General features: G+C 59.7%; 54 protein-coding genes and 2 pseudogenes (1 of these 56 running past the window's edge). 31 read left to right on the top strand and 25 right to left on the bottom strand.

Annotated elements, in window-relative coordinates; genetic code table 11:
- The 4 genes from ACW9JC_RS05150 to ACW9JC_RS05135 form a co-directional block, all read left to right on the top strand.
- Positions 1–572, top strand: partial view of a glutamine synthetase family protein gene (locus tag ACW9JC_RS05150; protein WP_046042407.1) — the 3' portion only. It extends 805 nt beyond the left edge of the window; only the last 572 of its 1,377 coding nucleotides appear in the window; the start codon falls outside the window, past its left edge; the stop codon is at positions 570–572.
- A 210-nt stretch (positions 573–782) separates the two neighbouring features.
- Positions 783–2,273: an aldehyde dehydrogenase gene (locus tag ACW9JC_RS05145; protein WP_457453961.1), complete on the top strand. Its 1,491-nt coding sequence runs from the start codon at positions 783–785 to the stop codon at positions 2,271–2,273.
- A 52-nt stretch (positions 2,274–2,325) separates the two neighbouring features.
- Positions 2,326–3,624, top strand: coding sequence for an NAD(P)/FAD-dependent oxidoreductase (locus ACW9JC_RS05140; RefSeq protein ID WP_448107426.1), 1,299 nt, complete (start codon positions 2,326–2,328; stop codon positions 3,622–3,624).
- A gap of 282 nt (positions 3,625–3,906) precedes the next feature.
- Positions 3,907–4,455: a cupin domain-containing protein gene (locus ACW9JC_RS05135; RefSeq protein WP_338586321.1), complete on the top strand. Its 549-nt coding sequence runs from the start codon at positions 3,907–3,909 to the stop codon at positions 4,453–4,455.
- Between the two features lie 250 nt (positions 4,456–4,705).
- On the opposite strand, the gene ACW9JC_RS05130 is transcribed toward ACW9JC_RS05135, so the two are convergent.
- Both ACW9JC_RS05130 and ACW9JC_RS05125 read right to left on the bottom strand, forming a co-directional pair.
- Positions 4,706–5,131 (bottom strand): hypothetical protein, encoded by a 426-nt coding sequence (locus ACW9JC_RS05130; protein ID WP_445177300.1) that lies wholly within the window; start codon positions 5,129–5,131, stop codon positions 4,706–4,708.
- A gap of 93 nt (positions 5,132–5,224) precedes the next feature.
- Positions 5,225–6,133, bottom strand: coding sequence for an alpha/beta fold hydrolase (locus ACW9JC_RS05125; RefSeq protein WP_457453959.1), 909 nt, complete (start codon positions 6,131–6,133; stop codon positions 5,225–5,227).
- 129 nt (positions 6,134–6,262) lie between these two features.
- Here ACW9JC_RS05125 and ACW9JC_RS05120 point away from each other — a divergent pair, with 129 nt between their 5' ends.
- Positions 6,263–6,733: an anti-virulence regulator CigR family protein gene (locus ACW9JC_RS05120; protein ID WP_338586325.1), complete on the top strand. Its 471-nt coding sequence runs from the start codon at positions 6,263–6,265 to the stop codon at positions 6,731–6,733.
- A 51-nt stretch (positions 6,734–6,784) separates the two neighbouring features.
- Here ACW9JC_RS05120 and ACW9JC_RS05115 read toward each other — a convergent pair whose 3' ends face one another.
- Positions 6,785–7,078, bottom strand: a complete 294-nt coding sequence (locus ACW9JC_RS05115; protein ID WP_457453958.1) for a fructose-bisphosphate aldolase — start codon at positions 7,076–7,078, stop codon at positions 6,785–6,787.
- 649 nt (positions 7,079–7,727) lie between these two features.
- On the opposite strand from ACW9JC_RS05115, the gene ACW9JC_RS05110 reads away from it, so the two are divergent.
- The gene (locus tag ACW9JC_RS05110) at positions 7,728–8,528 is read left to right on the top strand and encodes a hypothetical protein (RefSeq protein WP_338586327.1); all 801 of its coding nucleotides are present in this window, start codon (positions 7,728–7,730) and stop codon (positions 8,526–8,528) included.
- A 34-nt stretch (positions 8,529–8,562) separates the two neighbouring features.
- Here ACW9JC_RS05110 and ACW9JC_RS05105 read toward each other — a convergent pair whose 3' ends face one another.
- Entirely contained in the window at positions 8,563–9,300 is a 738-nt protein-coding gene (locus ACW9JC_RS05105; RefSeq protein ID WP_338586329.1) for a hypothetical protein, read from the bottom strand.
- Positions 9,301–9,485: 185 nt separating this feature from the next.
- Positions 9,486–9,722, bottom strand: a complete 237-nt coding sequence (locus ACW9JC_RS05100; RefSeq protein WP_338586330.1) for a hypothetical protein — start codon at positions 9,720–9,722, stop codon at positions 9,486–9,488.
- A gap of 195 nt (positions 9,723–9,917) precedes the next feature.
- Here ACW9JC_RS05100 and ACW9JC_RS05095 point away from each other — a divergent pair, with 195 nt between their 5' ends.
- The 4 genes from ACW9JC_RS05095 to ACW9JC_RS05080 all read left to right on the top strand — a co-directional run bounded on the left by ACW9JC_RS05095 (position 9,918) and on the right by ACW9JC_RS05080 (position 12,579).
- Positions 9,918–10,337: an HD domain-containing protein gene (locus tag ACW9JC_RS05095; protein WP_457453956.1), complete on the top strand. Its 420-nt coding sequence runs from the start codon at positions 9,918–9,920 to the stop codon at positions 10,335–10,337.
- 111 nt (positions 10,338–10,448) lie between these two features.
- A complete protein-coding gene (locus ACW9JC_RS05090; protein ID WP_457453954.1) occupies positions 10,449–11,117 on the top strand; it encodes an ATPase in 669 nt (222 codons plus the stop codon).
- Between the two features lie 130 nt (positions 11,118–11,247).
- Positions 11,248–11,616, top strand: coding sequence for a DUF3302 domain-containing protein (locus ACW9JC_RS05085; protein WP_457453953.1), 369 nt, complete (start codon positions 11,248–11,250; stop codon positions 11,614–11,616).
- A gap of 3 nt (positions 11,617–11,619) precedes the next feature.
- The gene (locus tag ACW9JC_RS05080; RefSeq protein ID WP_457453952.1) at positions 11,620–12,579 is read left to right on the top strand and encodes an HlyD family secretion protein; all 960 of its coding nucleotides are present in this window, start codon (positions 11,620–11,622) and stop codon (positions 12,577–12,579) included.
- A 10-nt stretch (positions 12,580–12,589) separates the two neighbouring features.
- Here ACW9JC_RS05080 and speF read toward each other — a convergent pair whose 3' ends face one another.
- Positions 12,590–14,773, bottom strand: coding sequence for an ornithine decarboxylase SpeF (speF, locus tag ACW9JC_RS05075; protein ID WP_457453951.1), 2,184 nt, complete (start codon positions 14,771–14,773; stop codon positions 12,590–12,592).
- A 148-nt stretch (positions 14,774–14,921) separates the two neighbouring features.
- Between speF and ACW9JC_RS05070 the strand changes: the two genes are divergently transcribed.
- On the top strand, positions 14,922–15,065 hold the full coding sequence (locus ACW9JC_RS05070) for a hypothetical protein (protein ID WP_338586340.1): 144 nt from the start codon (positions 14,922–14,924) through the stop codon (positions 15,063–15,065).
- A gap of 104 nt (positions 15,066–15,169) precedes the next feature.
- Positions 15,170–15,955: a DeoR/GlpR family DNA-binding transcription regulator gene (locus tag ACW9JC_RS05065; RefSeq protein ID WP_457453950.1), complete on the top strand. Its 786-nt coding sequence runs from the start codon at positions 15,170–15,172 to the stop codon at positions 15,953–15,955.
- A gap of 142 nt (positions 15,956–16,097) precedes the next feature.
- Here the strand turns inward: ACW9JC_RS05065 and ACW9JC_RS05060 are convergent, their stop codons facing one another.
- The 7 genes from ACW9JC_RS05060 to ACW9JC_RS05030 all read right to left on the bottom strand — a co-directional run bounded on the left by ACW9JC_RS05060 (position 16,098) and on the right by ACW9JC_RS05030 (position 23,289).
- The gene (locus tag ACW9JC_RS05060) at positions 16,098–17,384 is read right to left on the bottom strand and encodes an NAD(P)/FAD-dependent oxidoreductase (RefSeq protein ID WP_457453948.1); all 1,287 of its coding nucleotides are present in this window, start codon (positions 17,382–17,384) and stop codon (positions 16,098–16,100) included.
- A 140-nt stretch (positions 17,385–17,524) separates the two neighbouring features.
- Positions 17,525–18,889 (bottom strand): glutamine synthetase family protein, encoded by a 1,365-nt coding sequence (locus ACW9JC_RS05055; protein WP_457453947.1) that lies wholly within the window; start codon positions 18,887–18,889, stop codon positions 17,525–17,527.
- A 321-nt stretch (positions 18,890–19,210) separates the two neighbouring features.
- Complete coding sequence (gene chrA, locus ACW9JC_RS05050; protein WP_457453945.1) at positions 19,211–20,557, bottom strand: chromate efflux transporter; 1,347 nt, start codon at positions 20,555–20,557, stop codon at positions 19,211–19,213.
- Positions 20,558–20,635: 78 nt separating this feature from the next.
- On the bottom strand, positions 20,636–20,887 hold the full coding sequence (locus ACW9JC_RS05045; protein ID WP_457453943.1) for a MoaD/ThiS family protein: 252 nt from the start codon (positions 20,885–20,887) through the stop codon (positions 20,636–20,638).
- Positions 20,884–21,390 carry a cyclic pyranopterin monophosphate synthase MoaC gene (moaC, locus tag ACW9JC_RS05040; protein ID WP_457453942.1) on the bottom strand — a complete coding sequence of 169 codons (507 nt, stop codon included), beginning with the start codon at positions 21,388–21,390 and terminating at the stop codon, positions 20,884–20,886. The genes ACW9JC_RS05045 and moaC overlap by 4 nt, the downstream gene beginning before the upstream one ends.
- Before the next feature lie 43 nt (positions 21,391–21,433).
- Complete coding sequence (gene fdhD / locus ACW9JC_RS05035) at positions 21,434–22,261, bottom strand: formate dehydrogenase accessory sulfurtransferase FdhD (protein ID WP_457453940.1); 828 nt, start codon at positions 22,259–22,261, stop codon at positions 21,434–21,436.
- Between the two features lie 137 nt (positions 22,262–22,398).
- Positions 22,399–23,289, bottom strand: a complete 891-nt coding sequence (locus ACW9JC_RS05030; protein WP_457453938.1) for a LysR family transcriptional regulator — start codon at positions 23,287–23,289, stop codon at positions 22,399–22,401.
- A gap of 286 nt (positions 23,290–23,575) precedes the next feature.
- Between ACW9JC_RS05030 and moaB the strand changes: the two genes are divergently transcribed.
- Both moaB and ACW9JC_RS05020 read left to right on the top strand, forming a co-directional pair.
- Positions 23,576–24,115, top strand: a complete 540-nt coding sequence (moaB, locus tag ACW9JC_RS05025) for a molybdenum cofactor biosynthesis protein B (RefSeq protein ID WP_457453936.1) — start codon at positions 23,576–23,578, stop codon at positions 24,113–24,115.
- On the top strand, positions 24,112–25,317 hold the full coding sequence (locus tag ACW9JC_RS05020; protein WP_457453934.1) for a molybdopterin molybdotransferase MoeA: 1,206 nt from the start codon (positions 24,112–24,114) through the stop codon (positions 25,315–25,317). Before moaB ends, ACW9JC_RS05020 begins: the two co-directional genes overlap by 4 nt.
- Positions 25,318–25,430: 113 nt before the next feature.
- Here ACW9JC_RS05020 and ACW9JC_RS05015 read toward each other — a convergent pair whose 3' ends face one another.
- Positions 25,431–26,330 carry a bestrophin family protein gene (locus tag ACW9JC_RS05015; RefSeq protein ID WP_457453933.1) on the bottom strand — a complete coding sequence of 300 codons (900 nt, stop codon included), beginning with the start codon at positions 26,328–26,330 and terminating at the stop codon, positions 25,431–25,433.
- Positions 26,331–26,335: 5 nt separating this feature from the next.
- Entirely contained in the window at positions 26,336–27,334 is a 999-nt protein-coding gene (gene moaA / locus ACW9JC_RS05010; RefSeq protein WP_457453931.1) for a GTP 3',8-cyclase MoaA, read from the bottom strand.
- Between the two features lie 331 nt (positions 27,335–27,665).
- On the opposite strand from moaA, the gene ACW9JC_RS05005 reads away from it, so the two are divergent.
- The 4 genes from ACW9JC_RS05005 (at position 27,666) to ACW9JC_RS04990 (ending at position 32,720) form a co-directional block, all read left to right on the top strand.
- A complete protein-coding gene (locus tag ACW9JC_RS05005; RefSeq protein ID WP_457453930.1) occupies positions 27,666–29,990 on the top strand; it encodes an FdhF/YdeP family oxidoreductase in 2,325 nt (774 codons plus the stop codon).
- Between the two features lie 132 nt (positions 29,991–30,122).
- On the top strand, positions 30,123–31,544 hold the full coding sequence (locus ACW9JC_RS05000; RefSeq protein ID WP_457453928.1) for a cytochrome ubiquinol oxidase subunit I: 1,422 nt from the start codon (positions 30,123–30,125) through the stop codon (positions 31,542–31,544).
- Between the two features lie 17 nt (positions 31,545–31,561).
- On the top strand, positions 31,562–32,578 hold the full coding sequence (gene cydB / locus ACW9JC_RS04995; protein ID WP_457453926.1) for a cytochrome d ubiquinol oxidase subunit II: 1,017 nt from the start codon (positions 31,562–31,564) through the stop codon (positions 32,576–32,578).
- On the top strand, positions 32,565–32,720 hold the full coding sequence (locus tag ACW9JC_RS04990; RefSeq protein WP_448107457.1) for a DUF2474 domain-containing protein: 156 nt from the start codon (positions 32,565–32,567) through the stop codon (positions 32,718–32,720). The genes cydB and ACW9JC_RS04990 overlap by 14 nt, the downstream gene beginning before the upstream one ends.
- A 130-nt stretch (positions 32,721–32,850) precedes the next feature.
- Here the strand turns inward: ACW9JC_RS04990 and ACW9JC_RS04985 are convergent, their stop codons facing one another.
- Complete coding sequence (locus tag ACW9JC_RS04985) at positions 32,851–33,708, bottom strand: CAP domain-containing protein (RefSeq protein WP_457453924.1); 858 nt, start codon at positions 33,706–33,708, stop codon at positions 32,851–32,853.
- A gap of 142 nt (positions 33,709–33,850) precedes the next feature.
- Here ACW9JC_RS04985 and ACW9JC_RS04980 point away from each other — a divergent pair, with 142 nt between their 5' ends.
- From ACW9JC_RS04980 to ACW9JC_RS04950, 7 genes are all read left to right on the top strand, one after another.
- Positions 33,851–34,471 carry a cell wall hydrolase gene (locus ACW9JC_RS04980; RefSeq protein ID WP_457453968.1) on the top strand — a complete coding sequence of 207 codons (621 nt, stop codon included), beginning with the start codon at positions 33,851–33,853 and terminating at the stop codon, positions 34,469–34,471.
- A 187-nt stretch (positions 34,472–34,658) separates the two neighbouring features.
- On the top strand, positions 34,659–35,621 hold the full coding sequence (locus ACW9JC_RS04975) for an NAD-dependent epimerase/dehydratase family protein (RefSeq protein WP_457453923.1): 963 nt from the start codon (positions 34,659–34,661) through the stop codon (positions 35,619–35,621).
- A gap of 47 nt (positions 35,622–35,668) precedes the next feature.
- Positions 35,669–36,409, top strand: a complete 741-nt coding sequence (locus ACW9JC_RS04970; RefSeq protein ID WP_457453921.1) for a glycosyltransferase family 2 protein — start codon at positions 35,669–35,671, stop codon at positions 36,407–36,409.
- Positions 36,406–36,684 (top strand): lipid-A-disaccharide synthase N-terminal domain-containing protein, encoded by a 279-nt coding sequence (locus ACW9JC_RS04965; protein WP_338586357.1) that lies wholly within the window; start codon positions 36,406–36,408, stop codon positions 36,682–36,684. Before ACW9JC_RS04970 ends, ACW9JC_RS04965 begins: the two co-directional genes overlap by 4 nt.
- A 3-nt stretch (positions 36,685–36,687) precedes the next feature.
- Positions 36,688–38,199 carry an ArnT family glycosyltransferase gene (locus ACW9JC_RS04960; RefSeq protein WP_457453919.1) on the top strand — a complete coding sequence of 504 codons (1,512 nt, stop codon included), beginning with the start codon at positions 36,688–36,690 and terminating at the stop codon, positions 38,197–38,199.
- A gap of 120 nt (positions 38,200–38,319) precedes the next feature.
- Positions 38,320–39,252, top strand: a complete 933-nt coding sequence (locus ACW9JC_RS04955; RefSeq protein WP_338586360.1) for a GlxA family transcriptional regulator — start codon at positions 38,320–38,322, stop codon at positions 39,250–39,252.
- 95 nt (positions 39,253–39,347) lie between these two features.
- Positions 39,348–40,322 (top strand): nitrilase-related carbon-nitrogen hydrolase, encoded by a 975-nt coding sequence (locus tag ACW9JC_RS04950; protein ID WP_457453918.1) that lies wholly within the window; start codon positions 39,348–39,350, stop codon positions 40,320–40,322.
- Positions 40,323–40,375: 53 nt separating this feature from the next.
- On the opposite strand, the gene ACW9JC_RS04945 is transcribed toward ACW9JC_RS04950, so the two are convergent.
- Positions 40,376–40,891 (bottom strand): HvfX family Cu-binding RiPP maturation protein, encoded by a 516-nt coding sequence (locus tag ACW9JC_RS04945; RefSeq protein ID WP_338586373.1) that lies wholly within the window; start codon positions 40,889–40,891, stop codon positions 40,376–40,378.
- Positions 40,892–41,285: 394 nt separating this feature from the next.
- On the opposite strand from ACW9JC_RS04945, the pseudogene ACW9JC_RS04940 reads away from it, so the two are divergent.
- From ACW9JC_RS04940 to ACW9JC_RS04930, 3 genes and pseudogenes are all read left to right on the top strand, one after another.
- A pseudogene (locus ACW9JC_RS04940) lies at positions 41,286–41,939 on the top strand (methyl-accepting chemotaxis protein); the annotation flags it as partial.
- Positions 41,940–41,942: 3 nt separating this feature from the next.
- A complete protein-coding gene (locus tag ACW9JC_RS04935; RefSeq protein WP_457453967.1) occupies positions 41,943–42,359 on the top strand; it encodes a CZB domain-containing protein in 417 nt (138 codons plus the stop codon).
- 82 nt (positions 42,360–42,441) lie between these two features.
- Entirely contained in the window at positions 42,442–43,944 is a 1,503-nt protein-coding gene (locus ACW9JC_RS04930; protein ID WP_457453917.1) for an aldehyde dehydrogenase family protein, read from the top strand.
- Positions 43,945–43,951: 7 nt separating this feature from the next.
- Here the strand turns inward: ACW9JC_RS04930 and ACW9JC_RS04925 are convergent, their stop codons facing one another.
- Complete coding sequence (locus ACW9JC_RS04925; RefSeq protein ID WP_457453916.1) at positions 43,952–44,611, bottom strand: carbonic anhydrase; 660 nt, start codon at positions 44,609–44,611, stop codon at positions 43,952–43,954.
- A gap of 144 nt (positions 44,612–44,755) precedes the next feature.
- Positions 44,756–45,223, bottom strand: coding sequence for a cyanase (gene cynS, locus ACW9JC_RS04920; RefSeq protein WP_457453915.1), 468 nt, complete (start codon positions 45,221–45,223; stop codon positions 44,756–44,758).
- Between the two features lie 152 nt (positions 45,224–45,375).
- On the opposite strand from cynS, the pseudogene ACW9JC_RS04915 reads away from it, so the two are divergent.
- Positions 45,376–45,468, top strand: a pseudogene (locus ACW9JC_RS04915) (transcriptional regulator CynR); the annotation flags it as partial.
- A 202-nt stretch (positions 45,469–45,670) separates the two neighbouring features.
- On the opposite strand, the gene ACW9JC_RS04910 reads toward ACW9JC_RS04915, so the two are convergent.
- From ACW9JC_RS04910 to ACW9JC_RS04900, 3 genes are all read right to left on the bottom strand, one after another.
- A complete protein-coding gene (locus ACW9JC_RS04910) occupies positions 45,671–46,000 on the bottom strand; it encodes a hypothetical protein (protein ID WP_416127218.1) in 330 nt (109 codons plus the stop codon).
- A 521-nt stretch (positions 46,001–46,521) separates the two neighbouring features.
- The gene (locus tag ACW9JC_RS04905; RefSeq protein WP_457453914.1) at positions 46,522–47,025 is read right to left on the bottom strand and encodes a GNAT family N-acetyltransferase; all 504 of its coding nucleotides are present in this window, start codon (positions 47,023–47,025) and stop codon (positions 46,522–46,524) included.
- Between the two features lie 41 nt (positions 47,026–47,066).
- A complete protein-coding gene (locus ACW9JC_RS04900) occupies positions 47,067–49,016 on the bottom strand; it encodes a DNA topoisomerase III (protein WP_457453913.1) in 1,950 nt (649 codons plus the stop codon).
- A gap of 266 nt (positions 49,017–49,282) precedes the next feature.
- Between ACW9JC_RS04900 and ACW9JC_RS04895 the strand changes: the two genes are divergently transcribed.
- On the top strand, positions 49,283–49,651 hold the full coding sequence (locus ACW9JC_RS04895) for a DUF427 domain-containing protein (protein ID WP_457453911.1): 369 nt from the start codon (positions 49,283–49,285) through the stop codon (positions 49,649–49,651).
- Between the two features lie 34 nt (positions 49,652–49,685).
- Here ACW9JC_RS04895 and lldD read toward each other — a convergent pair whose 3' ends face one another.
- The 3 genes from lldD to ACW9JC_RS04880 form a co-directional block, all read right to left on the bottom strand.
- Positions 49,686–50,837, bottom strand: a complete 1,152-nt coding sequence (lldD, locus tag ACW9JC_RS04890; RefSeq protein ID WP_457453910.1) for an FMN-dependent L-lactate dehydrogenase LldD — start codon at positions 50,835–50,837, stop codon at positions 49,686–49,688.
- A 92-nt stretch (positions 50,838–50,929) separates the two neighbouring features.
- Positions 50,930–52,552 (bottom strand): MFS transporter, encoded by a 1,623-nt coding sequence (locus ACW9JC_RS04885; RefSeq protein WP_457453909.1) that lies wholly within the window; start codon positions 52,550–52,552, stop codon positions 50,930–50,932.
- Between the two features lie 84 nt (positions 52,553–52,636).
- Positions 52,637–54,355, bottom strand: a complete 1,719-nt coding sequence (locus tag ACW9JC_RS04880) for a GMC family oxidoreductase (protein WP_457453908.1) — start codon at positions 54,353–54,355, stop codon at positions 52,637–52,639.
- A 121-nt stretch (positions 54,356–54,476) separates the two neighbouring features.
- On the opposite strand from ACW9JC_RS04880, the gene ACW9JC_RS04875 reads away from it, so the two are divergent.
- Positions 54,477–55,367 (top strand): LysR family transcriptional regulator, encoded by an 891-nt coding sequence (locus ACW9JC_RS04875; protein ID WP_457453907.1) that lies wholly within the window; start codon positions 54,477–54,479, stop codon positions 55,365–55,367.
- The last annotated feature ends 63 nt before the right edge of the window (positions 55,368–55,430 follow it).

Raw genomic sequence — 55,430 nt, 5'->3', positions numbered from 1 at the left:
TGCACATTTCGATTCTCGACAAAGAAGGCAACAACATCTTTGCCAGCGAGGATCCCGAGCAGAACGCCGCGCTGCGTCACGCGATCGGCGGTGTGCTCGAGACCCTGCCGGCGCAGATGGCTTTCCTCTGCCCGAACGTCAACTCGTACCGTCGTTTCGGCGCACAGTTCTACGTGCCGAACTCGCCGAGCTGGGGCATCGACAACCGTACCGTAGCGGTACGCGTGCCGACCGGTTCGCCAGACTCGGTGCGCATCGAACACCGCGTAGCGGGTGCCGATGCCAACCCGTACCTGCTGATGGCGTCGGTACTGGCCGGTGTTCACCACGGCCTGACCAACCAGATCGAGCCGGGCGCCCCGGTGGAAGGCAACAGCTACGAGCAGAACGAGCAAAGCCTGCCGAACAACCTGCGCGATGCACTGCGCGAGCTGGACGACAGCGAAGTCATGGCCAAGTACATCGACCCGCTGTACATCGACGTATTCGTGGCGTGCAAGGAAAGCGAGCTGGCCGAGTTCGAAAACTCCATTTCGGACCTTGAGTACAACTGGTACTTGCATACCGTTTGATGGCGTTGGCGGCGTACACAATTTGTGTGTGCGCCGCCAAACCTGTGGGAGCTGGCTTGCCAGCGATTGCGGTGGATCAGACGCCATCAATGTTGACTGTGATGACGCCATCGCTGGCAAGCCAGCTCCCACAGGGATCGCATTTCAATTTTTTTGATTGGGCGGGCATCGGTCCGACGATCACTCTATTTCCTGCGTCGAGTCACAACCATGACAATCACCCGCAGCGATTGGGAGCAACGCTTCCAGTCCCTAACCATCGAAAGCCGTGCCTTCATCGACGGTCAATACTGCGCAGCCGCCAGCGGCGCGACGTTTGAATGCATCAGCCCGGTAGATGGCCGTTTCCTCGCGAACGTCGCCAGCACCGATGAAGCCGATGCCAATGCCGCCGTCGCCGTCGCACGCCGCGCTTTCGAATCCGGCGTTTGGGTCAATCTGGCCCCGGCTGAGCGCAAGCGCATCCTGATTCGCTTCGCCGATCTGATCCTGGCCAACCAGGAAGAACTGGCGCTGCTCGAAACCCTCGACATGGGCAAGCCGATCAGCGACGCCATGAGCATCGACATTCCGGCGGCCGCTAACGCGATCCGCTGGACCGCCGAAGCCATCGACAAGATCTACGATGAAGTCGCCGCCACGCCTCAGGATCAACTGGGCCTGGTGACGCGCGAAGCGGCCGGCGTGGTGGCGGCCATTGTGCCGTGGAACTTCCCGTTGATCATGGCCAGCTGGAAATTCGCCCCGGCGCTGGCGATGGGCAACTCGTTCATCCTCAAGCCTTCGGAAAAATCCCCGTTGACCGCGATCCGCGTCGCACAACTGGCGCTGGACGCGGGCATTCCGAAAGGCGTGTTCAACGTTCTGCCTGGCTTCGGTCACACCGTCGGCAAGGCGCTGGCGCTGCACATGGACGTCGACGTGCTGGCCTTCACCGGCTCCACGGCGATTGCCAAGCAACTGATGATCTACGCCGGGCAAAGCAACATGAAACGCGTGTGGGCTGAGGCCGGTGGCAAGAGCGCCAACGTGGTGTTCGCCGATGCGCCGGATTTGCGCGCGGCAGCACAGGCTGCGGCCGGCGCCATTGCGTTCAACCAGGGCGAAGTCTGCACCGCCGGCTCGCGTCTGCTGGTGGAGCGTTCGATCCGCGAGCAGTTCATTCCGCTGTTGGTGGAAGCGTTGCAAGCGTGGAAACCAGGTCATGCGCTCGATCCTGCGACCACAGTCGGCGCGGTCGTCGACCAGCGTCAGCTGGACAACGTGCTGCGCTATATCGGGATCGGCAAAGAGCAGGGCGCTCAGTTGATCGCCGGTGGCAGCCGCACCCTCGAAAACACCGGTGGCCAGTACGTGGAACCGACGATTTTCGATGGCGTGACGAATGCCATGACCATCGCCCAGGAAGAAATTTTCGGCCCGGTACTTTCGGTCATTACCTTCGATACCGCTGAAGAAGCCTTGGCGATTGCCAACGACAGCATCTACGGCCTGGCCGCCGGTGTATGGACCAGCAACCTGAGCAAGGCCCACACCTTCGCCCGCGGCCTGCGTGCCGGCAGCGTCTGGGTCAACCAGTACGACGGCGGGGACATGACCGCGCCGTTCGGCGGGTTCAAGCAGTCGGGTAACGGTCGCGACAAATCGCTGCATGCGTTCGACAAGTACACCGAACTCAAAGCGACCTGGATCAAGCTCTAACAACAATAAAGCGACGGTCGCCTGCGTTCTGCGGCGGCCATCGGAGAAACGTATGAAACAGAACTCTTCAACCCAACAGCATGTAAACAGCTACTACGCCGCCACTCGCAACTTCACCGGCGATTTCCCGGTGCTGGAAGGCGCAGTGGACTGCGACGTCTGCGTGATCGGCGCCGGTTACACCGGTCTGTCTTCGGCGCTGTTCCTCGCCGAAGCGGGCTACAGCGTGACCGTGCTCGAAGCGGCCAAAGTCGGCTTCGGCGCCAGCGGTCGCAACGGCGGCCAACTGGTCAACTCCTATAGCCGCGACGTCGATGTGATCGAAGAGCGCTATGGCGACAAGACCGCCGAAGTCCTCGGCAGCATGATTTTCGAAGGCGCCGACATCATCCGTCAGCGCATACAGCACTACGACATCCAGTGCGACTACCGCCCGGGCGGTATTTTCGCGGCGATGAACAAGAAGCAACTCAAAGGCCTGGCCGAGCAGAAGAAGAGCTGGGAACGCTACGGCAACAAAAACCTGACGCTGCTCGGCGAAGCCGAGATCAAGCGTGAAGTCGGTTCCGATGCCTACGTCGGCGGCTTGCTGGACATGCAGGGCGGCCACATTCACCCGCTGAACCTGGCCCTCGGTGAAGCCTCGGCGATCATCGGCCTGGGCGGCAAGATCTACGAACAGTCGGCGGCGGTGGAAATCACCTACGGCGAACCGATCACCGTGCGCACCGCAAAAGGCGTGGTGAAGGCCAAGTACCTGCTGATCGCCGGTAACGCCTACCTGCCGCAAGGTCTCGACAACCGCGTGACCAGCAAAAGCATGCCGTGCGGTTCGCAGATCGTCGTCACCGAGCCGTTGTCGGAGCAGCAAGCGCGCAGCCTGATCAAGAACAACTACTGCGTCGAAGACTGCAACTACCTGCTCGACTACTACCGTCTCACCGCCGACAACCGTTTGCTGTACGGCGGCGGCGTGGTCTACGGCGCCCGTGAACCGGACGACATCGAACAACTGATCAAGCCGAAAATCCTCAAGACCTTCCCGCAACTCAAGGACGTGAAGATCGACTATCGCTGGACCGGCAACTTCCTGCTGACCATGTCACGCATGCCGCAATTCGGTCGTATCGAGAAAAACGCCTACTACATGCAGGGCTACAGCGGCCACGGTGTGACCTGTTCGCACCTGGCCGGCAAATTGATCTCGGAAATGATCCGCGGCGACGCCGAGCGTTTCGACGCGTTTGCATCCTTGCCGCACATGCCAATGATCGGCGGCCGCACTTTCTCCGCGCCGCTGACCGCCATGGGCGCTGTGTACTACTCGCTGCGCGACCGTTTCGGCATCTAAGCGTTACCTCACCGGCGGTGGCCTTTAAAAGGTACCGCCGGTCTTTTATTTTTCGGCTCGCCGCAGCCCAATTGTAGGAGCAAGGCTTGCCCGCGATAGCGTCAGATCAGGTAGCATCAAGTCGCCTGATACACCCCTTTCGCGAGCAAGCTTTGCTCCTACAGCAACACCCACAAACGTGATTTAATAGCCGCCTTTCACGTTTCCGGGACCGGAAAAAGGCGTGATCCGCGCCTGCTCTCCACCCCCATTACCCTTACGCGGTACGCACATAAGGCTGTCATGGACACGGGCTCACGACTCAAATTAGTACGCGAAAGCTACAAAATGTCCCAGCGCGAGCTGGCCCGGCGTAGCGGCGTCACCAATGCCACCATTTCCCTGATCGAACAGAATCGCGTCAGTCCTTCCGTCAGTTCCCTGAAAAAGCTGCTCGAAGGCATCCCCATGTCCCTGGCCGACTTCTTCACTTTCGACCAGCCTCCGCGCGAACACCAATACGTTTTCCGCGCCAGTGAACAACCGGACTTGGGCCGCCATGGCCTGCGCCTGCTGTTGATTGGCGCTTCGGTACCGAGCCGGCAGATGCGGTTGCTGCGCGAGCAATACGCACCGGGCGCCAGCTCCGGGGAAGAGCCGATCGTGCATTCCGAAGGCGAGGAGTGCGGGTTGGTGACACGGGGTACGGTTGAGTTGACCGTCGATGGGCAAATCAGTGTGTTGAATGCCGGGGATGGCTATTACTTCCCGACGACCTTGCCGCACCGGTTTCGCAATATCGGCGCGGATGAGGCGGAAATCATCAGTGCGAATACGCCGGCGAATTTCTGATTTCGCTTGCTGACGGACACTGTAATTACCATGGTTGATAAGAAATCCGATGCCCTTTCAGGCATCGGATTTTTTATGCGTCTCGTTCTGAAGAGTGCAACACAACGACCTGTGTCGTTGTGGCTCGAACCGGTCCCGGAACTTTTTCAAAGGTTGATGTCAATTTGATAGCGTGTCGCGACGCTCATTAAAACCGGATCAAGCAGTGCCAGGCTGTTTCCTGGTAAGCCCAAGGAAGTGTGTGATGAGACTAGTGCTTGCGATGTTGTTGATGTTTGGTATTGGCGGACATGCCTTTGCCAATGGTTGCGGCGCCATAGACGATCAAGATCAGCGCAGGTATTGCGAAGCCAAGTCCGGCAGTGGCAGTTGCGGCGGCATCGACAATCAGGATCTGCGCAGAATGTGCGAGGCAGAGACGGGAAGCGGAAGTTGCGGGGGGATCGATAATCAGGATCAGCGCAGGTACTGCGAAGCCAAGACCGGTAGTGGCAGCTGTGGCGGTATCGACAATCAGGATCTGCGCAGAATGTGCGAGGCGGAAACAGGCAGCGGAAGTTGCGGTGGCATCGATAATCAGGACCAGCGCAGGTTCTGCGAAGCCAAGACCGGCAGTGGCAGTTGCGGGGGAATCGATAACCAGGACCTGCGAAATCAGTGTGAAGCCATGAAGCATTGATTGAACTGTTTAGCGCTGACGACAAATGGGGACGCCAATCGGTGTCCCTTTTTTTGGGTGTAAAAAAGTGAGTTTGCGGTACTCACGACATCACTTCTCAATAAATCCGCGAATCGCAGCAATGGTCTGCGTCGGCGCTTCCTCCATCAACCAATGCCCGGCCCCGGGAATCACTACTTCCGTGACCTTGTCTGCAGCATTGCGCATCACGATCGCTTCATTGGCGCCGAAGGATTTTTCCCCGCCGATGGCCAGCACCGGCATGTTCAGTTTCTTTGCCATCGACGCTTCGTTATCCACGGCATCCTGACGAATGCTGCGGAACTGCGCGAAGGCGGCGCGCATGTTGCCGGGGCGGGCGTAGAGTTTGGCGTAGTGCTGGCGGATCTCTTCATCGACCTTGGCGGGGTTGCCGGCGAATTCGTTCCAGAAGCGATCCAGGTAGATGCGCTCACGCCCGGCCACCAGGCGCTCCATGTCCGGCCCGCCGAAGTCGAAGTGCCACAGCATTGGCGAACGAACGATGTCGTTCCACGGTGGAATGCCCGGCACCGGCGCGTCCATCACCACCAGGCGGTCGGTCAGTTGCGGATAGCGCGAGGCATAAGCGAAAGCGACCATGGTGCCGATGTCGTGGCCGATCACCACTGAATGCTCGATGCCCAGCGCGGCCAATACCCCACGAATATCGCCAGCCTGGGTTTTCTTGTCATAACCGCCCTCGGGAATCGATGACAAACCCATGCCGCGCAGGTCTGGCACCACGACGGTGTGATCCTTCGCCAAATCGGCAGCCAGCGGCGCCCACATATCGCCGGTATCACCAAAACCATGCAACAGCACCACGGCCGGGCCTTTGCCACCGACCCGCACGTGCATCGTCACGCCGTCGACGGGAATGTCCTGAATGCGGAAGGCTTCGGGGAACGGCATGACGGCGGCATGTGCCGGCAGGTTCAGGGCGAGCAGCGTGAAAGCGGTGAGCAGGGTGCGAATCATGGCACTGTCTCCAGACAGGGTCGTGGAAATGCTGAGCGTAGCCGCTTTCGCAGCGGATGATCGAATGGAACCAACTTCCTCAACAGCGTCTAAATTTCAGGGAATACTCCCGGCGCGAAGGAACGACTCATGATCAGGTCTCGATCGTTGATTGCGGCGGTTACAAGCGTGGCGTTGGTTTACGGTTCGGTGACTGCTCTGGCCGACCCCGGTAACGGTAAGGGGCAGGGCAACGGCAAGGGCAATTCGCAAAATGCCCAGGACCATGGCAACCAGGGCGGGCAAGGCAACAAAGGTAAAAAATCCGGCGGCAGCGATTGGGACAATGGCCCGAGCATCAATCGCTCAAGCGTCATCGGTATTGTTGATGGCTACCGCGATTACTGGAGCCCCGGACCTTCATTGCCACCGGGTATCCAAAAAAACCTTGCTCGCGGCAAGCCGCTTCCGCCCGGCATTGCGAAGAAACTCGATGGCCGGTTGATTGGTAGACTGCCGCATTACGACGGGTATGAGTGGCAGCAAGTCGGCACGGATTTGATCCTGGTTGCGTTGGCCACCGGGCTTATCTATGAGGTGCTAAATGGGGTGTTTGATTAACGTTTGCGCGAAAACCCGCAGTGATGCGGGTTTTTTTCGTCTTGAGTTTGGTCACTGGCCCTTCGGCACCTCAAACCCCCGTTGCTCAATCACCGCAAACACATCGCGCACATCCTGAAGCAGAATCCGCGAAATGTTGGTGACGGTGTTGATGTCGTTTTCGGCGTAGTCGGGGAGGCTGGTGCAGGCCATGAGGTTGAGGTATTGGAGGACGGCGTTGAGGCGTTCGCTGACGCAGTTGTGGAGTTCGCGGATGGGGGCCTGGTTGTCGATCAGGAGGACGGGGTAGTCGGTGGCGAATTGTTTCAAGGGGATGAAGCGGCGGGGTGGAGTGTTCATTGTCATTTAGATAGTTCTCTCTAAAAGATATGGAAGAGCCACCTTTTCGCTGCGAATCAATTGGGTGGCAGCTGCACGTGGGTTCGCAGACCGGAGCCACACCCAAACCCGGCAGACCCGAAGGTCTCCCACGCACAACCGCCATAAAACGTAACGCTGGCGAATTCTGCCAGAATTGTTATTTGACGGTGTCAGGTTGTTTGCTCTTGGGCTGCGAAACCCAATCGCTAACTGCGGTCAGCGACGAGGCTCACAATAAGCGGCGATTTTGATGCCTTCAACCGGGTCACCACCGGGCTGTAGGACCGCACCAGGGTATTGTGGCGAGGGAGCTTGCTCCCGCTCGGCGGCGTAGCCGTCGTAAAACCGGGCACTCCGACAAGTCTTAGGAAATGAGCTAGTAGGGACTAGGGCCGCTTCGCATCCCAGCGGGAGCAAGCTCCCTCGCCACAAAAGGAAGTTTCCTACAGCTTTTACAGACCTAAAATCTAACGTTCGTCGGATGTCACGTTGCTATCACCGCATTCGCCAGCCCATTTCAGTACGGCTGCTAAGCTTCGTCGTTGCAACGCCCGAGGCCGTTTTGGCTCACGTTGCGCGTGTACCCACGGAGTACGACTTCTATTCCTGTCGACAACCTGCACGGAGGCAGGCGATGGTGATCAAACGCATGGAATCAAGTGCGGACGGGGTTCCCGAGCCGCTTGATCGAGAAGAAATGGAGCGGGTGCTGGTGTCGTTGCTGGCCAGTCCGTTGTTTGCCAAGTCGCGGCGCATGGGCAGTTTGTTGCGCTTTCTGGTCGAGCACGACCTGCAATCCTCGAACACACCCCTTACCGAGCACGCCATTGGCATCGCGGTGTTTCGTCGCGACCCGGCGGTGTATTGCACGGGCGATGATCCGGTGGTGCGGGTGCAGGTGGGCCGGTTGCGCCGCAAGCTTGCCGCGCATTACGCCAGCAATGGCCAACAGGATCCGGTGCGGCTGTGCATTCCGCCGGGTAGTTATCGACTGGTTTATCAGCGCCAGCGACATAAAAGCATCGGCGCGCGCCATCCGGTGTTGCAGATCCAGCCGTTCACCTGCATCACCCGTGACGGCGATGACTTTGCCCGGGGGTTGTGCGAAGAGTTGAGCTGTCGCTTGTTCGAGTCATTTGAACAGGCGCAGACCGGGGCCAATCATGTGTTGATGAAGGTGCCGCGCAGCAGTGTCAAAGCCCCGGAAATCGGGCGCGGCGGGCGCTATTGTTATTGCCTGGAGGGCAGCGTGCGGGTCGAGCCGGCGCGGGTGCGGGCGTCGTTGCGGCTGGTGGATGTGGCGCAGGGGCGGATTCGCTGGTCGGCGCAGTTTGATCGCAACCAACCTTATGGCATCGCCACCCAGGAGGATCTGGCGGAGTCGATCTGTCTGTCGCTGACGGGGTATTTTGCCAACGGCGCCATGGACGAATAAAAGGGGCAACCGCGAGGTTGCCCCGGTACGACGGTTAAACGGTTTTCCATTCACCGCCTTCGTAAAGGCGACCGGCGGTGTTATCGAACGTCAGGTCGATTTCGATCGCCTTGGAGCGTGAAGTACTGAACATGGTACTCGTCTGCACGTTTTGTTCGAACCACACGAGGATGGTTTCGACGGGGGTCAATACAGTGTTGCCGGTGACCACCTGGTTAACGGCCACGTAGATCGGCGTGCTGACCTGGTTGCCGTCGATGCCGGTGGACAACTGGTTGATACCCGGATGGATGGGTGCATAACTGTTCACAAAGGTCATGGAAACAGCCGGACCACCTGTTACCGCAGGGCTCAGCAGACCGTTTACATCGAGTGTCGAGGTTTGCCCCAAACCAATATTGACGATGTTGGTCGAGACTTTGACTTGCACGTTTTCCTTGAACACGTTGGAGGCGAACAGTTGGTATTGCGGCGTCCAGCTGAATTCGTTGTTGCTCAGGTAAGCGTCATAGGACTGCCAGACCACGTTGTAGTCTTCGTCACCCACTTTTTTGGCAAAGCACAGCTTGTAGCCGGACTTCTTGAGCAGAGTCAGGTCGCCGGGGGCGATTTCGATGGTGACGACTTTTTGTGAAGCCGCCAGGGCCGACCTCAATACCCTGCCGTAGTCCTCAGTCTTCAGTTGCGTTGCACCCATGATCGATTTGACGGCTTCTTGCACATCATTGTGAAGCTGCTGGCTTTGTTGGCTGACAGCAATTGATTTGCTCATGGTTTCCCTCTTCCTTGGTGGTGTGTTGGGCAATCAATGGGCGGCGGGCAGTGATCCCGGTCAGTCCATTGAGGGCTTCACTCTAGGTTCGTGGGGCTGGGCGGCTAAGTGTCTTGGCGTTACAGGCGGGTAACGGGGTTGTATCAAAAACAGCGGGGCGACCGTCCGGCCGCCCCACCGTATCTTCAGGCGGCCTGCGCGTCGGCCCAGACGAAGTTCCAGCTGGTGCGTTTGCCCTTGGCCACCTCGATCAGCTTGTTCTCATACACCGTGTGGTTGACCACGCCGGTGTAGGTCAGGGTCCGGGCAGCGTTGGTACCGGAGCACTCACCGGGGGTGCCGCCAGCCTCGGTCATGGCTTTTTTCATGTCGGCTTCCGACGGGGCGCTGCTCTGGTTTTTTTCGACTTTTACGAAACTCATGATTTCACCTCTTCCGTGATGGGGGATCGGTGCGGGGCAGGGCCGACAGGCTGCTAACCCCGAATACTCACCGAAGGCCATACTCTATTGGCCCGCCCTGCGGTGCAGAAGTGACAACTGCGGCGCTAAGGTAACAACCGGGAAACAGTGGAACAGGGTGATGTATCCGAGACGTATCAACTCAGGGAGAACGAGATGACTCAAACACTGGAACGCGCCATCGCCATCGCAGCCGGCGCTCATGAGGGGCAAGTGGATAAGGGCGGGGCGCCGTACATCCTGCATGCGCTGAGGGTGATGCTTAAAGTCAGCACGCTGGAGGAACGGATCGTCGCGGTGCTGCACGATGTGGTCGAGGACTGTGACATCAGCCTTGATGAGTTACGTGCCGAAGGCTTCAGTGAAACGGTATTGGCCGCCATCAAATCGGTGACCAAGGTGCCGGGTGAAGCCTATGAAGATTTCATCGCCCGCGCGGCGCAGAACCCGATTGGCCGCGTGGTGAAGCTGGCGGATCTGGAAGAAAACAGCGACCTGTCGCGCATCGCCCAGCCGAGTTGGGACGATCTTGAGCGGATTGAAAAGTATCGGCGGGCGATTGGGGTGTTGCGCTAATAGCTACCATTCATTTGCTCGATACCCATCATTAAAGAATGCAAGTTCTGTTTTTCTGTCATCAGAGGAGGATAGCGTTATACCGATCTCGCCTTTGAAGGAATCAGCGCGATGAGAATCTCGACCTTGCTGGCTTTTGTTGCCGTGTTCAGCGGCAGTGTCGCTGTTGTTGTTCCGGCCGTTGCCGCCGATCCGTCCTGCCGTTTCCTGCCGATCGCCGACAGCGCGGCCAGTTTGCAGCAGGCGAAAACCGTGGCGGTGCTGTACAGCGAAAACACCCTCAATACCCAGGAATACCTTGAGCGCTACCACGCCGTGGCGGTGAACGGCGCGAAGAATCCCGAGCTGGACTCGCGGATCAGCAAGGCATTCGTCGACAGCTCCGATCCGCAGCGGGCCATCAATTGGTTGATGGGTTCGTTGCAGAAAGAGTTCGCTTCGGTGACGGTCTACGACGACCTCGATGCGGCGGTGCAGGCGCATCCGGATGTGGTGGTGATGCTCGACACCTACAGTCGTCTGGTATCCAAGCGCAACAGCCAGGTCGAAGCGCGGTTCGTGGCCAAGTTCTACGATGCGAACTTGCAATACATCGGCCAAGCCGAAGGCTCGCGTGCCCAGCAGATGCCGTCGGTGTGGGTGCATGGCAAAGCCGCGCCACAGATTGCCGCGCAGATCGATAAGCAGACCGATCTCCAGGTGAATGCGCTGAAGCAGTTCGATGCCTCGTTGAAGGCGCTGGTGACGTCCGGCACTGCGGGTCATGTCGCCAGTAACTGACCTGTGAAAAAGCCACCCGACCTTGCAGGCGGGTGGTTTTTTTTCGCCTTCAGAACGGCCTGGGCTGGCCGATTCATCCGTGAACTACACTCACTCTTCTGAGCACACGAGGCTGCGCAAGGAAGAAATCATGCTCGATTACATCGCGTTGGGTCTGTTGATCTTTGTCGGATTGGTTTTGTTCTACGGCATCATCGTGCTGCATGACATTCCTTATGAGATTGCCGTGCACCGTAATCACCCCCACCAGGATGCGATTCACGCCACCGGTTGGGTGAGCCTGTTCACGCTGCATGCGCTGTGGCCATTTTTGTGGATCTGGGCGATGTCCTATCGCGAGGATCGGGGCTGGGGCTTTGGCGATGGCAAGTCGGCGACCAGCCATATCGTTCATCTTGAAGAGCAGTTGCGCGAACTTCAGCTGCGTATCGCACGCATTGAAGGGGCCAACGGGATTCCCGATGCGCCGGTCTCCACCGAACCCGGCAAAGGTAATTGAGCCATGGATCTCCTGCTCGTTCTGACCTATGCCGCCTTCTGCATTGCACTGTTCAAGATTTTCCGGATACCGCTGAATAAATGGACGGTGCCCACGGCGGTGCTCGGCGGGATTGTGTTGATCGGCTCGCTGATCTTCACCATGAACTACAACCACCCATATTCGGAGGTTGCGCGCTCATATTTCGTCTCGGTTCCGATTATCCCCATCGTCAGCGGTCAAGTGATCGACGTGCCGGTCAAGTCCAACCAGCTACTGGAGAAGGGTGATGTGCTGTTCCGGATCGACCCCACGCCGTTCGAGAACCGGATCAAGTCGCTCAAGGCGCAGCTGGTGTCGGCCAAAGGCGATCTTTTTCGAATCACTGAGTTGATGAAACGTAATTTCGGCACCCAGCGTGAACTCGATATCGCCGTTGCGCGAAGCGACGATTTGCAGGCGCAGTTGGCCAACGCCCAGTACGAACTCGACAACACGACCATCCGTGCGCCGAGCAAAGGCTTCGTGACCCACGTTTCCTTGCGCCCGGGCATGATGGCAACCAAGTTACCGTTGCGCCCGTCCATGGTGTTCATTCCCGATGAGGGCAAATACTTCGCGGCGTGGATGCGGCAGAACAGCCTGTTGCGCTTGTCCGAGGGCGATGAAGCCGAGGTGGCCTTCGACGGTATTCCGGGCAAGGTTTTCCAAGGCAAGGTCAAGAGTGTCTATGGCGTGATTGGCGAAGGGCAGGTTCAGCCTTCCGGTACGCTGATCAGCTTTACCGGCTCACCACCGGCCGGTCGCGTGCCGGTCATCATCGAAATCACCGACCCGGCGTTCGTTCCGTACAGGGACAAGATGCCGGGCGGCGCTTACGGGCAGGCCGCGCTGTACAGCCATCACTTTCATCACATCGCAGCCATGCGCAAGATTCTGCTGCGCATGGCCGCCTGGATGAACTACATCTTCCCGTTCCATTGAGGCACGGTTATCACGCCTTGATCACATAGCCGTAAGCGCGAATGCGTCCGGCGTCTTCTTTCAGGTACACGCCCTGCAATTCCGGAGTAAATCCAGGCAGGGCGTTGATACCTTCTTCCAGCGCGAGGAAGTACTTCAGCACCGCGCCACCCCAGATTTCACCCGGCACCACGCAAAGCACCCCCGGTGGATACGGCAGCGCGCCTTCGGCGGCGATGCGTCCGTCGGCGTCGGCCAGCGCCACCAGTTCGACGTTGCCGCGGATGTACTCGAATTGCGCTTGCTGCGGGTTCATGGCTTTTTTCGGGAAGTGCTCTTTGCGAAACATCGCCTTCTGCAACTGCTGGACGTTGTGATTGCGGTAGAGGTCGTGCATCTCCTGGCAGAGCTGGCGAATGGTGTAGTTGCGATAGCGTTCCTGATGCTGCGCGTAGATCGCTGGCAACACCCGGCTCATTGGCGCGTCATCGCTGATGAAGCGTTCGAAGCGGGCGATCTGCGAAGCGAGGTGGGTCATCTTCGCCCAGTCTTCGGCCGGGGTGAGCAGGAACAGGATCGAGTTGAGGTCGCATTTCTCCGGCACGATGCCGTTCTCGCGCAGGAAGTTGGCGAGGATGCCGGCGTGAATGCCGAAGTCGGTGTAACTGCCGTCCACCGGGTCGATGCCCGGCGTGGTGAACAGCAATTTGCACGGGTCGATGAAGTATTGCTTGTCGGCGTAACCACTGAAGGCGTGCCAGCGATCCTTGGGGTGGAATTCGAAGAAGCGCACGTCGGCGGCGATTTCTTCGGTGGGGTAGTCCTCCCACTGGCGTCCGTCGATTGTGTCCGGCACGAACGGACGAATCATGGTGCAGGCTTCGAGGATCAACTTGCGTGCATCGATGCCGAATTTCACGCAGTCTTCCCACAGCCGCAGGCCGCTGCGCCCGGAGTGGATGCGCGCATTTACGTCCAGTGAGGCGAAGAGCGGATAAAACGGGCTGGTCGAGGCTTGGGCCATGAACGCGTTGTTCAGCCGGTGATGATTGCAGTAACGGGCCTGGCCCTTGATGTGCCGATCCTTTTTGTGGACCTGCGAAGCCTGGGAAAACCCCGCCTGCTGTTTGTGCACCGATTGGGTGACAAAGATGCCGGGGTCGTTTTCGTTGAGGTCCAGTAACAGCGGCGAGCAGTCTTTCATCATTGGGATGAACTGCTCGTAACCGACCCACGCCGAGTCGAACAGGATGTAGTCGCACAGCTTGCCGATGCGATCGACCACTTGCCGGGCGTTGTACACGGTGCCGTCGTAAGTACCCAGTTGAATGATCGCCAGACGGAAGGGCCGGGGCAGCTCGGCCTTGTCCGGCGCGACTTCGCTGATAAGTTCGCGCAGGTATTTTTCTTCAAAACAGTGGGCGTCGATCCCGCCGATAAAGCCGTAAGGGTTGCGCGCGGTCTCCAGGTACACCGGCGTGGCGCCAGCCTGTATCAACGCGCCCTGATGGTTGGATTTATGGTTGTTGCGGTCGAACAACACCAGGTCGCCGGGGGTGAGCAGGGCGTTGGTGACGACTTTGTTCGAGGCCGAGGTGCCATTGAGCACGAAGTAGGTCTTGTCGGCGTTGAACACCTTGGCCGCGTGTTTTTGCGCCAGTAGCGCCGGGCCTTCGTGGATCAGCAGATCGCCGAGTTTGACGTCGGCGTTGCACATGTCGGCGCGAAACAGCGTCTCGCCGAAGAAGTCGAAAAACTGTCGGCCTGCCGGGTGCTTGCGGAAGAACTGCCCGCCCTGGTGACCGGGGCAGGCGAAGGTGGCGTTGGCCGATTCGGTGTAGTGCTTGAGCGAGTCGAAGAAGGGCGGCAGAAGGCTTTCTTCATAGGCCTTGGCCGCGGTTTCCAGCTGATGACCATGGTATTGGGCGTTGTTGCTGGACGGGTCGAAAATGCCGTTGACCTGCAGCAGCACATCTTCCAGATGCTTGTACACATCGCGGGCGCGAGTGCCGGTGCCAGGGGCTGTGACCAGGAAAATCGGGATGTCGAAGCCGGTGCGTTGCAAGGCTTCCAGGGCGCCTGCCATCACGTCCTCGACGGAGAACACGGCGACGGCGACGTCAGTGTAGTCGGTCCGGGTGATCGGGATGACTTCGCGGGTGGTGTGGAAACTGTCGTGTACGGTGTCGCTCGCGGCTATTTTCAATGCGTTCATGCGGGTAAATCTCCAGGCAGACATCCATAGGTCCACCGCTGTTCAAGAGATCAACTGCCTTGGAGGCGCCTTCCAGCGCCTTGGCCCAAAACATGCCAGCATTAGTTATAGATCATGTACCGCAAGTTTTTGTTGGCGCAGGTCAAGCATGGACCAGCGCGATGGTAAAAGAGACGACGATCATGCACGCAAAAGCAAAATTGATATTCATGAAGTTTCCATCCAGAACATGAGTGACGGCGCCATTCTGAACAGGCGGGGGGAAAATAAAAAATTCGGCTTCGTGATTTGAAAGATCGAAACAATTGATACCTGGCGCTTTTGCCTGGCTCGGCGGTTTGTGTTTGTTCTGCGGTTTGGCTAATCTCGCACAAACACGCAGAAACAGGCATAACCATGCACGATCATTCCGCAGCCGAACTCCCTCATCTACGCCGACAAAAAATCCTGCTGATCCTCGAGCGGGACGGCAAGGTCATGGCCTCGGAGTTGAGCCAGCATTTCGCCGTGTCCGAAGACACCATTCGCCGCGATCTGTCGGAACTGGCCACGGCCGGCCTGGTGCAACGGGTGCACGGCGGGGCGCTGCCGCGACCCAAGGACACCGGCAAGGATTACTTCACCCGCATCAGCGAAACCGACGAGGTGAAAACCGAATTGGCGCAGATGGCGGCCAGTCGGGTCGAGAACGGGCAGATTGTGGTGTTCGACTCCGGCACCACCACGTTGCAGATCGCGCGTTCGTTGCCGGCGGATATCTGCATAACGGCGGTCACTGCGTCGCCGATGACAGCGATCACCTTGTCCGAGTACAAAGGCATCAAGGTGATTCTGGCGGGCGGTCAGCTCAATCCGGCGACGATGTCGGCCAGCGGGCATGAAGCCCTGCGTTTGCTGAAGGGCATCAAGGCTGATTTGTTGTTCACCGGAGTGTGTGCGATTCACCCGGAAGTCGGCATCAGCTCGCTGCATTTTGATGAAGTGCCGGTGAAGCAGGCGATGCTCGACAGTGCGTCTCATGTGATTGCCGTGACCACGGCGGACAAGCTGGGGGCCGTGGAGCCGTTTGTGGTGGCGCCGTGTTCGCGGTTGCATACGTTGTTCACCGAACGGCATGTGGCGTCGGGGAGTGTTGAGGATTACCGGGCACTGGGGATTGAGGTGGTGCAAGCTCATGGATGATCGCTGAATGTTCCGGCCTCATCGCGGGCAAGCCCGCTCCCACAATGACCGCGTTGAACACAACTTTTGTGTACGCCACTGAACCTGTGGGAGCGGGCTTGCCCGCGATGAGGCCAGCCCAAACAACATCAATGCATCAGACTCAGCGCAACCGCTCAAGCATCTGGTAATACCACATCCCCGCCGCCAGCATCGGGTTGCCAAGCAAATCCCCCATCGGCACGCGGATGTGCTGGCACGCAGCAAAGGTGTCGTACTGCTCAAGCTGACCGGTGATCGCGCGGCCCATGATTTCGCCCATGATGTGGGTCGTTGCGATGCCGTGGCCGGAGTAGCCCTGGCAATACCAGACGTTGTCCGAGAGCTTGCCCAGTTGCGGGATGCGGTTGATCACGATGCCCATTGCGCAGCTCCACTGATAATCAATGGCCACGCCTTTGAGCGCCGGGAACGTCTGCTCGATGCACGGACGCAGTTCAGCAGCGATGTCGCGTGAATCCTTGCCGCTGTAGTTGGCGCCGCCACCGAATAGCAGACGCCCGTCAGCGGTGAGGCGGTAGTAATCGAGCACGAAACGGCAGTCGTACACGGCGAGGTCTTCGGGGTTGATCTGTTTGGCCAGATCACCCAGCGGCGCAGTGGTAACGATGCCGCCCATGGCCGGGAAGATCTTGCCCTTGAGCTTGCCCGGTTCCAGTTTGTGATAGACGTCGCCGGCCAGCAGCACCTGATTGGCGTCGATGCGGCCGTGAGCGGTGCGCACTCCGGGTGTGTCGCCATGGATGATTTCCAGCACTTCGCTGTTTTCGAAGATCAACGCGCCCAGACTTTCCGCCGCCCGCGCTTCGCCGATGCACAGGTTAAGCGGGTGCAGGTGCATGTTGCGGGTGTTCTTGATCGCGCCGTGATAGAGGTCGCTTTGCAGCAGGTCGCGCACCTGGCTGCGGTCGAGCAGGCTGACCTCAGCGCCCATGCCGCGCCGCACGGCTTCGTCGTAATCCTTGCGCAAATCCTCCATGTGGCTCGGCTTGTAAGCAGCATGCAGGTGGCCGTGCTTGAGGTCGCAGGCGATGCCGTATTTCTCGACCCGTTGCTTGATGATCTGGTGTCCGCGCCAGCGCAGGTGCCAGATGAAATCGTCGACTTCCTCGCCGATGGTGCGGCGCATCTGCTTGCGCATGGCTTCATCGCCCGAGAGGCTGCCGGTGACCTGGCCACCGTTGCGCCCGGTGGCGCCCCAGCCGATTTTATTGCTTTCGACGATGGCGACTTTCAGGCCTTTTTCCGCGAGCTCGACGGCGGTGGCGACGCCGGTGAAACCGCCGCCGATGATCACCACATCAACCCGATGCTGGCCGTGCAGGGTCGGGTAATCGGTGTCGTGGTTGAGGGTGGCGGTGTAGTAGGAATTGCAGCGTTGTTGGGTCATGGTTTTGTCCAGGCGAAAGGTAGGTAGTGAAGCCGACGCGAACCCTGTAGGAGTGAGCCTGCTCGCGATAGCGGTGTGTCATTCACCACTGATGCTGGCTGACACGGCCTCATCGCGAGCAGGCTCGCTCCTACAGGGGCTCACGCCTCAGTCAAATACCAACGCCAATCCTGCTCACCCACTTCAGCCATGAATTGCCGATACTCGGCACGCTTCACCGCCAGATACACCCCTAGAAATTCCTGCCCCAACGCATCCCGCGCCCACACCGAGTTTTCCAGTGCCGTCAGTGACGTCAGCCAGTCAGTCGGCAGCAATTGCGTGGCTTGTGCGTAGCCGTTGCCTTCCACCGGTTCGCCCGGATCGAGGTTTTCGCTGATGCCGCGATGAATGCCCGCGAGGATCGCCGCCGCCGCCAGATACGGGTTGGCATCGGCGCCGCAAATGCGGTGCTCGATGTGACGGCTGTTGGCCGGGCCGCCCGGAACGCGCAGGCTGACGGTGCGGTTATCGACGCCCCAGGTCGGGGCCAGCGGCGCATAGCTGTTGGCCTGGAAACGCCGGTAGGAGTTGGCGTTGGGGCAGAACAACAACAGCGAATCGAGCAGGGAAGCGAGCATGCCGCCGATGGCCGTGCGCAGCAGCGGCGTGCCCGCAGGGTCTTCGGACGCAAACAGGTTGCGACCTTCGGCATCGGCGATGCTGACGTGCATGTGCATGCCGGTGCCCGCCAGATGATCGAAGGGTTTGGCCATGAATGTCGCCTGCATGCCGTGCTTGTGGGCGACGGCTTTCACCAGGCGTTTGTAGCGTACGGCCTGGTCCATCGCCTGCAACGCATCGCCGTGTTCCAAAGTGATTTCCACCTGGCCCGGCGCGTATTCGGAGATCGCCGTGCGTGCTGGAATGTTGTGGAGTTTGCACGCCGCATACAAGTCGGCGAGGAACGGTTCGATCTGCTCCAGCTCGCGCAGGCCATAGACCTGCGTGTGTCGCGGTCGACCGCCGTCAGCGTCCAGCGCCGGTTGCGGGCGACCGTGGTGATCGCGCTTGGCGTCGAGCAAATAGAACTCCAGCTCGCAGGCCATTACCGGGTGATAACCCTCGGCCTTCAGGCGGTCGATCACGCTGATCAGCAGGTGACGCGGGTCGGCGATGCTCGCCGGCATTCCCTCCTGCGGGTGCATGCTTACTTGCACGGCGGCGGTCGGAATCTGCCGCCACGGCAACCGCACCAGACTGCCTTCGAGCGGGTAGGCGCGGCAGTCGATATCGCCCACATCCCAGACCAGCCCGGAGTTCTCGACGTCATCGCCTTGCAAGGTCAGGCCGAGGATGGTGCTGGGCAGCGGACGGCCGCTTTCATACACCGCCAGCAGCTCTTCGCGATGCAGCAGCTTGCCGCGCGGCACGCCGTTGGCATCGAGGATGAACAGCTCGATCATGTCGATATCAGGGTTGTTCGCCAGAAAAGTCTGGGCGTCTTCAAGGGCTGCGAATTTCATGGTTAGTCACTCACGTTGGCGTCCTGCGGACGCACGGATTCAGGCCTCGGCACGACGACGGATACAAAGACCCGGGGCATGCAGGCAAAGGATTAGCGAGGGAGGGGGCTCTACGCGTTTGGGGCGCGATCAGGCGAGCAGAGTGCTATCCGGCGGACGTGCGGAGTGACGGAGTTTGGAACGGCTCAAGGCCATGGGCAGGTTGACAATGCGGTTCATAACGGATGTTTCCGGCATTGGAAATCGTCGGTGGCAGGCGTGACCTGCCATCCGGGCGTGACTGGATACTAGGGGTGAATTCAGCGCGTGTAAATGTTTCATTCAGCGCATCAGGTGCACACCCAGGCCGATCAGCCCACAACCGATCAACACTTCGATCACGCCACGCTTGAAGCGAAACAGGGCAACGGCCGCCGCGATTGCGATCAGCAGCGAGGGCCAGTCGAGAGGGTTGTCGAAGCCTTTGGGCCAGAGTACGTGGTAGCCGAAGAAGCACGCCAGATTGAGAATCACCCCGACCACCGCTGCGGTAATCGCCGTCAGCGGCGCGGTGAATCTGAGTTCGTTGTGCGTCGATTCCACCAGCGGCCCGCCGGCGAGGATGAACAGGAACGAAGGCAGGAAGGTGAACCAGGTGACCAGTGTCGCGGCAACGGCGCCGGCGACAAAAGCCTGATCCGGGCCGAACACCTGAAGCACATAACCACCGATAAACCCGACGAACGCCACCACCATGATCAACGGGCCGGGGGTGGTTTCACCGAGCGCCAGGCCGTCGATCATCTGCGTCGGCGTCAGCCAGCCGTAATGACCGACCGCGCCCTGATACACATACGGCAGCACGGCGTAGGCGCCGCCGAACGTCAGCAACGCAGCCTTGGTGAAGAACCAGGCCATTTGCGTCAGCGTGCCGTCCCAGCCAAACAGCGCGGTGAGCGTGGCCATGGGCAGTGCCCACAACATCGCTCCGATAGCGGCCAGACGCGCCAGTTTCCATCCGCTGAATCGGGCGTGTTCAGGCGTCGGTGTGTCATCGTCGATCACGGCTTGGCCGAAGGAGTTTTTCGCAGCGCCATGGCCGCCGGTCCTGAATTTTTCCGGTGCCAGTCGCCCGCCGAAATAACCGATCACCGCCGCGCCCAGCACGATCAACGGAAACGGCACGTTCAGCGCAAAGATCGCCACGAATGACGCCGCCGCAATTGCCCACATCCAGCCATTCTTCAACGCCCGCGAGCCGATCCGGTGAGCGGCCTGCACCACGATGGCCGTCACCGCAGGCTTGATCCCGTAGAACAAACCGGCCACCACCGGCACATCACCGAAGGCGATATACATCCAGGACAACGCGATCAGGATGAACAGCGACGGCAGCACAAACAGCACGCCAGCAATCACGCCGCCCCAGGTGCGGTGCATCAGCCAGCCGATGTAGGTCGCCAGTTGTTGCGCCTCGGGGCCGGGCAGCAACATGCAGTAGTTCAGCGCATGCAAAAAGCGTCGCTCGGAGATCCAGCGTCGGCGCTCGACCAGTTCCTGGTGCATGATCGAAATCTGTCCCGCCGGCCCGCCGAAACTGATGAAGCCGAGCTTGAGCCAGAAAGCAAAGGCTTCGCGCAGGCTGATGGCTTCAGGTTTGGTTTGTTCCGGTGCGGGTGAGACGCTCAAGCCTGTGTTCCTTGTGCAGATGCCTTGAGCCGATGACAGTAGCCATGCCCGATTGATTTGGATAGCTGGCGTCGCGTTTTAACCCCCGGTGACCGGAGGAAAAAAGGCGATTTCGTCGAAGTCTTCGATCGGCTGGTCCGTTTGGCATAACTCCTGGTTCAGCGCGCACATCAGGTTGCATTCACCCAGCACGTTGGTCCATTTCTCGCCGCGACCCATCAGCATCCGACGCACGTCTTCGATGGTCTTGAGGTCGGCGGTCAATGGCACTTTTTCACCACCCAGGTTCAGCAGGTCGCGATAGCGGGCGAAGTAGTTGATCAGGATCATTGCGCGTCCTCGAACCTGAAGTGACCGGAACGACCACCCTGTTTGCTGAGCAAGCGGATGTCGTCGATGACCATGCCGCGATCCACCGCTTTGCACATGTCGTAGAGCGTCAGCGCGGCGACACTGACGGCGGTCAGCGCTTCCAGTTCGACGCCGGTCTGGCCTTCGACGCGGCAGGTGCCGATGATCTTTACGCTGTCCGGCGCGCAGGCCTTGAGTTCGACGCGGATTGAACTGAGCAGCAGGGTGTGGCACAGCGGAATGAGTTCGTGGGTTTTCTTCGCGGCCATGATTCCGGCGATCCGCGCCACGGCGAACACATCGCCTTTGGGGTGGCCGTCGCTCTGGATCAGCTTCAAGGTGTCCGGGCGCATGCGCACCCAGGCCTGGGCTTGAGCCTCGCGTTGGGTCGAGGTCTTGTCGCTGACATCGACCATGTTGGCGTGACCCTGGCTGTCGAGGTGGGTCAAGCCGTTGGGCGCTGAATCTGCAGTGTCGGTCATGGGAGGTTCCTGCGCTGACGAGCGCGGTGATCAGGTGAAGGCATCATGCCGGGCTGTAAATGCGGGGTGCGTTGCGATGAGGCACGTGGATCAGGTTGAGGCGATGTTTGATCGCCCATTGCACGGTCAGGGCGGTAGGCGCCGACAGGCTGACCAGCGTGCCGAGCCTGGCCCTGACGGCTTTGTGAATCAGTTCCAGGCTGCAACGACTGGTGACCACGGTGAAGCCGCTACGGCTGTCGATGCCGGCGTGTTGCAGGGCGCCGATCAATTTATCCAGGGCGTTGTGGCGGCCGATGTCTTCGCGGCAGATCATCGCGTTGCCATGAGCGTTGAAGTACAGCGCCGCGTGCAGTGCGCCACTGCTGCGGGCCATTTGTTGGGCCTGTTCGATGCGGTGGCGGATGTCGATGAAATGCTCGGCGGGTGGCAGGGCAACCGGATCGAGAATCTCCAGTTTCGGCAATGCCTGCTCCAGCGCTTCCACACCGCACAACCCACAGCCACTGGTGCCGGCCATTTGTCGACGATGATTCTTCAGCGCCCAGAACGCGCGGCTGGAAATCTGCACATCGGCCTGCACCGCCTGATCGAAATGGCTGAGGCGCAGGTCGTAGATTTCGCTCTGGTCCTCGACGATGTCGTTGCTGACGCTGAAACCACGGATGAAGTCTTCGAGGTTGCCGGGCGACACCATCATCACTGCCTGACTCAAACCGTTGTAGGTGATCGCCAGGGCAATCTCCGACGCCAGCGCTGCCTGACAGACTGCCGCGCCACTGTCGTACTCGCGAAAGTTGACATTCAATGGTTTTGGCGCAGGGGCGTTGGTATCACTTCGATCAATGGCTTGTTCAACTTGGCACAACATGGGAAGAACCTCGAAGCGCTGAATTGAGTTCAGGCTACGGGTAACTTTTTAGTCCGTCCAATCGCTTGTTCCGATGTGGTGATTGGTGATGTCTATCACTACCGGCGAAGTTGTTTTTATATATGGGCCAATAGTGATCAGATCTTTGGCGAAAACAGCAATTTCGCTTCGGCGAAACACTTCTCGGCAATCGCCGAGCGCGGTTCGGTTTTGCGCATGACCAGACCCAGCGGCGCGAGCACACTGGCGTCCGGCAAATTGATGAAGGCCAGGTGCTCGATCGGCTCTTCGAGGCCGCTGTCCAGCGGCATGATCGAGCAGCAAAAACCTTCGTGGATGGCCTGGAGCAACTGGTAAGTCGAATCGCTTTCCAGGATCGGCTGCGGGTTGAGGCCGCGACTGCGGAAGCTCAGGTCGATGGATTTACGGTAATGCATGCCATTGCTGATCATCCCCAGCGGCAATTCAGCGGCATCCTCCCAGCTCATTTCCGTGCCGTCGAAATGGAAGTGCCGGGTGTCGTACAGCAAGCCGACACGGGTCTCGCCGATCTCGAAAAACTCGAAGTAATTGGGGTTGACGTGGTCGAGGTAACACACGCCCAAATCCAGTTGGTTATTGCCCAGGCTTTCGATGATCTGGTCGGAACTCAGGGACGACAGGCTGAACTTGAGCTCGGGAAAGCTGTGGGACAGGCCCTTGATGTAGGTGACGGGATTGAAGCTGCTCAGCGGCACCAGACCCATGCGCAGGTTACCGACCAATTGGCCACGGCACGCGGCGGCTTCGGCGAACAACCCGTCGTGGGCAGCCAGCAGGGTTCGGGCCCACGCCAACACCCGTTCGCCGGCCTCGGTGAAACCCTCGAAGCGCTGGCCGCGGGTGACCAGCACCAAATCCAGTTCATCCTCCAGGTTACGCAGACGCATCGACAGGGTCGGCTGGGTGATGTGGCAGCGCGCCGCGGCTTGGCCGAAGTGGCGGGTCTGCTCCAGGGCGATCAGGAACTTGAGTTGTTTGATGTCCATGACGGCACCTGCTGACGGGGGAGTGAAGGGTAAGTATTGACTCAGGTGCGCAAGACACAAGGCGCGGCTGGAAACGTTGGGGTGCAGACGATCTCACTGTCCTTGAAGGGCGTCCAATCAGTACTGTTTAAGGGGTTATCGATCTGCTCTATCACAGATTGTTTTTTTCAGATTATTCGTGTGATAGATCCGCTCGATAGTGTGGTTGGTTAGAGTGATTAGACAGTGTTCATTGCAGCGCTTTAGTCTCTGAAAGTTATTTAATTGATATCTGCCGGAGAATCCCATGAGCGTTAAGCCGGATGCATTGTTTATACCGTTGAATATTGCCGTGTTAACGGTGAGTGATACCCGTGAATATGCCAATGACACCTCCGGGCAGTTGCTGGTCAGCCGCTTGCTGGAAGCCGGCCACACCTTGAGCGAACGCAATCTGCTCAAGGATGACCTGTACAAGATCCGCGCGCAGGTGGCGACCTGGATTGCCGATGACACTATTCAGGTGGTGCTGATTACTGGCGGTACCGGCTTTACTGGACGCGACAGCACACCTGAAGCGGTGGCGTGTTTGCTGGATAAACGAATCGACGGTTTCGGCGAGTTGTTCCGGGCGATTTCCATTCTCGACATCGGCACCTCCACGGTGCAGAGCCGCGCCCTGGCGGGGTTGTCGAACGGCACGCTGGTCTGTTGCCTGCCGGGTTCCACCGGGGCTTGTCGCACCGCGTGGGAAGGCATCCTCGCCGAGCAACTGGACGCCCGTCATCGCCCGTGCAATTTCGTCCCGCACCTCAAGGCTGTGCAAGCCTGCGGGACGCGCGGATGAGCCGTTTGCCGCTGATGCCGGTGGAAGACGCCATCGACCGTTTGCTGACGATGGCCGAGGCGCAGTGGATCGAAGACAGCGAAGCGGTGCCGCTGAGCGCCGCGCGGCAGCGGGTGTTGGCCAATGATCTACTGGCAACCCTCGACCTGCCGCCGTGGCCGAACAGTGCAATGGACGGCTATGCGCTGAACGTCGACGACTGGGACGGCGCGCCACTGGTCGTGTCCCAGCAAGTGTTTGCTGGCCAGGCCCCCGAAGCACTGGCACCGGGAACCTGCGCCCGGATCTTCACGGGCGCCCCGGTGCCATCGGGCGCCAACGCCGTGGAGATGCAGGAGAACACCGAAGCACAGGAGGATGGGCGCATCCGTTTCCATCAGCCGCTCACGGTGGGCAGCAATATTCGCCCGCAAGGCCAGGAAAATCGCGCCGGTGACGTGTTGCTGCGCGCGGGCAAGCGCCTCGGGCCGTTTGAGTTGGCAGTCGCGGCGGCGCAGGGCTGCACGCATGTTCAGGTCGTGCGTCGACCACGGGTGGCGTTGCTGTCCACGGGCAATGAACTGGTCGAACCGGGCACGCCGCTCAAACCCGGCAGCATCTACAACAGTAATCGCACGTTGCTTAGCCACTGGTTGAGTGCCTTGGGTTGCGACGTTATCGACGCCGGAGTACTTCCTGACGAGCTGCGGCAGACACGGCTGCAGCTCGAACAATTGCAACACGCGGCGGACTTGATACTGACCACTGGCGGTGTATCCGCCGGGAATGCCGATTGTCTCGGCCAGGTGCTGCGCGAATGCGGCAAGCCAGTGCTGTGGAAGCTTTCAATCAAACCGGGGAAACCTTTGACCGTGGGCCATTTTGGCAGCGTGCCGGTGATAGGTTTACCGGGTAATCCGACCTCGGCCCTGGTCACGTTTGGCCTGCTGGCCCGGCCTTATCTGTTGCGGATTCAGGGCGTCGAAGACGTCGAGCCTCTGAGCTTCCCGGTCAGCGTCGGGTTTGCCTGGCCGAAAGCCGGAAGCCGCCGCGAATACCTCCGGGTGAAACTGCAAGCCGGACGCGCCGAGCTCTATCCAAACCAGAGTTCAGGTGTGCTGTTGGGCGCGTCCTGGGCGGATGGACTGCTGGAAATCCCGGAAGACTGCACGCTGCAAGTGGGCGACACCGCACGGTTCATTCCCTTCAGCGAACTGTTCTGAATCCAGCAAAAACCAACCTGTGGGAGCTAGCCTGCTAGCGATGGGGCCGGCACATCCAACAGAGATGCTGGCAGACAAACCGCCATCGCCAGCAGGCTGGCTCCCACAGGTTTTTAGCTAAGGACAAAATCCACAGGCTCAAGCTGTGGCGGCAGTTCTGTCACGCCCAGTGCATCCAGAATGTCGCGCTCGATGTTGCGCACGATGGCGTCGGTGGGCAGGTCGTTTTCGTCGCGGCCGAACGGGTCTTCCAGTTCATCGGCAATCGCGTCCAGGCCGAAAAAGGTGTAGCTGACAATGGCGGTGAAAACCGGTGTCAGCCAGCCCAGCGGTTCGGCCATGGCGAAAGGCAACAGGATGCAGAACAGGTAGATGGTCCGGTGCAGCAACAAGGTGTAGGGGAAGGGCAGCGGGGTGTTTTTGATCCGTTCACAGACGGCTTGCGAGCGGGTCAGATTGGCCAGATGGTTGGCCATGATCGTGTAGCGCCAGTCGCTGATGGTTGCGGATTCGTTGAGTGTCGAGCACTGTTGACCGACGTTCAGCAGGATTTGCCCGGTGACGTCCGAGGTGCTGCCCTTGGGCATCGGTTGCAGCCAGTCACCGCTGGCGGCCAATTCGTTTTCCTTGCGCAACCGGGCGTTGAGCGCGTGGGCGAATCCGCACAAATTGCTGAGGATCTGATGCCGCACACTGGCGTCCTTGATGATCAGCGTTTCGCGAATCATCGAACGGGTTTCAACGATCACATCGCCCCACGCCTTGCGCGCTTCATACCAGCGGTCATAGCAGGCGTTGTTGCGAAAGCTCATGAAGATCGACAACGACAGACCGAGCAGGGTGAAGGGCGTGGCACTGACCTTGGAAAAATAACTCGGGTGCAACGTCTCGATCAGCACGATCGCCGAGGCGAGCAGCGTCACCATCAGGCTGCGCCGGGCGATGCGTTTGGCAATCGAGCCCTTGAGGGAAGTCAGTACGCCGATCAGGTTGGGTTTGGGTCTGACGATCATGGTGTTCAGCCACCGGTCATGTTCATGAAGCGAACAACCTGGACATCGTCGTTCACTTCGAAATTGTGTCGATAAGGCTTGAGCTTCATGGCCTCGATGATGGCTTTCTCCAGGCGTTCGGGCTGCCCCGGATGGCCGCGCAAAACTGCCTTCAGATCCACGGAATGCTCATTGCCCAAGCACAGCAGCAGGCGACCTTCCACGGTCAGCCGCACCCGGTTGCAGGTGCCGCAGAAGTTGTGGCTGTGGGGCGAAATGAACCCCAGGCGAATCTGCGGTGCTTCGGCCAGGCGCCAGTAGCGCGACGGACCCTGGGTCGACTCGGCGGAATCAATCAGAGTGTAGCGTTCGGCGATCTTTTCACGGACCTGGGCGCTGGAATAAAACGATTCGGCGCGGCTGTGTTCGTGGATCGTGCCCAAGGGCATTTCTTCGATGAAGGAAATGTCGAGGTTGCGGTCGATGGCGAAGCTCACCAGATCGTTGATCTCGTGATCGTTGCGGCCCTTCATCACTACGCAATTGAGCTTGGTATTGCGGAAACCGACCTGGTTGGCAGCGTCGATGCCTTTGATGACCTGTGCCAGATCACCAGTGCGGGTCAGTTCGCGAAAGCGTTGTGGGTCCAGGCAGTCGAGGCTGATGTTGAGGCGCTTGACCCCGGCGTCGAACAAGGGCTGCGCCAGTTTGGCCAACTGCGAGCCGTTGGTGGTCATGCACAGTTCCCGCAGGCCGGGCAGGGCGGCGACCTTTTCGCACAACTGCACCACGCCGGGACGGATCAGCGGTTCGCCGCCGGTCAGGCGAATCTTGCGCGTGCCCAGGGCGACGAAGCTTTGTGCGACTTGGTAAATCTCTTCCAGGGTCAGCACCCGTTGGCGCGGCAGAAACTGCATGTCTTCGGCCATGCAATACACGCAGCGAAAATCGCAGCGGTCGGTGACCGACATCCGCAGATAGTCCACGCGCCGGGAGAATCCATCGATCAAGACTCGTTCTGACATGACACCCTCGCTTGGCGCTTTTTGTATGAATATTCCGTCTTTAACGGACTTGTTGAGCGCAGGCTAAGAGCAACTTGTCGGGGCGTCCAATCACTATTAATAACCGGCTGATCGACCGCATCTATGATGAATTTATTTTGCCGGTTAAAGTTGTTTTTATATTGTTCAAGTGCCTGTAGATAAAGGAAAAAATGTCGTGATAGAGCATTTCGATAATGTGGTCATTAATAGCGATTAGACAATATTTATTCGCCATTCATATTCTTTCTCCGTCATCGAACAAAGACCTGTATCAGGTCAACGCCTGTGTGCATTGTCACGGAGAAGTACCATGTCTCAAGTCGACCGCTACAAACCCTATAAAGGTGCCGCCGCTGGTTGGGGCGCGCTGATCGCTGTGACCAAGAACTGGCTGGGCAGTGAAAACGCCCTGAAGAACATCCGTGCGATGCTCAAGACCAACCAGAACGGCGGCTTCGACTGCCCGGGTTGCGCCTGGGGCGAGTCGCCGGAAAACGGCATGGTCAAGTTCTGCGAAAACGGCGCCAAAGCCGTTAACTGGGAGGCCACCGGCCGTCTGGTCAACCCGGCGTTCTTCAACAAATACAGCGTGTCGACGCTGGCCGAACAGAGCGATTACTGGCTGGAGTATCAGGGCCGACTGACCCACCCGATGCGCTATGACGCGGCCACCGACCGTTACGTCGAGACCACGTGGGACGACGCGTTCGCGTTGATCGCCCGGCATCTCAATGCGCTGGAATCGCCGAACCAGGCCGAGTTCTACACCTCGGGCCGCGCCAGCAACGAAGCGGCATTTCTCTATCAACTGTTCGTGCGGGCCTACGGCACCAACAATTTCCCCGATTGCTCCAACATGTGCCACGAGGCCAGCGCCGTTGCGATGATCGAAAGCCTCGGCGTGGGCAAAGGCACCGTCGTGTTCGATGACCTGGAGCATGCCGACGCGATTTTCGTCATCGGCCAGAACCCCGGCACCAACCACCCACGGATGCTTGAACCGCTGCGCGAAGCGGTGAAGCGTGGCGCACAGGTGATCTGCATCAACCCGCTCAAGGAGCGCGGGCTGGAGCGTTTCCAGCACCCGCAGCACCCGATCGAAATGCTGCTCAACGGCTCTGAACCGACCAACACCGCCTACTTCCGTCCGGCACTCGGCGGCGACATGGCAATCATGCGCGGCATGGCCAAGTTCCTCTTGCAGTGGGAGCGTGAAGCGCAAGCCACCGGTGGCGAGCCGGTGTTCGATCATGAGTTCATCGCCGAACACACCTCGGGAATGGATGCCTACCTGGCCGAAGTCGACGCGACCAGCTGGGAACACATCGAACAGCAATCGGGCATGACCCTGGCCGATATCGAACTCGCCGCACGGATGTACGCCCGGGCCAAGCGCGTGATCATGTGCTGGGCGATGGGCCTGACTCAACACACGCACTCGGTGGCGACGCTGCAGGAAGTCATCAACCTGATGTTGTTGCGCGGCAACGTCGGCCGTCCCGGCGCGGGTCTGTCGCCGGTGCGCGGCCACAGTAACGTGCAGGGCGACCGCACCATGGGCATCAACGAACTGGCGCCCAAGGAGCTGTTGGACGCGCTGGAAAAACGCTTCTCCTTCACGCCGCCACGCGAGCATGGTCACAACACGGTGATGGCGATTTCGGCGATGGAGCAGGGCCGCGCGAAAGTGTTCATCGGCCTGGGTGGCAACTTCGCCCAAGCGACGCCCGACACCCCGCGTACCCACGCCGCGTTGCGTAAATGCGACCTCACCGTACACATCGCCACCAAGCTCAACCGCAGCCACTTGGTGACTGGCCGGGAAGCGCTGATCCTGCCGTGCCTGGGCCGTACCGACATCGATATTCAAGCCGAAGGCCCGCAAGGCGTGACCGTGGAAGACACCTTCAGCATGATCCACATTTCCCACGGCCAGCTGAAACCCAAGTCCAAACAGCTGCGTTCGGAGCCTGCGATCATTGCCGGCATCGCCGCGGCGACGCTGGGCAAGCAGCCGATTGACTGGAACTGGGCCATTGGTGACTACGGGCGCATCCGCAACATGATTGCCGACACCATCCCGGGCTTCGAAGACTTCAATCAAAAACTGCTGCATCCCGGTGGTTTCCACATGGGCAACGACGCATCCGACCGGATCTGGAAAACCGCCAGCGGCAAGGCGCAATTCACCCCGAGCGAGTTGCCCGAGCACCTGATCAGCGAAGGCGTGCGCAACCTGCCGGTCAAGCCGCATCTGATTTTGCAGACCATGCGTTCCCACGATCAGTACAACACCACGCTGTACGGTCTGGACGATCGCTATCGCGGGGTCTACGGCATGCGCGATGTGGTATTCGCCAACGAGCAGGACATTCTTCGGCTCGGTTTCGAACCGGGGCAGAAAGTCGATCTGGTGGCGCTGTGGGACGACGACCGCGAACGTCGGGTCAGCGGTTTTACCCTGATCGCCTACGACATTCCGGCCGGTCAAGCCGCTGCTTATTACCCGGAGACCAACCCGTTGGTGCCACTGGAAAGTTACGGTGATCGCACGTTCACCCCGACTTCCAAATTCGTCGCCATCCGGCTGGAGCAGGCCAAGGCAAACGGCCTGATTTCCACCTCCGCCGCGTAGTGCTTCGCCGGAGCGAACTGATGTCGCTCCGGCTGACTGCAAACCTTTCGACATGAGTTGGCTGCAGGCCCCACGGCCTGACGGTGGCCCGGCCGTGTGCCGCCGTTTTACAGCCGCGATGAGGATTTCGACATGTTTAACCTCCAGGCACTGGACCTGGCGCGGATGCAATTCGCGTTCACGGTTTCGTTCCATATCATCTTTCCCGCCATCACCATCGGGCTGGCCAGTTTCCTGGCCGTGCTTGAAGGGCTTTGGCTGAAAACCCGCAACGACACCTACCGTGATCTCTACCATTTCTGGTCGAAGATCTTTGCCGTCAACTTCGGCATGGGCGTGGTCTCGGGCCTGGTCATGGCTTACGAGTTCGGCACCAACTGGAGCCGTTTCTCCGACTTCGCCGGCAGCATCACCGGGCCGTTGTTGACCTATGAAGTGCTGACCGCGTTCTTCCTCGAAGCGGGTTTTCTCGGGGTCATGTTGTTCGGCTGGAACCGGGTAGGGCGCGGGCTGCACTTCTTCTCGACGGTCATGGTCGCCATCGGCACCTTGATTTCGACCTTCTGGATTCTCGCATCCAACAGCTGGATGCAAACGCCTCAAGGTTTCGAGATCGTCGACGGTCGCGTGATGCCGCTGGACTGGCTGGCCATCGTGTTCAACCCGTCGTTCCCGTATCGGCTGGCGCACATGGCGATTGCCGCGTTCGTGGCCACCGCGTTTTTTGTCGGCTCCTCGGCGGCGTGGCATCTGTTGCGCGGCAACGACACCAAGCAAGTGCGCAAGATGTTGTCGATGGCGTTGTGGATGGCCCTGATCGTCTGCCCGATTCAGGCAGTGGTCGGCGACGCGCATGGCTTGAACACCCTGGAACATCAACCGGCGAAAATCGCCGCCATCGAAGGACACTGGGAAAACAACGGCAACGAAGCGACGCCGCTGGTGCTGTTCGGCATCCCTGACATGCAGGCTGAGGAAACCAGATACGCCATCGAGATTCCGTATCTGGGCAGCCTGATCCTGACCCACAGCCTCGACAAGCAGATCCCCGCGCTCAAGAGCTTCCCGAAAGAGGACCGCCCCAACGCGACGATCATCTTCTGGAGTTTCCGCGTCATGGCCGGGCTGGGCATGTTGATGGTGCTGGCTGGTGTGCTGGGCCTGGTGCTGCGTCGCAGCGGCGCCATCTACCGCAATCGCTGGTTCCTGCGCCTGATGTTGTGGATGGGGCCGAGCGGCCTGATCGCCATGCTGGCGGGCTGGATCACCACGGAAGTCGGGCGCCAGCCGTGGGTGGTGTATGGCCTGCAACGCACGGCGAATGCCGCGTCCAATCACAGTGTCACGCAGCTGAGCATCTCACTGGCGCTGTTCGTGGTGATCTACTTCTCGGTGTTCACGGTGGGCATCGGCTACATGATGAAACTGGTGGCCAAGGGGCCAAAACCCCATCACGAGCATCCGCCTGCGGGGCATTCCGAGCAGGTGATAACGCCGCGTCGTCCGCTGTCCGCTGACGCTGAAATTCTCGAAACCGACGCCCGCGTCATTTGAAAAAGGGGAGTTGAGACATGGGTATTCAAGGTATCGATTTATCGCTGATCTGGGGCGTGATCATCGCCTTCGGCGTGATGATGTACGTGATCATGGACGGTTTCGACCTGGGGTTGGGGATTCTCTTTCCGCTGATCCCGGATGCCAAGGAACGTGATGTGATGATGAACACCGTGGCGCCGGTCTGGGACGGCAATGAGACCTGGCTGGTGTTGGGCGGCGCGGCGCTGTACGGCGCGTTCCCGCTGGCCTATTCAGTGATTCTGGAAGCGTTGTACCTGCCGTTGATCCTGATGTTGTGCGGCTTGATTTTCCGTGGTGTGGCGTTCGAATTTCGCTTCAAGGCCAGCCCGGAAAAGCGTCACGTCTGGGACATGGCGTTCATCGGCGGTTCGCTGCTGGCGACGTTTTCCCAAGGTGTGGTGATCGGCACTTACATTGCCGGTATTCCGGTGGTCGACCGGCAGTTCGCCGGCGGCAGTTGGGACTGGCTGGCGCCTTTCCCGCTGTTCTGCGGTGTCGGGCTGATCGTCGCTTATGCACTGCTCGGCAGCACCTGGTTGCTGGTCAAGACCGAAGGCATGCTGGAATCGCGGATGCGTTTGTTCACCCGCCCACTGGCCTGGCTGTTGCTGGCGGTGATCGGCGTGATCTGCGTGTGGACGCCCATCCTGCATCCGGAAATCGCCACACGCTGGTTTGCCCATGCGCACCTCGCGGTGTTCGGCGCACTGGCGGTGTTGGCCTTGCTGGCGATGTTCGGTTTGCTCAAGACCTTGCGTCAGCGCCACACCCATTGGCCGTTCGCTTTTACCCTGATGCTGGTGTTCCTCGGCTACATCGGCCTGGCCTTCAGCATCTGGCCGAACATCGTGCCGCCGTCCATCAGCCTTTGGGCCGCGGCATCACCGGCGACCAGCCAGTTGTTCATCCTGATCGGCGCGCTGTTCATCCTGCCGATCATCCTGATGTACACGGTCTGGAGCTACTACGTTTTCCGCGGCAAAGTGAGGATTGGTGATGGCTACCATTGATACGCGTCAACCGGCACCTGCGCGTTGGTACAAGCGCCTTGGGTGGCTGGTAGTGATCTGGCTGGGCAGTGTGGTTGCATTGGGTGTGGTGGCGGGGGCATTGCGGATGTTGATGCAGGCGGCCGGGATGAGTTCGCACTGACAACGGTGAACCTGTAGGAGCACGGCTTGCCGGCGATAGCGACCTCAAGTGCCCCATCGCCGGCAATCCGTGCTCCTACGAAAAGCAATCAACCCGGAGCCCCATGACAGGGCTCCGGGTTTTTGTGTTTTTACTGAGCGCCAAACATCGCCGTCCAGTAAATCCCCGCATCACTCTTCGGATCAACTGCGTACGCCGCACCCAAATCGCGGAACTGCGGGTTCATCAGATTCGCGCAGTGGCCGGGGCTGGCCAGCCAGCCGTCGACCACTTTGCGTACGCTGTCCTGGCCGGCGGCGATGTTTTCGCCGATCTGCTGGAAGTCGTAGCCTGCCAGCTCCGCGCGGTCGCCCGGCGTGCGGCCATCACGGTCCTTGTGATCGAAATAGTTGTTGTTGGCCATGCTGCGCGACTGGGTTTCGGCGGCGGTCGCCAGCGTGGCGTTCCAGGTCAGCGGCGTGGTCGCGTTGAAGGCTTGAGTGCCGCACTGGCGTGGTTTGCTTCGTGCGGCGTTCAGCTCGGTCAATAGCTTCTGGCCTTCAGCCTGCCAATCGCCCAGGCGTGCGCTCAGCAGTGGCCGGGCTACCACGATGCGCCATTGGTTGTCCTGGCGGCTGACCCCGACATCGACGAATTGCGGGTCGAGCACGATCTGGCAAAAACTCTCCTGAATCGCTTTCATCGCCGACGGCGCATCGCGCGGTCCGGCCAGGCTGATCGCTTGCACGTTCTTCATCGGATAACCGGCGGTGGCCATGGCCTGCTGCAGATTGCCGATGCTGGCGGCGGACAGAACCAGTCGTGGGTCGGCCGCCAGCGGTGGCAGCTCCGACGAGACCTGGCCGGCGCAGCGTTGCAACTGGCTGCGGTAGACGTTGATCGATTCGATCAGTTGCGACTCGTCGCTGGCCAGTGCGGTGGCGGCGAACGACAAACCCAATGACAACCCGGCAAGGCGCAGAGTGGATGACGGGGACAGGAAATGCATGGAAATCCTCCTTGAGCTGACTGCGCCCATGATGCTTGAAATTACCCCCTCGAAGGCAATGCATTTTTACGGGACGCGGCACCGTGTGTGCAATCATTTCACTACTACACTGAAGCAACACTGCCCATTGAGTTATCCGACCATGCGCTGCAACTGGATAGCAACCTGCCTCGCCCTGACACTCCTCGCCGCTCCGGCATTCGCCACCGACCAGGAACAAAAACAGAAAGTCGCTGAAGACAAAGCCGAAGTGCTGGAGCAAAAGGCTGCGCAAAACAGCAGCCCCGCGCCGGCGCCCAAGTCTGAGGCCATCACCCAGCCTGAAGTCCAGGCCGTGGACCCGGCGGGAAAAGCGCCGCTGGATGACGCCATCACTTGCCTCGCCCGTTCGATCTACTGGGAAGCCAAAGGCAAGGATTCGGCCGACATGGAAGCGGTGGCCAACGTGGTCATGAACCGTCTCGGTCACGAAGGTTTTCCCGACACCGTCTGCGGTGTGGTCAAGCAGGGTTCGGAAACCAAGAGCTGCCAGTTTTCCTGGTGGTGCGATGGTCGTCCCGACTCGGTGCAGGAAGAAGTGCAGTATTCAATGGCCAAGGAAATTGCGCGCAAGGCGCTGAACAAGCAATTGCCGGATCGCACGAAAGGCGCGTTGTATTTCCATGATCGTACGGTGAAACCGGATTGGGCCAAGGAGTACACCAATACGGCAAACATCGGCTTGTTCAAGTTCTATAAGCCGATAGGCGGTGATGCGAAGTAGTCTCTGTTATGCGGGAAAAACCTGGGTGATTTATCCAGACCACCGAAACTGCAATATTTCTGTTCTACAAGCTTCATGACGCAGCAAGGGTCAGCAACGTCATGAGCGGAAACAGAAACATGAAGCAGGCGTGGTTTTTCAACGGCAACACGGCACCTCTCGGTGCGTCCTCCAGGCTGAGCGCCTCGTGACGGCTCTCGTCACCGGCGCCGCCGGTTTCATCGGCTTTCATACGGCCAGGCGCTTGTGCCTGGACGGTCATGATGTGGTCGGGATCGACAACCTCAACGATTACTACGACGTAGCGCTCAAGCAGGCACGGCTCAAGGAACTTGCGTCCTTGCCGGGCTTTCGCTTCCTGAAAATGGACATCGTCGACAAACCGGCATTGCTGGAATTGTTCCGCGAGCAGCACTTTACCGAGGTGGTGCACCTGGCGGCCCAGGCGGGCGTGCGTTATTCGCTGGACCACCCGGATGTGTATGCCCAATCGAACCTGGTGGGTTTCCTCAATGTGCTGGAAGCCTGTCGGCATCATCGTCCCGAGCATTTGATCTACGCCTCCAGCAGTTCGGTGTACGGAAGCAACAGCAAAATGCCGTTCAGCGTCGAAGACCCCGTCGATCACCCGGTTTCGCTGTACGCGGCCACCAAGCGCGCCAATGAATTGCTGGCCCACAGTTATTGCCACCTGTACGGCCTCAAGGCCAGTGGCCTGCGCTTTTTTACCGTCTACGGACCTTGGGGGCGACCGGACATGGCGCCGTTCAAATTCACCGAGGCCATCCTCAAAGGCCTGCCGATTGACGTCTACAACCAGGGCGAAATGGCGCGGGACTTCACCTACATCGACGACATCGTCGAAAGCATCGCCCGCCTGCGCACGCGGCCACCCGGCGCGGGCGTCAATCAACTATTCAACATCGGTCGCGGTGAGCCCATGGCGCTGCTGGATTTTATCGAGTGCCTGGAATCGGCATTGGGCAAGCAGGCGCGCCGTAACTTCATGCCGTTGCAGGACGGCGATGTGGTCAAGACCTGGGCCGATGTTTCGGCACTGCAAGCGTGGGTCGGTTTCTGCCCGCAGGTATCGGTGGAAACCGGCGTCGGGGAGTTTGTGAAGTGGTATCGGCAGTTTTATCAGGCATGAAGCGTTCGCCTCTGAAAACGCAACAACCAAAAGGCGAGGGGGACTCCATGCGCCAGGACATTTTTGTATCGGTACTGATTCCAGCAAAAAACGAAGCGAACAACCTCAAGCCATTGCTTGAGGAAATCCGCGTGGCATTGGCCGACGAGGCCTACGAGATCATCGTTGTCGACGACGGCAGCACCGATGCGACCTTGCACGAGTTGCGGCAGATCAGAAACAACGGCCTGACTGCCTTGCGCATCCTGCATCACGAGCGCTCGCTGGGGCAAAGCACCTCGCTCTACCACGCGGCACGCGAAGCTCGCGGACAATGGCTGGCCACGCTCGACGGTGACGGGCAAAACGATCCGGCGGACATTCCCGGCATGCTGGCGCTGGTGCGCAGCGAACGCGCAAGCGCCGATGTGCAATTGGTGGCCGGCCACCGCACCAACCGCCGCGATACCGCGAGCAAGCGTTGGGCCTCGCGTTTCGCCAATGGCCTGCGCAGCCGCTTGCTCAAGGACGCCACGCCGGATACCGGCTGCGGCTTGAAACTGATCGAGCGCGCCGCCTTCTTGCGCCTGCCGTACTTCGACCACATGCACCGCTACATTCCGGCATTGATCCAGCGCCACAACGGCCGAATGATCGTCCATCCGGTCAACCATCGACCGCGTACGGCGGGGGTGTCCAAGTACGGCAACATTGACCGTGCGCTGGTGGGCGTTCTCGACCTGATCGGCGTCTGGTGGCTGATCAAGCGCACGCGCCTGAACACCCACGCCCAGGAGCTCGAAGGATGATCATGACCCGCGAAGCCTTGTGGCTGGTGATCGGTTTTGCCGGACAGATCGCGTTCACCGGTCGATTCGTCTTGCAGTGGCTGTACAGCGAATACAAAAAGCGCAGCGTGATCCCGGTGAGCTTCTGGTACTTGAGCATTGTCGGCAGTACGTTGCTGTTCGCCTACGCCATTTACCGCCAGGACCCGGTGTTCATTGCCGGGCAGGCGTTTGGCTCCATCGTCTATTTGCGCAACCTGCAATTGATCAAAAAAAGCAAAGACCTCAAGGAATAAGTCATGCGCAGATCGCTGTCGCCCAGGGTCGAGTGCCTGGGCCTGATGCTGCTTGCTTTACTGTTGATCGGCGCAGGGCTGGGCTTGCGTTCGGCGCAGAACGTCGATGAAGAACGCTTCCTCGGCGTGGCGCTGGAGATGCTGCACAACGGTTCGTGGCTGATTCCGCACCGCGCCGGGGAAATCTACGGCGACAAGCCGCCGATCTTCATGTGGACCGTGGCGTTTTTCGTCTGGCTGACCGGCATGCCCAACATCGCGCTCTACATTCCGGGGCTGTTTTCGGCGGTGACGGTCACGGCGATGGTCTACGACCTGGGTCGCAGGTTATGGAACCAACGCATTGGCCGCATTGCAGCGCTGCTGTACCTGGCGACTTATCAGACCTACAGCATCCTGCGCACCGGGCAGATCGACAGCTTTTTGATTCTGTTCACCACGCTGGGCCTTTACGGATTGGCGCGTCATCTGCTGCTCGGTCCGGCCTGGCGCTGGTTCTATGTGGGATGCGCGGCGATGGGCATCGGCGTGATCACCAAAGGCGTGGGTTTTCTTCCGGCGTTGATGCTGATCCCGTATGCCTACGCGGTGCGCAAGGGCTGGCCCGGTGTGGTCGCGATGCCGAGCGAGACGCGAAAGTGGCTGCTCGGGTTTGCGGTCATGCTGGCCGCCATTGCGATCTGGCTATTGCCCCTGGCCTTGTCCATCGCCCTCAATGGCACGGCAGATGAAATCGCCTATGCCCGGGAAATCCTCCTGCGCCAGACGGCCGGACGCTATGCCGCCGCTTGGCACCATCGCGAGCCGTTCTGGTACTTCTTCACCAATGTCATTCCGCAATATTGGCTGCCGCTGGTACTGGTGCTGCCATGGCTGGTGCCGGCCTGGCGCCGACAGCTGCAAAAACGCGACGGCCGTGTGCTGGTACTGCTCGGTTGGGTGGCGTTGGTGGTGCTGTTTTTCTGCATCAGCAGCGGCAAGCGCAAGTTGTACATCTACCCGGCGCTGCCAGGATTAGTGCTGGTGGCCGCACCGCTGGTGCCGTGGTTGTTGCGGCGTTGGTTCCGTCAGCGACCGCGTTTTCGGCGCGTGTTTCCGGCGTTGGTCATCACTTGGTTTGTGCTGTGGTTTGCCCGGGGATTTGTCGAACCGGTCAAGGACGGCACCAATCCCAATCAAACGCTCATGGCGCAAGCCAAAACCATGACTCACGGCGCAGATCTGGTGCTGGTCAACTGGAGCGAAGGTCACTGGCTGTCTGCTCGGCAGCCGATCGTGCATTTCGGCATGCTTGATTCCACCGTTGAGCGGGCGGCGCAATGGTTGCGTGAGCATCCGAAGGATTACGCGTTGGTGCCGGATGAGGTGCTGAGTAGGTGTTTCAAACCTGAGGCTGCGCGGGAGTTGGGGGAGAACTCGCGGGCCAATTGGTCGATTGTTGGGGGGGATGCGGATAATGGGCAATGCCATCCGGCATCGACATCGATGGTTTACCGGTTTGCATGGAGCTTTTAGCGCTTTAGCCGCCTGTAGGAGCAAAGCTTGCTCGCGATGGCGTAAAGTCAGCCGACAGCAATGTTGAATATGCCTGCCTCATCGCGGGCAAGCCTTGCTCCTACGGGATTTGCAACCATCATGCACCACATCGGCCTCATCGTTTACCCCGGTTTCCAGGTCCTGGGCCTGGCCATGTGCGCCACGTTCGAACTGGCGAACACTGCCGCCGACGAGCCGGTTTACACCATTGAATTGCTCTCCGAAACCGGCGGCATGGTGCAAACTTCCGCCGGTTTTGCCGTGCAAACCACCGCGTTCGACCAGCGTCCGTTCGACACGCTGCTGGTCATGGGCGACAACCTGATCCGTCCGGTCTCGGCGGGCATGGTGGAGTTCTTGCGTGGTGCCAGTCAGGGCACCCGACGCCTGGGATCGATCTGCACCGGCGCCATTGCCCTGGCTGAGGCCGGGTTACTCGATGGCCGACGGGCGACCACTCACTGGTGTCATGCCGCGTCGTTGCAGCGGGATTATCCAAAGGTGAAGGTCGAGGAGGATCGGATTTTCATCAACGACGGCAATATCTGGACGGCCGCCGGTATGAGCGCCTGTGTCGATCTGGCGCTGGCGCTTGTGGAAATGGATCTGGGCGCCGAAGTCGCGCGGCGGGTGGCGCGACAGTTGGTGGTTTATCACCGTCGGGCGGGTGGGCAGTCGCAGTTTTCGGTGATGCTGGAGCTGGAACCCAAGACCGACCGCATTCAGGCGGCACTGACCTACGCCAAGCAAAACCTCAAGTCCGCACTTTCGGTGGAGGAGTTGGCCAATGCGGCGAATCTCAGTCCGCGCCAGTTCAGTCGGGTGTTCCATGCCGAAACCGGTCAATCGCCGGCCAAGGCCATCGAAAGCCTGCGGGTAGAGTCCGCGAGGTTGATGATGGAAACCGGTCGTCACTCCATCGATGTGGTGGCAACCGACACCGGTTTTGGTGATCGGGAACGTATGCGGCGGGCGTTTATCCGCGCATTCGGGCAGCCGCCGCAGGTGATCCAGCGCGCTAATCGAGGGTGATGTCCTAAAAGGTGGTGTATACGACATTTAAGCCTAAATATTATTTCCGTAATCTTGATCTCGCTGAAGCCTACTTCCTCAATGAGATCGCCGCCATGACCCTCGTAAAAGCCGCCGCCGTCCAAATCAGCCCCGTACTCTACAGCCGTGAAGGCACCGTGAATAAAGTCGTGGAGAAGATTCTCGAACTCGGCGAACAAGGTGTGCAGTTCGCCGTGTTTCCGGAAACCATCGTGCCGTACTACCCGTATTTCTCGTTCGTGCAGTCGCCGTTCGAAATGGGCGCCGAGCACTACAAGTTGCTGGATCAGGCGGTGACCGTGCCTTCGGACGCCACTGATGCCATCGGTGCCGCCGCCAAACAGGCCGGCATGGTCGTGTCCATCGGCGTCAACGAACGCGATGGCGGCACGCTGTACAACGCGCAGTTGCTGTTCGATGCCGACGGCACCCTGATCCAGCATCGCCGCAAGATTTCCCCGACCTACCACGAACGCATGATCTGGGGCATGGGCGACGGTTCGGGCCTGCGCGCCACCGACAGCGCGGTAGGGCGCATCGGGCAACTGGCGTGCTGGGAGCATTACAACCCGCTGGCCCGTTACGCGTTGATGGCCGATGGCGAACAGATTCACGCCTCGATGTATCCGGGTTCGTTCGCCGGTCCGCTGTTCACCTCGCAAATGGAAGTCAGCATTCGCCAACATGCGCTGGAAGCCGCGTGCTTCGTGGTCAACTCCACCGCCTGGCTCAACCCGGAGCAACAGGCGCAAATAATGGCCGACACCGGCTGCCCGATCGGCCCGATCTCCGGCGGTTGCTACACCGCAATCATCAGCCCCGATGGCGTGGTACTGGGCGCATTGACCGAAGGTGAAGGCGAGGTGATCGTCGACCTCGACATGGGCCTGATCGACAAGCGCAAACGCATGATGGATTCGCGCGGTCACTACAGCCGTCCAGAATTGCTGAGCCTGCTGATCGATCGCACGCCGCATTCTCATGTGCATGAACGTGGTGCGCATCCGAAGCTGGCTGAAGTCGAAGGGACGGAAGAAGTCGTTCGGTAATTCGCTGAACCCGTGTAGGAGCGAGCAGGCTCGCTCCTACAGTTTTTGTGGTTTCAGCTATGACTGCGACGCCAGAAGAACCGCGCCAGCAACGCATCAAGACTAAATTTGCCAGGCCCCGCGAACACCAGTGGAACCAGCGCGGCAAGGTAAATCAGCGGCAGCTTGAAGTTGCCGTAGCCCTTGTTGGTGATCGAGTAGCCCTGGGCCAGTTCGCTCAAGCTCGACCAGTCGGCCGGCCAGTGCACGGCGGCGGTAGCGACGATGGTAACCACGATCAGGCTGATCGCCGAAAACCGCGTGGCCAGGCCCACCAAGATGAAGAGGGCGCAGATCAGCTCCACCCACATCGACAGTTCCCAGTTCAACGTGGCCGGCAGGTGGTTGAACGGAAACAGGAAGCGGTCCTGAATGTCGGCGAACCAGTTCTCACCGTTGAATTTCTCAAGGCCTGACTCGAAGAATTCCCAAGCGAGAAAGATCCGCAAGGTCAGTGGCGCGATCCAGTTGCCGGCGCGATCAAGGTTCAGGTGCAGGCCTTTGACGGCCGTAGAAATGGAAGTGCTCATGGACGATGGTCTCCTTCAAGTCAGGGATGTCGGGCAGCGGGGTGCCCGTTTAGCGACAAGTGAATTTCATCAGGCGGGTGTATCTGCGATGTGTCGTTTGCGGCGGGGATTGAAGGCTTGTTGTGTCAGGGACGGGGTTGTACACACTTTGATACGTAGAGACACCGCAAATCCTTGTGGGAGCGAGCTTGCTCGCGATAGCGGTCTTACAGTCAACATTGATTTCGACTGACAGGGCCTCATCGCGAGCAAGCTCGCTCCCACCGGGATCACTGGTGTTTCTGAAACTGAGTGCGGTCTTTCGTTAATTCGTCGAATTGGATCTTTTACCCGGCCCCGCTCATTCGTATCTTCCGCGCTTTGGCGCATTTGCGTCTGGGGCTGGGGAACGGGAATGAATTTCACATGGCGCAGGAAAACCATCGAACACTCCATCGAGCAGCCAGCGCCGGCGCCGGTGATCGTCAACGGCGTGAATGACGCCCAACTGGCCGCACGCAATGCCGAACTGCGCGACCGTGATTTTTTCCGCGGCCTGGCGCAGCACCTGCTCACTTGCGGTAACTCGCTGGCGCCGGTCAGTGAATCATTCTCGATGCTCAATCAGCGCCTAAAGCTCAACCATCAGCGGGCGGAAACCGTGGCCAGCTCGGCCATCAGCAACCGCGAGCAGGTCAGTCATCTGCAAGAGCAATCGCGGGTCATGGCCGCCGGGCTGGAGGCGCTGGAAGAGGTGATCACGCACCTGGTAGGCCGCGCCAGTGAGATCGACCGCATCGTCGACCTGATCAGCGACATCGCACGCAAAACCAACCTGCTGGCGCTCAATGCCGCCATCGAAGCGGCGCGTGCCGGTGACACCGGGCGCGGCTTTGCGGTGGTGGCCGGTGAAGTGCGGCTGTTGGCGGAAAAAACCGCTGAAGCGACCCGGGAAATCGTCAAGGAAACCTCGGCGATCCAGCAGGAAATCAGCCAGGCCAAACAGGCGATTTCGCAACAGAGTGAGGTCTCCAATGCTTTCGGTGCGGTCATCGACAAAACCGCCGAGGCCATGGCCGGCATGTACGGCGAGGCACAGCAGATGCAGCGGGAAATCGACCAGTCGCACTTGCTGTCCAACGTCGAGTTGGCCAACCTGCAAGAGCTGACGCTCAAGGTGGCGGTCTATGATCGCTTGCTCAACCCCAAGCCGCATTCACCGCTGATCCTGCCGGATGAAACCGAGTGCCTGTTCGGCCAGTGGTACTACGGCGAACAGAACCAGACCCAACAACGCGACGCGGATTTCCGGCGTATGGAAGTGCCTCATCAAATGGTTCACAGCAGCGGCCAGGCCGCGTTGGAGGCCCATGCCCGAGGTGAACTGGAAGAGGCACTGAAGCAGGTCGGGCAGATGGAGGAGGCGAATGCCGCCGTGATGCGCACGGTCAAGGGGCTGCTGCATTCGCGCCTGCAATCGGCGGTCTGAACCGGGATGCCTTGGGGCAGATGACGCTCGCGGACTTTTGCTATACATTTTCCGCCCGCCCATTGCATGGTGAATCCGCTTCATGTCTCTCGCGCTCGAACGTCTAGTCGCTGGCACGCCGATCCCTTTCGCCGGTAATCGTGTCACTGTGGTCAGCCCCGAACTGGCGGCACGCTTCCAGCCCGGAGACCACCTGCTGGTGGAACAGGTCAGCGGCGAATTGTTGCTGATTCCGGTGGCCGACCAGCAGGCGGCGGCGGTCGCGATCGAACGTGCGGAAGCTGCGTTCAGCGCAATGTCGGCGGTGTCGGATCAGGCGATCAGCCATTTCTTCGATCTGTTCGCCCAACGCCTGGAAACCCCGGATTGCTGGGCCTTGATCGAGGCCGCCAACCAGGCCGACATCGAACGGGCCAAGGCCCGTGGCCGTTCGACCACGCGGCTGCTGGCCGATGAGCGCATGCGACGTGACATGATCGCCGGCCTGCGCGCCTGGCGCGACGCGTCCGCCTCGCGTGGCAAGGTGATCAGTTGCGTCGAGCACGACGGCTGGAAGGTCGAGCAAGTGGTGTCGCCACTGGGGATCGTCGCGTTTGTCTTTGAAGGCCGGCCGAATGTCTTCGCCGATGCCGCTGGCGTGTTGCGCACCGGTAATACGGCCGTGCTGCGCATTGGCAGCGATGCGTTGGGCACCGCCCAAGCCATTGTCAAACATGCACTGAACCCGGCGCTTGCCGCTGCCGGGTTGCCGAATGGCGCTGTGTCGTTGGTCGAGAGCGTCAACCATGCGGCCGGTTGGGCGATGTTCGCCGACCGGCGGCTGTCGCTGGCCGTGGCCCGTGGTTCGGGTCGCGCCGTCAGCCAGTTGGGCAGCATCGCGCAACAGGCCGGCACCGCGGTCAGCCTGCATGGCACCGGTGGCGCCTGGCTGGTCGCTGATACCGACGCCGATGCCACGCGCTTCGCCAGCGTGGTGCGCAACTCCCTCGACCGCAAAGTCTGCAACACCCTGAACGTCTGCCTGATCCACCGTGATCGCGCAGCGGAATTGGTGCCGCTGTTTCTCGATGCACTGCAACAGGCTGGCAAGGCGCGCGGCCAGGGCTGCAAGTTACACATCGTTGAAGGCAGCGAATCGTTCCTGCCCGCCGATTGGCTAAACGCAACCGTCGAGGTGTACCGCGCCGAAGGCTACCAGACCGAAGCACTGGCCGAACCGCTGCCAGAAGATCAACTGGGCCGCGAGTGGGAATGGGAAGAGACCCCGGAAGTCAGCCTGAAAATCGTCGACCACCTGGACAGCGCCATTGCCTTGTTCAATCGCTACAGTCCGCAGTTCACTGTGTCGCTGATCAGCGAAGATGCTACGACTCAGGAGCGTTTCTACAACGCAGTCAACGCACCCTTCGTCGGCAATGGCATTACCCGTTGGGTCGACGGCCAGTACGCACTCAACAAGCCGGAGCTGGGTCTGTCGAACTGGGAGAGCGGGCGCCTGTTCGCGCGCAGCGCAATTCTCTCGGGTGATGGTGTGTTCACCATCCGCAGCCGCATGACCCAGATCGATCTGGGCGTCAAACGCTAGACCTTCCTCACGCGGCATCGACCGCTTGGCCGAGCACGGCGCAAGTGGTCGGATGTTCGACCAGCGATACGAAACTGCGGCAGCTGCCATCAAGTGCATCGATCGAACCGGTTTCGATGTCGTACACCCAGCCATGCAAATTCAGCAGGCCTTTTTCCTGGGCCAGGCGCACGCTCGGGTGAGTCTGGATGTTCGCCAGTTGCGCGATCACATTCTCACGCACCATCGAGCTGACTTTCGCTGCTTCATTGGCATGGGACCGCGACTCGTTGATGACTTTTGCCGACTCGGCGTGTTGCAGCCAGCCGCTGACAGCGGGCAGGTGATCCATGCAGGTGCACTTGGCTACTGCGGTCATGGCGCCGCAATCCGAATGGCCGCAGATCACGATATCGGTGACGCCGAGCACGGCGACGGCATACTCGACGGTGGCCGATACACCACCGGGATGGGGGCTGTAGGAGGGCACGATGTTGCCGGCGTTACGGATCACGAACAGCTCACCGGGTTCTTGTTGGGTCAGGAGTTCCGGCACTACACGACTGTCGGAACAGGTGATGAACAAGGTGCCTGGAGTTTGCGTGGTGGCCAGGTGTCTGAACAGGTCGGTGCGTTGCGGAAAGGCTTCTTTCTGGAACTTCAGAAAACCTTCGATGAGTGTTTTCATTGGGGACTTCCTCATAGTTGAGTCTGTAGCAGCTGTCGAGCCTGCGAGGCTGCGTCCGGCTGCGAAGCAGTCGCAAGGATCGGCGAGGACTTCGTCCTCGAACGCAGCCTCGCGGGCTCGGCAGCTGCTACTGAATACGGTTGTTTAGAACGGGCGCAGCGGCAGGAACTTGCCGTCGAGGGTGATCACTGCACGGTGACCGCCTTCCGGGTCTTCGACTTTCTTCATGTCGAGCTTGAAGTTGATCGCGCTGATGATGCCGTCGCCAAACTGCTCGTGAACCAGGGCTTTGAGGGTGGTGCCGTAGATCTGGATCATTTCGTAAAAGCGGTAAATGGTCGGGTCCGTCGGGACACCCGACAGGCTGCCGCGCAGTGGAATGATTTGCAGGCGGGCCACCGAGTCGGCGTCCAGGTCCAGTTTTTCGCCGATCACTTTGGCAGCGGCTTCAGGCAGCGGATGCTGGCCGAGCAGGGCGGCGGTGACATAAGCCAGACCGAGGCCGGTGCCTTGGGTGACCTTTTCGAAAGACAGATTCTTGCGGGCCTTGGCGTCGAGGATTTTCGCGGTCAGCTCGAGGCTGGTGTCGTTGTAAGCGTGGGACTGTTGCATGGTGGTTCTCCTGTTGCAGTGGGGATGTGCTTGGGTGTGACGCCATCTTCTGCCGATCAACAAATAGCGTCCAAGACCGATATGCAATGCAACGCATAAGCACTGCCTATAAATGGTGAGCCCCATGCTCCTGCCTCATCTGCGTTACTTGCCGCGCAGCCGCGCTGCTTCGGCGCAAGAACAACTACCACAGTGCGGCGTCGTTGGCGTTTATGGATCTGGTGGTGGGGACCGATCTTTCATAACCACCATAGCCCCCTGTAGGAGCTGAGCTTGCTCGCGATAGCGGCGTTACATTCAACATTGATGCCGGCTGATATACCGCCATCGCGAGCAAGCTCAACTCCTACAGTTCAGGGTTACTCACAATATTTCAGACATAAAAAAAGGCCTGCTCTTATTAGGAGCAGGCCCTTTGATCAATAAGTCATTAACGACTCATTTCAATTAGTAGAACCGATCAATCACCCGAACTTCGTTGTTGTTCTGCATCGAGCCCCACGCCTGTTTCAGCGTTTGCAGAACATTCCCGATGAAGTCCTTGTCGGCTGCGGCTTTCTTGCCGACATAGCCGTGGCCGCGACGGTACATCTTCAGTCGGGCCAGCAGGTTCTGGTTGTTCTGGTCGAACTCCGCTTCATGGGCATGCGGCGACAGGCAGTCGATATGAACCTGGCCCGACTTGCTGATCCACAGGATATGGCTGTCGTGGCTGTCTTTTTGCGCCGCGAACATACGAGCCAGTTCTTCGATAGTAGGTTGATTGTTCAGATTCATGATAAAGCCCCCTTGACCATTTGGTGATCTTTCAAAGTTGATTCGCTAATACAAGTAGCCCATCGGTTAGTTGATCCCTGGCACCGAAACCAGGACGTCAGCAGTCGTCCGTCGAAATCGACGAGTCCCGCGTCTGTTGCATGTAGTCGTGTTGAATAACTGCTACGCAATAGCGTCACAACGAAGAGAAGCGGCGATAACCTGTTGGCCCCTGCCGACGTTTTCAGGGTCGGCCACAAGCTTCATGAGGATGGATCGCCAGCGCTTCTCGCCCTTGTACTGGACGTTCAGGCCAGGTCAGCTTCTTCAATCTGCCTTGTGGGCAGCGTGTATCCGGAAAAAACAGCTCGGCGGTCAGACGAGCTTGCTCAAGCGTGTTGCGTGTACTCCCGATCGGGGAGACATCTGCATCATGCAAGGGCAAATCGAAGGCGTCAACGGTTTTGTAGTGAATATTTTCAAGCACTACATATTGTCTGACAAAGCTGTCTGGAATTAAGAAAAGGGGTGGAAAGCGCTGCTCAGGACGACAGCGGCGAAACCGCAAAGCGGTAGAGCGTGCAGGGGTAACCCTTGATTTTCTGCTGATGCAAGGTGAATCCGCTTGGACTGAGCTCCGGCATCACGGTGGCCCAGAACAGCCGCGCTGGCGGGTTCGCGTCGAGATAGAAAATCTGCCATTGACCGGGGAATCGACTCAAGAGGGTGGAAACGACAAATTTTGCGACACCTTGGCCACGAAAGCGTCGACTCACAAACAAGTAGCCCATGTTGAATTGGGCACCGGGCAGATGAGTGTCGTCATCCACGGTCACGAAACCGGCCAGTTCGCCGTCGACCCGGATCAAAAAAGCCCGGGTCGAGGGATTTCGCCAATAGTCGGTCAGGGGCTGGATATTGAAAAAACCATGTTCACCCAACTTCAGCGGCGACCACTCACTGAAGTCATAGGTATAGAACTGCATCAGGCTTTCAATGGTTTCCAGTTCATCGCGCTGGGCGGCGTGCAGCTCAATCGAGGACATGCTGGCTGGCTCCTGTTTTGGTGCACGATCAGTATGGTCGATCAGCCCTTGCTCGCCGGTTTTGCAGTTCGTTTGGTGGTAGTCGATGCCTTGCGTTTGGCGGGCTTGCGTTTGTTTTTCCACGGCGTGGCACCACGTCCGGCAGGGCTCGCCGGGCCGCTGATGGTCAGGTTCAGCCCGGCGCAGCGGCTGACTTGTTTGCTCATCCAGGCAGCCTGTTTGGTGACGAATTCGTCGAGGCTCATTTCCCCGCTCTGCACCATGTCCAGCGCCTGCTCCCAGATTGCCGTGGTGCCTGGATCGGCAATCGCCCGGGGCACGGCATCGATCAGGCTGAAGGCGGCCGGGGTGGCAGAAAGTGCCTTGCCGTTCTTGATCAGATAACCACGGTCGAGCAGGCCCTGGATGATCGAGGCGCGGGTCGCTTCGGTGCCGATGCCGGTGGTGTCCTTGAGCTTCTGCTTGAGCAGCGGGTCTTCCACCAGTTTGGCAACGTTCTTCATCGCCTTGATCAGATCGCCTTCGGTGAAGGGTTTCGGCGGTTGAGTCCAGAGGTCTTTCAATTGCACGTTGGCCACCGCGCAATCAATCCCTTCCTTGAGGTTGGGTAGCGTTTGCGGTGCCGGAGCTTCGCGACCCTTGGCCGGAGCGAGCGCTTCGGGCAGGGCGCGTTTCCAGCCAGGTTCGATGATCTGCTTACCGACTGCGCGCAAGCTTTCACCGGCGCAATCAAAGTCAGCCTGGGTGCGATCGTATTCGTGATTGGGCAGGAACTGCGCCAGATACCGCGCGCGGATCAGGGTGTAGACCGCACGGTGTTTGCCGGTCAGGCGCTCGAGGTTCTTCGCCGCAGCGGTGGGGATGATGCCGTGGTGGGCGCTGACTTTGGCATCGTTCCAGGCCCGTGAGCGTCGTTGGGGTTCAAGGTGATCGTGCAAGGCGTTCAGCGCCGGATCGGCCTGGCGCAACGCCGCCAGAATGCCCGGCGCTTCGCTGTGCTGGCTGACGGGCAGATAGCCGCAGTCGCTGCGCGGGTAGGTGATGACCTTGTAGGTTTCGTACAGTGCCTGGGCAACGTCGAGGGTTTCCTGGGCGCCGAGCCCGAGCTTCTTCGAGCAGACTTCCTGCAACGTGCCCAAATCGAACGGCAGCGGTGCAACTTCGCGTATCCGTTCGGTACGGAGCTTGATCACCCGGGCACTCGCTGCGCCCATCATCGCCGCCGCTGCCTGCTGGGCCAGCGCCTGATTCAGACAGCGATCCTGATCGTCGCAAACTTCGGACGCTGCTCGCCATTGCGCGGTGAACGCGGTGCCGTTGTGGAGCATCTGCACGTCGATGGCCCAGTAAGCGACCGGTACGAAATCGGCAATGAGGCGGTCACGATCCACCACCAGGCGCAGGGTCGGCGTTTGCACCCGACCCACGGGCAACACGCCTTGATATCCAGATTGACGCCCGAGTAACGTGAACAGACGGCTCATGTTCATCCCGATCAGCCAATCGGCGCGGCTGCGGCCTAGCGCGGAATGGTAAAGGCTGAAGGTTTCCGCCCCCGGTTTGAGTGCCGCGAGGGCCTTGCGGATCGAGGCGTCGTCCAGTGCCGACAGCCACAAGCGCTGGATCGGCCCGCGATAGCGGCAATGCTCCACCAGTTCCCGAGCGATCATCTCGCCCTCACGGTCGGCGTCCGTGGCGATGATCAGTTCCGATGCCTCGCCGAGCAGGCGTTTGACGGCTTTGTACTGACTGGCCGTGCGCGGCTTTACGGTCATCTTCCATTTGTCCGGAATGATCGGCAGGTCTGCCAGTACCCAGCGCTTGTAGCACGCGTCGTACGCGTCCGGCGGTGCGGTTTCCAGCAGATGGCCGATGCACCAGGTGACCGTGACGTCTGTTCCCAGCCAGCAGCCGTCACCGCGGCGTTTTGCGCCGAGCACGGCCGCAATGTCTTTGGCCTGGGAGGGTTTTTCACAGAGGTACAGCCGCATAACCACCATCGTCGATCAGTGTCCGGGAGGTGCACAGAATGGCGGGTGATGAACGCCGGAGCAATCTTTATCTGTATGGATGTACAGTTTCAGCGTTGCATATGATTTCAGGGATTTGGGAATCCGTTCGGCTGCAAGGCCGTCATGATCAGCAAACTTGCGTTATACCTGATGAATCGTGGTCTCAGGTTTTGGGGCTGCTGCGCAGCCCATCGCGGGCAAGCCTTGCTCCTACTGGTTCATCACCGTCATGAGGAACGTATTCCATGAAAAGCTCAGGTCCCAGCCCTGTCATCACCATCGCCGAGCAGCCCGGCTGCCTGTTGGTGAAATTTCACGGTATCCAGGTGGCCGCATCCTCCCGCGCGCTGGTGTTGCTGGAGGCCAATTACCCGCCGGTGTACTACGTGCCGCGCGAGGACATCGACGAGAAGTACTACGCCCGCACCGATCACACCAGTTATTGCCCGTATAAGGGCGATGCCAGTTATTTCAGCCTGCAAGTGCCGGGGCATGAAGGCGCCAATGCGGTGTGGAGTTATGAGGAACCCAAGGTGTCGGTGGACCAGATCCGCGGATACCTGGCATTTTATCCGGATCAGGTGAAGTTCGAGGTCGTTGAACTCGACGAGTGATTGACGTTTCCGCACACCGCAGGAACGATCATTGTCAGCCGGAGCTTCTGATGGCCTGCACCAGCGTGGTCTCATCAATCTGACCAATCGACGTCACCCCGGTCAACGTCATCGCCACGCGCATTTCCTTGGCAAAGATATCCAGCATGTTCTCCACCCCGCGTTGGCCGTCGGCGGCCAGCGCGTAGGCCATCGAGCGTCCCAGCAACACGCCTTTGGCCCCGAGCGCCAGCATACGCACAACGTCCAGCCCTGAGCGGATGCCCGAGTCGACCAGCACTGTCAGGTCATCACCGATGGCTTGTTTGATCGGCGGCAATGCCTGGGTGGTGGAGAGCACGCCGTCCAGTTGCCGGCCGCCATGGTTCGACACGACAATGCCATCGGCGCCGAAACTCACTGCGTCCTTGGCATCCTGGGGGTCAAGAATGCCTTTGATGATCATCGGGCCTTTCCAGAAATCGCGAATCCATTCGAGGTCGCTCCAGCTGATCGACGGATCAAAGTTGTTGGCCAGCCAGCCCATGTAGTCTTCGAGCGTCACGGCTTTGCCGAGGTATTTGGAGATGTTCCCCAGATCATGCGGGCGGCCCATGAGGCCGACGTTGAACGCCCAGTCGGGCCGGGTCATGGCCTGAAGCATGCGCCGCGAAGACGCAAACGGCCCGGACATGCCCGAGTGCGCGTCGCGATAGCGGGCGCCGGGCGTGGGCATGTCGACGGTGAACACCAGGTTCTTCACCCCTGCGGCTTTCGCCCGCTCCAGGGCATTGCGCATGAAGCCGCGGTCCTTCAACACGTACAGCTGAAACCAGATGGATTGCTCGCTCTGGGCCATGACTTCTTCGATCGAACACACCGATACGGTGGACAGGCACAGGGGAATGCCTTTGTTTTGCGCCGCTCTGACGGCCTGCACCTCACCACGACGGGCGAACATGCCCGTCAGGCCTACCGGCGCGAGGATGATCGGCATTGCAAGCGGTTGATCGAAGAGGGTGGTTTCGAGACTCAGGGTTTCGACGTTTTTCAGAATGCGCTGGCGCAAGCTGATGCCCGTGAGGTCGGCGCTGTTGGCCCGCAGCGTGTGTTCCGCGTAAGCACCGCCATCAATGTAATCGAACAGGAAACGTGGGAGTTTGCGACGAGCTGCCTCGCGATAGTCGGATGCAGAAGAAATGATCATGCCGGTGCCTCGGTCGGGTGAGTGCCGTTGAGCCTTTGGATCAGATTAACCAAAACGCCCCGCTTGTGCGGGGCGTTTTTTTAGGGTCGCTGTCAGTTCTTGTCCAGATCCACGTTACGCGTCTCACGCAAACAGATCATCCCCACCACCAGGCTGACCCCGGTGATCAGCACCGGATACCACAGCCCGTAAAAGATGTCCCCGGTATACACAACCAAGGCAAACGACACCGTCGGCAGGAAACCGCCAAACCAGCCGTTGCCGATGTGGTACGGCAGCGACATCGAGGTGTAGCGGATGCGGGTCGGGAACAGTTCGACCATCAGTGCCGCCAGCGGGCCGTAACACATGGCGGAGATGATGATCAGCGCGACGATCAGCGCCACGATCATCGGCTTGTTGATCTGCTGCATGTCAGCCTGTTGCGGGTAACCGCCGAGGGTGATTGCGCCGCGCAGGGCGGCTTCGTCGAAACCGTCGATCTTCACGTCACCAACGCTGACCTGCACGCCGCTGCCAGCCGGGGCTGCCGCGCTCTGATATGGCAGGCCTTGCTTGACCAGGAAGGTCTTGACCTTGTCGCACGGGCTATCAAATTTCGCCTTGCCCACCGGGTCGAACTGGAAGGTGCAAGTGGCCGGGTCGGCCAGCACCGTGATCGGCGCCTGGCGGCTGGCCAGGTCGATGGCCGGGTTGGCGTAGTGGGCCAGGGTCTTGAAGATCGGGAAGTACAGAACCGTGGCCAGCAACAGGCCGAGCATCAGCACGGGTTTGCGCCCGACCTTGTCCGACAGCCAGCCGAAGAAAATGAAGAACGGCGCGCCAATGGTCACGCTGACGATCAGCAGGCCGTTGGCCACGGCCGGGTCCATTTTCAGGAACTGGGTGAGGAAAAACAGCACGTAGAACTGCGCCGCATAGAAGGTCACGGCCTGGCCTGCGTTGATGCTGAACAGAGCGATCAACACGACCTTGAGGTTTTCCCATTTGCCGAAGGAATCTCGGATCGGCGATTTGCAGAGCTTGCCTTCCTCTTTCATTTTCACGAAGGCGGGGGACTCATGCAGGCTCAGGCGAATCCAGGTCGAGATGCCCAGCAGAATGATCGAAAACAGGAACGGAATGCGCCAGCCCCAGACTTCGAACTGATCGCCGGTGAAGTAGCGGCAGCCGAGTACCACCAGCAACGACAGCAACAGGCCGAGGGTGGCGGTGGACTGAATCCAGCTGGTGTGGAAACCGCGTTTACCAATCGGCGCGTGCTCTGCCACGTACGTCGCCGCGCCGCCGTACTCGCCGCCCAGGGCCAGGCCCTGAAGCATGCGCAGCACCACGAGGATGATTGGCGCGGCGATGCCGATGCTGGCGTAGGTCGGCAACAAGCCGACGCAAAAGGTCGCCAGGCCCATGAGGACAATGGTCGCGAGGAAGGTGTATTTACGCCCGATCATGTCCCCCAGCCGACCGAACACCAGCGCACCAAACGGCCTCACGATGAAGCCGGCGGCGAAGGCCATCAGGGCAAAGATGAACGCCGTAGTGTCGTTGACTCCGGCGAAAAACTGCTTGCTGATCACCGCCGCGAGGGCGCCATAAAGGAAAAAGTCATACCACTCGAACACCGTGCCGAGTGATGAAGCGAAGATGACTTTCTGCGTTTCCCGGCTGGTGCCCGCGCTGCGCACGGCTTCCAGGGGCTGAACATGTTCTGACATATCGGTATCCCTCACAGTGATTGTTTTTGTTGTTCCACTGATGTTGCGTATTCCTTGCAGGGGTGATGCTCGATGTCCGTGAAGCTAGTGATGTCCTTGTGGGAGCGGGCTTGCCCGCGATTGCGGTGGATCAACCAGCATGAATGTTGAATGTCCTACCGTCATCGCGGGCAAACCCGCTCCCACAGGGTTGGTGTTTACAACTGGGTTGAGGATCAGCTGCGCCGCCTTCTCGGCGATCATCAGCGTAGGTGAACAGGTGTTGCCCGAGGTGATGCGCGGCATGATCGAGGCGTCGGCGATGCGCAGGCCGGGAATGCCGTGCACGCGCAGTTCGGCGTCGACCACGGCATCGGCGTCATTGCCCATCCGGCAGGTGCCGACCGGATGGAAAATCGTCGTGCCGATACGTGCGGCGGCTTCGTGCAAGTCTTCTTCGCTTTGCAAGCTGTCACCGGGCAGATACTCGACCGGTTTGAACGCCTTCAGGGCCGGCGCGGCGACAATGCGCCGGGTCAGGCGAATGGCATCGGCGGCGACTCGCAGATCTTCCGGATGGCTAAGGTAATTGGGTTGGATCAACGGCGCTTCCTGCGGATTGGCAGAGCGGATTTCCACCCGGCCACGGCTTTGCGGACGCAAGTCGCAGACCGACGCGGTGAACGCCGGGAACGCGTGCAACGGTTCGCCGAAACGCTCGAGCGACAGCGGTTGCACGTGGTATTCAAGATTGGCTGAGGTCTGCTCCGGCCCGGATCGCGCGAACGCGCCGAGCTGACTCGGCGCCATCGACAGCGGGCCGCTGCGGTCATACAGATAACGCAAGCCCATGCCCATTTTGCCCCACACGCTGCCAGCGATCTGATTAAGCGTACGGGCGTTTTCCAGTTTGTAGATCAGCCGCAGTTGCAGGTGATCCTGCAAGTTGCCGCCCACGCCGGACAGCTCATGGACGACGCCGATGCCCAGGCGTTGCAGCAGTGGCCGAGGGCCGATGCCAGAGCGTTGCAGGATGCTCGGTGAACCGACGGAGCCGGCACAGAGGACGATTTCCTTGCGCGCCTTGAAGGTCTTCGCCTGGTTTTGCCAGCGGGCGCTGACCGCGCAAGCACGACCGTTTTCCAGCAGCACTCGGTCGACTTCGACGCCGGTCAACACGGTGAGATTAGGGCGATTGCGCACAGGTTTGAGAAACGCTTTCGCCGCGTTCCAGCGAATACCGGCCTTCTGGTTGACCTGGAAGTAACCGCAACCCTCGTTGTCGCCCTGATTGAAATCTTCGATGCTGGCAATGCCGCTTTGCTCGGCGGCGCTGCGGAAGGCATCGAGAATCGGCCATGACAAGCGCTGGCGTTCGACCCGCCAGTCGCCGCTGGCGCCGTGGAACTCCGAGTCGCCGGCAAAGTGGTTTTCGCTTTTCTTGAACAGCGGCAGCACATCCTGCCAGCGCCAGCCGGGATTGCCGTCGGCGGCCCAGCCGTCGTAATCGCCAGCCTGGCCGCGCATGTAGATCATGCCGTTGATCGATGAGCAGCCGCCCAGTACTTTGCCGCGCGGGTAACTCAGGGTGCGGCCTTGCAGGCCCGGTTGCGCTTCGGTCTTGAAGCACCAGTCGGTGCGCGGGTTGCCGATGCAGAACAGGTAACCGACGGGGATGTGAATCCACGCGTAGTTATCGCGGCCACCGGCTTCGAGCAGCAGCACCCGGTGTTGCGGGTTGGCCGACAGTCGATTGGCCAGCAAACAACCGGCCGGCCCGGCGCCGACCACGATGTAGTCGTATTCATCAAGGGAAGACTGCATCCCTGACCTCGTCTTGTTGTTCTTGTTGTCGGTCATCCTAGTTGTTAGCTTTCGTCAAAAGAATGTTAGTTTTTGCGCAGCTGCTGTGCGTTTTTAAACAACGACGACCTAAGGATGGACGATGTTCGACTGGAATGACCTGCGGTTTTTTCTCGAGCTACAGCGTAGCGGGCGTTTGCTCACCGCTGCCCGCCGTTTGAACACCACCCACGCCACGGTGGCGAGGCATATCGAGGCCGTTGAAAAGAGCCTCGGCACCGCGCTGTTCGTGCAGCATGCTCAAGGTTACGAACTGACCCCGGCCGGCGAAGCGTTGCTCAAGCACGCCGAGGCCATGGAAAACGTCGCGTTGCTGGCCCAGGAAGAAATCACCCAGTCCACGGCGCCGCTCGGCAAGATTCGTGTTGGTGTCACGGAAGGGCTGGGGATCATGTTTCTTGCCAGTCGCATGAACGGTTTGTTCGAGCGCTATCCGGGACTGGAAGTGGAACTGGTCGCGGTGCCGCGCTTTGTCAGCATTCTCAATCGCGAGGCGGAAATCAGCATCCACCTCGAACGGCCGTCCGCCGACATGCTGGTGACGCGCAAACTCACTGACTATCGCCTGGCGCTATACGCCAGCCAGGATTACCTCGACCGCGCGCCAGCGCTGGGCAGTCGCGAGGACCTGGGGCGACACGCGTGGATCGGCTACGTCGACGACTTGCTGTTCAGTCAGGAGCTGATGTTCCTCAATAGTTTTTGCCGCAACCCGCAGGTGGTTTTTCACAGCACCAGTGTGATTGCCCAGCAACAGGCTGCGCGCGCAGGCTTGGGGATAGCCGTGTTGCCGTGCTACATGGCCAGTGATGATCCCGGTCTGGTGCCGTTGTTTCCCGATGAAAGCATTCTGCGCAGTTACTGGATCAGCACCCGGCGTGAGTTGCACAAGTCAGTGAGGTTGCGGGTGATGTGGGATTACGTTGTGGAGTTGTGTGAGCGGGAGCAGGACTTGCTGCTGGGCTCGATTTAACGGTGACACCCATCCTTGTAGGAGCTGCCGAAGGCTGCGATCTTTTGATTTTGTTTTTCAAGA

It is taken from the genome of Pseudomonas sp. SDO5591_S426, assembly GCF_054070755.1.
The sequence above is the reverse complement of the archived record's forward strand: the minus strand, read 5'-3'. Positions and strand labels throughout refer to the sequence as shown.

Excerpts from the sequence above, each read along its gene's own strand:
- moaB (WP_457453936.1), top strand. The coding sequence starts at position 23,576 with ATGAGCGTTAAGCCGGATGCATTGTTTATACCGTTGAATATTGCCGTG.
- cynS (WP_457453915.1), bottom strand. The coding sequence starts at position 45,223 with ATGCAACAGTCCCACGCTTACAACGACACCAGCCTCGAGCTGACCGCG.
- ACW9JC_RS05130 (WP_445177300.1), bottom strand. The coding sequence starts at position 5,131 with ATGCTTCATGGCTTCACACTGATTTCGCAGGTCCTGGTTATCGATTCC.
- ACW9JC_RS05000 (WP_457453928.1), top strand. The coding sequence starts at position 30,123 with ATGTTTAACCTCCAGGCACTGGACCTGGCGCGGATGCAATTCGCGTTC.
- ACW9JC_RS04960 (WP_457453919.1), top strand. The coding sequence starts at position 36,688 with ATGCGCAGATCGCTGTCGCCCAGGGTCGAGTGCCTGGGCCTGATGCTG.
- ACW9JC_RS04980 (WP_457453968.1), top strand. The coding sequence starts at position 33,851 with ATGCGCTGCAACTGGATAGCAACCTGCCTCGCCCTGACACTCCTCGCC.
- ACW9JC_RS05135 (WP_338586321.1), top strand. The coding sequence starts at position 3,907 with ATGGACACGGGCTCACGACTCAAATTAGTACGCGAAAGCTACAAAATG.
- ACW9JC_RS05140 (WP_448107426.1), top strand. The coding sequence starts at position 2,326 with ATGAAACAGAACTCTTCAACCCAACAGCATGTAAACAGCTACTACGCC.
- ACW9JC_RS04945 (WP_338586373.1), bottom strand. The coding sequence starts at position 40,891 with ATGAGCACTTCCATTTCTACGGCCGTCAAAGGCCTGCACCTGAACCTT.
- moaA (WP_457453931.1), bottom strand. The coding sequence starts at position 27,334 with ATGTCAGAACGAGTCTTGATCGATGGATTCTCCCGGCGCGTGGACTAT.
- ACW9JC_RS05090 (WP_457453954.1), top strand. The coding sequence starts at position 10,449 with ATGAGAATCTCGACCTTGCTGGCTTTTGTTGCCGTGTTCAGCGGCAGT.
- ACW9JC_RS05125 (WP_457453959.1), bottom strand. The coding sequence starts at position 6,133 with ATGATTCGCACCCTGCTCACCGCTTTCACGCTGCTCGCCCTGAACCTG.
- ACW9JC_RS04970 (WP_457453921.1), top strand. The coding sequence starts at position 35,669 with ATGCGCCAGGACATTTTTGTATCGGTACTGATTCCAGCAAAAAACGAA.
- ACW9JC_RS05105 (WP_338586329.1), bottom strand. The coding sequence starts at position 9,300 with ATGAGCAAATCAATTGCTGTCAGCCAACAAAGCCAGCAGCTTCACAAT.
- fdhD (WP_457453940.1), bottom strand. The coding sequence starts at position 22,261 with ATGTTGTGCCAAGTTGAACAAGCCATTGATCGAAGTGATACCAACGCC.
- cydB (WP_457453926.1), top strand. The coding sequence starts at position 31,562 with ATGGGTATTCAAGGTATCGATTTATCGCTGATCTGGGGCGTGATCATC.
- ACW9JC_RS05015 (WP_457453933.1), bottom strand. The coding sequence starts at position 26,330 with ATGATCGTCAGACCCAAACCCAACCTGATCGGCGTACTGACTTCCCTC.
- moaC (WP_457453942.1), bottom strand. The coding sequence starts at position 21,390 with ATGACCGACACTGCAGATTCAGCGCCCAACGGCTTGACCCACCTCGAC.
- ACW9JC_RS04965 (WP_338586357.1), top strand. The coding sequence starts at position 36,406 with ATGATCATGACCCGCGAAGCCTTGTGGCTGGTGATCGGTTTTGCCGGA.
- ACW9JC_RS04935 (WP_457453967.1), top strand. The coding sequence starts at position 41,943 with ATGGCCGGCATGTACGGCGAGGCACAGCAGATGCAGCGGGAAATCGAC.
- ACW9JC_RS05145 (WP_457453961.1), top strand. The coding sequence starts at position 783 with ATGACAATCACCCGCAGCGATTGGGAGCAACGCTTCCAGTCCCTAACC.
- ACW9JC_RS05030 (WP_457453938.1), bottom strand. The coding sequence starts at position 23,289 with ATGGACATCAAACAACTCAAGTTCCTGATCGCCCTGGAGCAGACCCGC.
- ACW9JC_RS04880 (WP_457453908.1), bottom strand. The coding sequence starts at position 54,355 with ATGCAGTCTTCCCTTGATGAATACGACTACATCGTGGTCGGCGCCGGG.
- ACW9JC_RS05060 (WP_457453948.1), bottom strand. The coding sequence starts at position 17,384 with ATGACCCAACAACGCTGCAATTCCTACTACACCGCCACCCTCAACCAC.
- ACW9JC_RS04930 (WP_457453917.1), top strand. The coding sequence starts at position 42,442 with ATGTCTCTCGCGCTCGAACGTCTAGTCGCTGGCACGCCGATCCCTTTC.
- ACW9JC_RS05110 (WP_338586327.1), top strand. The coding sequence starts at position 7,728 with ATGGTGATCAAACGCATGGAATCAAGTGCGGACGGGGTTCCCGAGCCG.
- ACW9JC_RS05115 (WP_457453958.1), bottom strand. The coding sequence starts at position 7,078 with ATGACAATGAACACTCCACCCCGCCGCTTCATCCCCTTGAAACAATTC.
- ACW9JC_RS04925 (WP_457453916.1), bottom strand. The coding sequence starts at position 44,611 with ATGAAAACACTCATCGAAGGTTTTCTGAAGTTCCAGAAAGAAGCCTTT.
- ACW9JC_RS05120 (WP_338586325.1), top strand. The coding sequence starts at position 6,263 with ATGATCAGGTCTCGATCGTTGATTGCGGCGGTTACAAGCGTGGCGTTG.
- ACW9JC_RS05005 (WP_457453930.1), top strand. The coding sequence starts at position 27,666 with ATGTCTCAAGTCGACCGCTACAAACCCTATAAAGGTGCCGCCGCTGGT.
- ACW9JC_RS04985 (WP_457453924.1), bottom strand. The coding sequence starts at position 33,708 with ATGCATTTCCTGTCCCCGTCATCCACTCTGCGCCTTGCCGGGTTGTCA.
- ACW9JC_RS04905 (WP_457453914.1), bottom strand. The coding sequence starts at position 47,025 with ATGTCCTCGATTGAGCTGCACGCCGCCCAGCGCGATGAACTGGAAACC.
- ACW9JC_RS05080 (WP_457453952.1), top strand. The coding sequence starts at position 11,620 with ATGGATCTCCTGCTCGTTCTGACCTATGCCGCCTTCTGCATTGCACTG.
- ACW9JC_RS05020 (WP_457453934.1), top strand. The coding sequence starts at position 24,112 with ATGAGCCGTTTGCCGCTGATGCCGGTGGAAGACGCCATCGACCGTTTG.
- ACW9JC_RS04895 (WP_457453911.1), top strand. The coding sequence starts at position 49,283 with ATGAAAAGCTCAGGTCCCAGCCCTGTCATCACCATCGCCGAGCAGCCC.
- ACW9JC_RS05100 (WP_338586330.1), bottom strand. The coding sequence starts at position 9,722 with ATGAGTTTCGTAAAAGTCGAAAAAAACCAGAGCAGCGCCCCGTCGGAA.
- ACW9JC_RS04875 (WP_457453907.1), top strand. The coding sequence starts at position 54,477 with ATGTTCGACTGGAATGACCTGCGGTTTTTTCTCGAGCTACAGCGTAGC.
- ACW9JC_RS04955 (WP_338586360.1), top strand. The coding sequence starts at position 38,320 with ATGCACCACATCGGCCTCATCGTTTACCCCGGTTTCCAGGTCCTGGGC.
- lldD (WP_457453910.1), bottom strand. The coding sequence starts at position 50,837 with ATGATCATTTCTTCTGCATCCGACTATCGCGAGGCAGCTCGTCGCAAA.
- speF (WP_457453951.1), bottom strand. The coding sequence starts at position 14,773 with ATGAACGCATTGAAAATAGCCGCGAGCGACACCGTACACGACAGTTTC.
- ACW9JC_RS04900 (WP_457453913.1), bottom strand. The coding sequence starts at position 49,016 with ATGCGGCTGTACCTCTGTGAAAAACCCTCCCAGGCCAAAGACATTGCG.
- ACW9JC_RS04885 (WP_457453909.1), bottom strand. The coding sequence starts at position 52,552 with ATGTCAGAACATGTTCAGCCCCTGGAAGCCGTGCGCAGCGCGGGCACC.
- ACW9JC_RS05070 (WP_338586340.1), top strand. The coding sequence starts at position 14,922 with ATGGACCAGCGCGATGGTAAAAGAGACGACGATCATGCACGCAAAAGC.
- ACW9JC_RS05065 (WP_457453950.1), top strand. The coding sequence starts at position 15,170 with ATGCACGATCATTCCGCAGCCGAACTCCCTCATCTACGCCGACAAAAA.
- ACW9JC_RS05085 (WP_457453953.1), top strand. The coding sequence starts at position 11,248 with ATGCTCGATTACATCGCGTTGGGTCTGTTGATCTTTGTCGGATTGGTT.
- ACW9JC_RS04990 (WP_448107457.1), top strand. The coding sequence starts at position 32,565 with ATGGCTACCATTGATACGCGTCAACCGGCACCTGCGCGTTGGTACAAG.
- ACW9JC_RS04950 (WP_457453918.1), top strand. The coding sequence starts at position 39,348 with ATGACCCTCGTAAAAGCCGCCGCCGTCCAAATCAGCCCCGTACTCTAC.
- ACW9JC_RS05095 (WP_457453956.1), top strand. The coding sequence starts at position 9,918 with ATGACTCAAACACTGGAACGCGCCATCGCCATCGCAGCCGGCGCTCAT.
- ACW9JC_RS04910 (WP_416127218.1), bottom strand. The coding sequence starts at position 46,000 with ATGAATCTGAACAATCAACCTACTATCGAAGAACTGGCTCGTATGTTC.
- ACW9JC_RS05045 (WP_457453943.1), bottom strand. The coding sequence starts at position 20,887 with ATGATCCTGATCAACTACTTCGCCCGCTATCGCGACCTGCTGAACCTG.
- ACW9JC_RS05055 (WP_457453947.1), bottom strand. The coding sequence starts at position 18,889 with ATGAAATTCGCAGCCCTTGAAGACGCCCAGACTTTTCTGGCGAACAAC.